35 protein-coding genes (1 of these 35 cut by a window edge) are annotated in these 46,820 nt (G+C 67.6%); 21 read left to right on the top strand and 14 right to left on the bottom strand.

Features of this window, described 5'->3' with window-relative positions; all coding sequences use genetic code 11:
• From AC5P99_RS12795 to AC5P99_RS12780, 4 genes are all read right to left on the bottom strand, one after another.
• Nucleotides 1–2,895 (bottom strand): RHS repeat domain-containing protein (locus AC5P99_RS12795; RefSeq protein ID WP_495213214.1); only part of this gene is annotated, 2,895 nt, incomplete at its 3' end.
• A gap of 312 nt (nucleotides 2,896–3,207) precedes the next feature.
• Nucleotides 3,208–4,563: a Gfo/Idh/MocA family protein gene (locus AC5P99_RS12790; RefSeq protein ID WP_285309370.1), complete on the bottom strand. Its 1,356-nt coding sequence runs from the start codon at nucleotides 4,561–4,563 to the stop codon at nucleotides 3,208–3,210.
• A 65-nt stretch (nucleotides 4,564–4,628) separates the two neighbouring features.
• Nucleotides 4,629–7,604, bottom strand: a complete 2,976-nt coding sequence (locus AC5P99_RS12785) for a TonB-dependent receptor (RefSeq protein ID WP_005414779.1) — start codon at nucleotides 7,602–7,604, stop codon at nucleotides 4,629–4,631.
• Nucleotides 7,605–7,737: 133 nt separating this feature from the next.
• Nucleotides 7,738–11,097, bottom strand: a complete 3,360-nt coding sequence (locus tag AC5P99_RS12780; RefSeq protein ID WP_329756955.1) for a TIM-barrel domain-containing protein — start codon at nucleotides 11,095–11,097, stop codon at nucleotides 7,738–7,740.
• 322 nt (nucleotides 11,098–11,419) lie between these two features.
• Here AC5P99_RS12780 and AC5P99_RS12775 point away from each other — a divergent pair, with 322 nt between their 5' ends.
• The 6 genes from AC5P99_RS12775 to AC5P99_RS12750 all read left to right on the top strand — a co-directional run bounded on the left by AC5P99_RS12775 (nucleotide 11,420) and on the right by AC5P99_RS12750 (nucleotide 18,701).
• Nucleotides 11,420–12,574 (top strand): SIS domain-containing protein, encoded by a 1,155-nt coding sequence (locus tag AC5P99_RS12775; RefSeq protein ID WP_005411499.1) that lies wholly within the window; start codon nucleotides 11,420–11,422, stop codon nucleotides 12,572–12,574.
• Nucleotides 12,567–13,505 (top strand): ROK family protein, encoded by a 939-nt coding sequence (locus AC5P99_RS12770; RefSeq protein WP_169449013.1) that lies wholly within the window; start codon nucleotides 12,567–12,569, stop codon nucleotides 13,503–13,505. The genes AC5P99_RS12775 and AC5P99_RS12770 overlap by 8 nt, the downstream gene beginning before the upstream one ends.
• A 16-nt stretch (nucleotides 13,506–13,521) precedes the next feature.
• Nucleotides 13,522–14,856, top strand: coding sequence for a D-tagatose-bisphosphate aldolase, class II, non-catalytic subunit (locus AC5P99_RS12765; protein ID WP_088435856.1), 1,335 nt, complete (start codon nucleotides 13,522–13,524; stop codon nucleotides 14,854–14,856).
• Between the two features lie 33 nt (nucleotides 14,857–14,889).
• The gene (locus AC5P99_RS12760; RefSeq protein WP_005414783.1) at nucleotides 14,890–15,666 is read left to right on the top strand and encodes a DeoR family transcriptional regulator; all 777 of its coding nucleotides are present in this window, start codon (nucleotides 14,890–14,892) and stop codon (nucleotides 15,664–15,666) included.
• Complete coding sequence (nagA, locus tag AC5P99_RS12755) at nucleotides 15,663–16,790, top strand: N-acetylglucosamine-6-phosphate deacetylase (protein WP_049451188.1); 1,128 nt, start codon at nucleotides 15,663–15,665, stop codon at nucleotides 16,788–16,790. Before AC5P99_RS12760 ends, nagA begins: the two co-directional genes overlap by 4 nt.
• Nucleotides 16,791–16,913: 123 nt before the next feature.
• Entirely contained in the window at nucleotides 16,914–18,701 is a 1,788-nt protein-coding gene (locus AC5P99_RS12750; RefSeq protein WP_005414785.1) for an MFS transporter, read from the top strand.
• A gap of 377 nt (nucleotides 18,702–19,078) precedes the next feature.
• Here the strand turns inward: AC5P99_RS12750 and AC5P99_RS12745 are convergent, their stop codons facing one another.
• From AC5P99_RS12745 to AC5P99_RS12725, 5 genes are all read right to left on the bottom strand, one after another.
• Complete coding sequence (locus tag AC5P99_RS12745; RefSeq protein WP_049451249.1) at nucleotides 19,079–19,549, bottom strand: SecDF P1 head subdomain-containing protein; 471 nt, start codon at nucleotides 19,547–19,549, stop codon at nucleotides 19,079–19,081.
• Nucleotides 19,546–20,097: an HdeD family acid-resistance protein gene (locus AC5P99_RS12740; RefSeq protein ID WP_049451250.1), complete on the bottom strand. Its 552-nt coding sequence runs from the start codon at nucleotides 20,095–20,097 to the stop codon at nucleotides 19,546–19,548. The genes AC5P99_RS12745 and AC5P99_RS12740 overlap by 4 nt, the downstream gene beginning before the upstream one ends.
• 58 nt (nucleotides 20,098–20,155) lie before the next feature.
• The gene (locus AC5P99_RS12735) at nucleotides 20,156–20,845 is read right to left on the bottom strand and encodes a ComF family protein (protein ID WP_088435865.1); all 690 of its coding nucleotides are present in this window, start codon (nucleotides 20,843–20,845) and stop codon (nucleotides 20,156–20,158) included.
• 96 nt (nucleotides 20,846–20,941) lie between these two features.
• Nucleotides 20,942–22,111: an L-dopachrome tautomerase-related protein gene (locus AC5P99_RS12730; protein ID WP_285309366.1), complete on the bottom strand. Its 1,170-nt coding sequence runs from the start codon at nucleotides 22,109–22,111 to the stop codon at nucleotides 20,942–20,944.
• Between the two features lie 147 nt (nucleotides 22,112–22,258).
• Nucleotides 22,259–23,584 carry a chloride channel protein gene (locus AC5P99_RS12725; protein ID WP_049451252.1) on the bottom strand — a complete coding sequence of 442 codons (1,326 nt, stop codon included), beginning with the start codon at nucleotides 23,582–23,584 and terminating at the stop codon, nucleotides 22,259–22,261.
• Between the two features lie 204 nt (nucleotides 23,585–23,788).
• Here AC5P99_RS12725 and bioB point away from each other — a divergent pair, with 204 nt between their 5' ends.
• The 5 genes from bioB (at nucleotide 23,789) to bioC (ending at nucleotide 28,626) form a co-directional block, all read left to right on the top strand.
• The gene (gene bioB / locus AC5P99_RS12720; RefSeq protein WP_049451253.1) at nucleotides 23,789–24,832 is read left to right on the top strand and encodes a biotin synthase BioB; all 1,044 of its coding nucleotides are present in this window, start codon (nucleotides 23,789–23,791) and stop codon (nucleotides 24,830–24,832) included.
• A gap of 67 nt (nucleotides 24,833–24,899) precedes the next feature.
• Complete coding sequence (bioF, locus tag AC5P99_RS12715; RefSeq protein ID WP_024958354.1) at nucleotides 24,900–26,123, top strand: 8-amino-7-oxononanoate synthase; 1,224 nt, start codon at nucleotides 24,900–24,902, stop codon at nucleotides 26,121–26,123.
• Nucleotides 26,124–26,140: 17 nt separating this feature from the next.
• Nucleotides 26,141–26,920, top strand: coding sequence for a pimeloyl-ACP methyl ester esterase BioH (bioH, locus tag AC5P99_RS12710; protein WP_033833757.1), 780 nt, complete (start codon nucleotides 26,141–26,143; stop codon nucleotides 26,918–26,920).
• Between the two features lie 29 nt (nucleotides 26,921–26,949).
• Nucleotides 26,950–27,729, top strand: coding sequence for an SDR family oxidoreductase (locus AC5P99_RS12705; protein WP_049451256.1), 780 nt, complete (start codon nucleotides 26,950–26,952; stop codon nucleotides 27,727–27,729).
• A gap of 12 nt (nucleotides 27,730–27,741) precedes the next feature.
• Nucleotides 27,742–28,626, top strand: coding sequence for a malonyl-ACP O-methyltransferase BioC (gene bioC / locus AC5P99_RS12700; RefSeq protein ID WP_005414800.1), 885 nt, complete (start codon nucleotides 27,742–27,744; stop codon nucleotides 28,624–28,626).
• A gap of 114 nt (nucleotides 28,627–28,740) precedes the next feature.
• Here bioC and AC5P99_RS12695 read toward each other — a convergent pair whose 3' ends face one another.
• The gene (locus AC5P99_RS12695; protein ID WP_024958800.1) at nucleotides 28,741–29,385 is read right to left on the bottom strand and encodes a YdcF family protein; all 645 of its coding nucleotides are present in this window, start codon (nucleotides 29,383–29,385) and stop codon (nucleotides 28,741–28,743) included.
• On the bottom strand, nucleotides 29,370–30,332 hold the full coding sequence (locus AC5P99_RS12690; protein WP_049451257.1) for a pyridoxal-phosphate dependent enzyme: 963 nt from the start codon (nucleotides 30,330–30,332) through the stop codon (nucleotides 29,370–29,372). The genes AC5P99_RS12695 and AC5P99_RS12690 overlap by 16 nt, the downstream gene beginning before the upstream one ends.
• A 159-nt stretch (nucleotides 30,333–30,491) precedes the next feature.
• Between AC5P99_RS12690 and AC5P99_RS12685 the strand changes: the two genes are divergently transcribed.
• Both AC5P99_RS12685 and mnmG read left to right on the top strand, forming a co-directional pair.
• Complete coding sequence (locus AC5P99_RS12685; RefSeq protein WP_446832279.1) at nucleotides 30,492–30,983, top strand: hypothetical protein; 492 nt, start codon at nucleotides 30,492–30,494, stop codon at nucleotides 30,981–30,983.
• 553 nt (nucleotides 30,984–31,536) lie between these two features.
• Entirely contained in the window at nucleotides 31,537–33,426 is a 1,890-nt protein-coding gene (mnmG, locus tag AC5P99_RS12680) for a tRNA uridine-5-carboxymethylaminomethyl(34) synthesis enzyme MnmG (RefSeq protein WP_495213213.1), read from the top strand.
• A gap of 170 nt (nucleotides 33,427–33,596) precedes the next feature.
• On the opposite strand, the gene smeC is transcribed toward mnmG, so the two are convergent.
• The 3 genes from smeC to smeA are packed head-to-tail and all read right to left on the bottom strand — an operon-like array spanning nucleotide 33,597 to nucleotide 39,367.
• Nucleotides 33,597–35,012 (bottom strand): multidrug efflux transporter outer membrane subunit SmeC, encoded by a 1,416-nt coding sequence (smeC, locus tag AC5P99_RS12675; RefSeq protein ID WP_446832281.1) that lies wholly within the window; start codon nucleotides 35,010–35,012, stop codon nucleotides 33,597–33,599.
• Nucleotides 35,009–38,158, bottom strand: a complete 3,150-nt coding sequence (gene smeB, locus AC5P99_RS12670) for a multidrug efflux RND transporter permease subunit SmeB (protein WP_495213212.1) — start codon at nucleotides 38,156–38,158, stop codon at nucleotides 35,009–35,011. Before smeB ends, smeC begins: the two co-directional genes overlap by 4 nt.
• Nucleotides 38,159–38,170: 12 nt before the next feature.
• A complete protein-coding gene (gene smeA, locus AC5P99_RS12665) occupies nucleotides 38,171–39,367 on the bottom strand; it encodes a multidrug efflux RND transporter periplasmic adaptor subunit SmeA (protein ID WP_495213211.1) in 1,197 nt (398 codons plus the stop codon).
• Between the two features lie 129 nt (nucleotides 39,368–39,496).
• Here smeA and baeS point away from each other — a divergent pair, with 129 nt between their 5' ends.
• The 8 genes from baeS to AC5P99_RS12625 all read left to right on the top strand — a co-directional run.
• Complete coding sequence (gene baeS / locus AC5P99_RS12660; protein ID WP_495213210.1) at nucleotides 39,497–40,888, top strand: sensor histidine kinase efflux regulator BaeS; 1,392 nt, start codon at nucleotides 39,497–39,499, stop codon at nucleotides 40,886–40,888.
• Complete coding sequence (locus AC5P99_RS12655; protein ID WP_005414809.1) at nucleotides 40,885–41,574, top strand: response regulator; 690 nt, start codon at nucleotides 40,885–40,887, stop codon at nucleotides 41,572–41,574. The genes baeS and AC5P99_RS12655 overlap by 4 nt, the downstream gene beginning before the upstream one ends.
• Nucleotides 41,575–41,706: 132 nt before the next feature.
• Nucleotides 41,707–42,528: a nucleotidyltransferase domain-containing protein gene (locus tag AC5P99_RS12650; protein WP_005411529.1), complete on the top strand. Its 822-nt coding sequence runs from the start codon at nucleotides 41,707–41,709 to the stop codon at nucleotides 42,526–42,528.
• A gap of 140 nt (nucleotides 42,529–42,668) precedes the next feature.
• Nucleotides 42,669–43,199, top strand: a complete 531-nt coding sequence (locus AC5P99_RS12645; protein WP_005411530.1) for a gamma carbonic anhydrase family protein — start codon at nucleotides 42,669–42,671, stop codon at nucleotides 43,197–43,199.
• A gap of 123 nt (nucleotides 43,200–43,322) precedes the next feature.
• The gene (locus tag AC5P99_RS12640; protein WP_005414811.1) at nucleotides 43,323–44,012 is read left to right on the top strand and encodes an RDD family protein; all 690 of its coding nucleotides are present in this window, start codon (nucleotides 43,323–43,325) and stop codon (nucleotides 44,010–44,012) included.
• Nucleotides 44,009–45,001 (top strand): stage II sporulation protein M, encoded by a 993-nt coding sequence (locus AC5P99_RS12635; protein WP_099605390.1) that lies wholly within the window; start codon nucleotides 44,009–44,011, stop codon nucleotides 44,999–45,001. Before AC5P99_RS12640 ends, AC5P99_RS12635 begins: the two co-directional genes overlap by 4 nt.
• Complete coding sequence (locus AC5P99_RS12630; protein WP_099605392.1) at nucleotides 44,991–46,613, top strand: DUF4129 domain-containing protein; 1,623 nt, start codon at nucleotides 44,991–44,993, stop codon at nucleotides 46,611–46,613. Before AC5P99_RS12635 ends, AC5P99_RS12630 begins: the two co-directional genes overlap by 11 nt.
• Nucleotides 46,610–46,820 carry the 5' end (the start) of a DUF4350 domain-containing protein gene (locus tag AC5P99_RS12625; RefSeq protein ID WP_033833771.1) on the top strand. Its footprint extends 974 nt past the window's final position, so only the first 211 of its 1,185 coding nucleotides appear in the window; the start codon lies at nucleotides 46,610–46,612; its stop codon lies off the right edge, out of view. Before AC5P99_RS12630 ends, AC5P99_RS12625 begins: the two co-directional genes overlap by 4 nt.

The following is a 46,820-nucleotide window of genomic DNA, read 5'->3' as shown; positions in this document are numbered from 1 at the left end:
GTCCGGATAGGCGATGCCGATCAGGCGGTTGAGCGCATCGTAGTGATAGGTGGCGGTGACGCCGCGCGCATCGGTGGCGGTCTTGCGGTTGCCGGCGGCGTCCACGGTGAAGCTGCTGGCGCCACTGTCCGGGCTGACCTGGCCGGTCAGATCACCGAAACCGTTGTAGGCGTAGGTGGTATGCAGGCCCTTCGGGTCGGTGACCCGGGTGACCTGGTCCAGCGCGTTGTACTGACTGCGGATCTCCGCCGCGACGCCGCCGACGTCCTGCAGGGTCTGCGCCAGGCGGTTGAGCGGGTCGTACTGCTGGCTGGTCACGCGCTGCAGTGCGTCGGTGATCGTCTGCGGGTTGCCGTTGGCATCGTAGGCAAAGCCGGTGGCGTGGTTGCCCGCATCCTTCAGCGCGGTCAGCTGGCCAAGCGTGTTGAACGTCCGCGCCAGGGTGCGACGCAGCGTGCCGCCAGTATCCAGCGTGTCTTCCTTGAGGCGGTTGCCGGCGTTGTCCAGCGTGTAGTGAATGGTGTTGCCGGCGTTGTCGGCGATATCCGTCAGCCGCTGGGCGGCGTCATAGACATAGGTAACGCTGCTGCCGTCAGGCTCGGTGACCTGTTGCACCTGGCCGGTCGGCCAGTAGCTGATCTGGGTCACCCGATCCTCGGTCGTGGTCGCGCCGCGCACGGTGATGGAGGTCGGCCAGCCGCGGGGATGGTAGGTGTAATCAGTCACCACGCCGTTGGCGTCCTTGACCGACAATGGCCGCCCGAACGCGTCGTAGGCCAGAGTCTCGACCGTCTGGCCCAGCGCATTGGTCACGCTGCGCAGGTCGCCCTTGCGATAGGTGCAGGCACCATTGGCCGCGCACGCCGCGTCATCCGCGGTGTGGTAGGCATAGGTGGAGACATCCGCCACATCACTACGCGGGCCATCCACGCTACGCAGCAGTCCCATCAGCGGGCACTCCGGGCCCTCTGCCTCACAGTAGGTCTGCGTGGTGACGCGGGTGTCACCGGTCACCATGTCGCGCACGGCGATGGTGGTCGGCTGGAGGCGTGCATTGCGCACGATGCGGATCTCACGGTTGCCGACGGTCTGTTGCACCAGCCGATTGCTGTCCAGAGCCACTCGCGTTTCGCTGACGCGTTGGTCCGGAGTACCGGCCGCTTCAGTGGTGGTGGTCACGCTGATGGCGCCTGCGGCAGCATCGCTGGCCTCGGAATAGGCATACTGGGTGACAACGCCTCGGCGATCGGTCACCGACTGCAGCCGGCGCCGGAAATCAGTGCCCTCGGGCAGATAGGTGCGACTGATGCTGCCGTTGCTCTCGGTGACGCCGTTGACCTTGCGCGGAAGGCCACTGGCGCCGCTGGCGGTCAATGCGTAGGTACTCTGCTTGCCCAGTGCGTCGGTGACGATCGTGGTGCCTGCCAGGGTGTACTCCAGGCGCACGCCATCAATGCCCACGTCGGCCTGACTGCAATCGCCGGAATGGCGGCTGCAGGTGACCCGCCCCTTGGCGTCGTAGCCGTACCAGCTGTAACGCTGGTTGCCCTCGGCGGTAATGCCGGTCAGGTAGCCCGGGAAGCGGGCGTCCTCATAGTGATACGTGCGGCTGGCACCGTCTGCGTAGGTCGCACTGATCAATTCCCCGGCCGGGGAATAGGCGTAGCTCACCACGGGCTGGCCGGCGATCACCAGGGCCGAGATCAGCGAATCGTCACCCGGCGCGAGATACTGGACGTCCACGCGCCGGCCGGTTGAATGGGTGATGCTGAGCAGGCGGCCATGGCTGTCGCGTGCATAGGTTAGCGAGGTTCCGTCTTCGAAATCGCGGCGCTGCATCAGGCCGCCGGCATCGAACTGAATGCGCTCCTGAGCCCGCGACAACAACCATAGGCTCCCCTGTTGAGCCACGCGGTCCCCACTGCCATCCATTGCCTCATACACCGCTCCCACCTTCTTGAAGGCGAGCTGGCCACCCTCAGCGTCAATCAAACCCACCTGGACTTCCGAACTCGGCGGATAGCCCGTGTCATCAATGCCGAGCGTCAGGTGAATATTGTGCGAGTGCGTCCAACCTTGGCCAATGGCTCCGCCGCTGGTGCTGGTCAAGGAATGATACTGGCGATCGAAGCGGACCCACCCGAAATCAAGGTCCGCTTCCGGCTGAGACTTGTCGCCGGTGGTAGGGTCGCATGGATTACCGACTTTGCACTGCTGCGGCGGCAGCGGAGAAGTCCAGTAGGCCAGCAGCATTGCCATGTTTGGGTCGTCCTGCTGGATCAGGGCGCACATGCCCAGGTTATCGTCCCACATCATCATGGGGCGATTCATGCATTTTGCGGTTCTACTCCGAGATGCATTTTGCCAGAAGACCGTCTGCCTGCAGGAATTAATGCCCTCGAAATAAGTGTTCTTAGCGAATTTGTAGCGCTTGCTTTCGTTGATGACGCTACCGTCATCTCCCACTCCAAGCCCGCCAACCTCCTCCCAGGCCTCTTCAGTCATGACGGTGGCAGCGCACCGCGGATCGCTCGCATTCTTCGACAGGAACATGCTGCGGACGGCATCCTCCGTGGCGTACTTCTGATGGTTCTGCTCATACACCCAATCCGTGGTGACGATCTTCTCGGGCTTGACGCGATAGTCATAGATCGTCTTGTTAGGAAGGGCCCTCTGGCGCTTGACCTCCCAAACGAAAGGCTTATCGACCTCATACTCGGCGAAGAAGGCCCGTATGTCTTTCTGGACAGCCGCCTCTGTGGAACGGGGCTCTCCCATCGAGAAGTAGCTTTCCCATTTCTTCTCGATCTCCTGCGCCTGCACGCTGGACGTCGAGCACGCCAGCACGAACAGCGCCAGACTGATGAGCGAAGTGCCAGAGTTTGCCTTCAACATCCCTGTTCTCCTTCCTGGACGGACACAGCGCCGGCGGGAACGAGAACGTGGGGCAGCAGCCTCTTCACGTCATGCTTCGGATCGTCCCTGGTCCGGAATGCGGCGTGGCCGCATGGGGACGTTATCTCCGATGTGGTTTACACATTCAAGTCAAAAACTGTGGAATGAGTCGAATTTCAGAACTTTCTGATGCAGGGGGGGCGTGTCGGAAATGCAGCCGAGCGTGGGCTCGGCTCTACAAGGCGAATGCCCCAGAAACAGAAACGCCGGGCATCGCCCGGCGTTTCCGTCACCGCATGGAAGGGGTAAATCTCAGTACTTCCCATCAAACCCAAAGATCGGCTTGCGCTGCTTCCACGCACCAGCAGTAAAGTCCGGGAACTCCAGGGTCTGGAAGCTGTTGGCGATCGACTGCTCGCTCAGCGGGGTGATCGCGCTCCAGGTCACTGCGTCGTAGATGTCGATCGGCATCGGCGCCTTGGCCTTCAGCGCTTCAACAAAGGCATGGATGACGAACCAGTCCATACCACCATGCCCTGCACTCGCAGCGGTGTCGGCATTCTGTTTCCACAGCGGATGCTCGTACTCGTCCTGGTACTTCTTGAACTCTTCCCACTGGTGCGGCGGGCTGCGGCCTTCGATGTGGATCGAATGGTTCACGTCCATCCACAGGCCCTTGGTGCCCTGCACGCGGAAGCCCATCGAGTACGGGCGCGGCAGCGAGGTGTCGTGCTGCAGCAGGATGGTCTCGCCATTCTCGCAGGCCAGCGTGGTGGTGACGATGTCGCCCAGCTTGAACTTCACCTTGGTGCTGGGGTGGGTGGTGCCACCACTCTTGGCAACGGTGTACTCATGCAGGCCACGCGCCTTGGTCGCGAAGGCGTTGATGTGGGTGAAGCGGTTGCCACGGTTGATGCCGGTGTACATCGCGCACGGGCCGATGCCGTGGCTGGGGTACAGCTCGCCGTTGCGTTCCACCGAATGCTCGGTGCGCCAGCGTGCTTCGCTCCAGCCCTTGGGGCCGAATTCCACGCCGCTGTCGTAGGGCTGGTTCGGGTCGCCGGAATTGAACTTCACCCCGCGCAGGTCATGCTGGTAGCCGGCCTGCAGATGCACCAGCTCGCCGAACAGGCCCTGGCGCACCATCTGCAGCGCGGCCATCACGTCGCGGCGGTAGCAGACGTTCTCCAGCAGCATGTAAGGGGTACCGGTGCTCAGCTGGGTCTTCAGCACGTCCCAGTGGTCCTGCAGGGTGATGCCGGCCACCACTTCGCAGCCCACGGCCACGCCGGCCTGCATGGCGGCGATCGCCATCGGTGCGTGGTACTCCCACGGCGTGGCGATGATCACGCCATCGATGCCCTTCTGCTCCAGCAGGCGCTTCCAGGCATTGGTGTCGCGATCCTGTCCGTAGGTCTTCGGTGCCGGCTTGCCGGCCTTGGCCACCATGTCCATGGCGCGACCGAGCATGATCGGTTCGATGTCGCACAGCGCGACCACCTCGACATCGTCGCGGCGCACCAGCTCCTTCAGCAGCACAAGGCCACGCATGCCGGTACCGATCATGGCCAGGCGCACTTTGCGCCCGCGTGCCCACGCCGGGGTCTGCGGCAGCAGGCTGCTGGCGGCGACAGCGGCACTGGCCGCGATGAATTCCCTACGCTTCATGGCAAACATCTCTCCTCTTGGCGGCGAGCCGGCCGTAGCCGGCCCGCCGGGTAACGCAAACGGAATTACTTGAAACGGTAGCCGATGGTCACACTGTAACCACGACCGAAGATGGTGGCGTAGTCACTGGAGTCACCCAGGAAGCTGTTCGGATCGTAGAACGGCAGGCGGTTGAACAGGTTCTTGACGGTGAAGCTCAGGTTCCACGCGTCATCCGGGCGCCAGGTGACACTCATGTTGGCAGTCCACCACGACGGCGCACCATCGCACTTGCTCTTCTGCAGGGCCAGGTAGCCGCCGGTGCAGGTTTCCTTGTTGTTGCTCACCTCATCAACCTGGTCGGTGGCCCACTTGGTGCCGCCCACGTAGTTGACGAACATGCTGGTGGTCACCTGCTTGTAGGTCCAGTCGGCATTGAGCGTGGCACGCAGGCGAGGGTTGTTGTAGTAGCCGACCACGTCGCCGTAGTACCAGCCGTTCTCCGCATCCATGTAGAAGCGGTTGCGGTTGGCGATGGTGGCGGCCAGGCCGATGTTCAGGTTGCCCCAGTCGCCCAGCGAGAAACGGCTGCGCGCATCGATGTCGAAGCCGTCGATCAGGGTCTTGCCCCGGTTCTTGTACTGGCCCACCACGCTGGCCACGTTGCCGGCCGAATAGCCCGGCAGCACCGACGGGCAGCTCACGCCACTGGCCGGGTCGGCACACATGGCCGCCAGCTGCGCCAGGTTGGCGCGGTCGCTGTCGGTGATCGGCGAGCGCGACATCGAGATGATGTCTTCCATGCGGCGATAGTCCGGCGCGACGATTTCGTTGTTGCGGTAGATGAACCAGTAGTCTGCCGACACCGACAGCCAGCTCGCCGGCTCGTAGACGAAGCCGAGGGTGGCGATCTTCGCCTTCTCCGGCTTCAGGTCCTTGTTCGGCTGTGTCATGCGGGCCACGGTGCGGCTGCAGTCGACGTTCAGCATGTTCTTGCCCAGGTCGACATCACCCGGCCGCTGCGACTTCAGCAACAGGTTGGCGATGGCGTTGGTCTCGTTGCAGCGCAGCTCGTCGCGGAAGCCGCCCAGCTGGGCGAACACGCCGCCATTGCCGGACTCGGCCAGGCTCGGTGCACGGAAGCCGGTGGAGTAAGTGCCGCGCAGCATCAGCTGGTCGAACGCCTGGTACTTGAAGCCGATCTTCGGTGCCACGTTGGCGCTGAAGTTCGGGTACTTGTCCACGCGCACCGCCGCATCCAGTTCCAGCTTGTCGGTGATCGGCGCCACGGTTTCGGCGAACAGCGCGTAGGTGTTGCGCTTGCCGTCGAACCAGGAACCGCCCTGCTGGGTGATCAGACCGTTGGCGGCGTCGGCGTTGCCCGGAGTGTAGAAGGTTTCGCGGCTGGCGTTGAAGCCGAATGCCGCACGCATCTCACCGGCCGGCAGCTGGAACAGCGGGCCTTCGATCTTGCCGTCGAGGGTGTGCAGGCGGGTCCACGACTGGATGTCGAAGGTCGGGAACGCTTCACGGATCAGCGCGGCGTTGGCTTCGCTGATCTCGCCGAACTTGTACGCCGGATGGTCGGAGATGATCACGCGGCCGGTGCCCGGATCGATCGTGTACGGGCCGAAGGCCTTCTCGAAGCCCTTGGTGTTGACGTTGATCGTCTGGTAGGTGGTGGAGTGGGTGCCGGCGCTGGCGAACGCGGTTTCCCAGTTCCAGTCGCCCCGGTTGCCACGCGCACCGGCCAGCACGCGGTAGCTCTTGTCGGTATTGCGCTGGCCGAAGTAGTTCGGGCCGGCATCCTGCAGCAGGTAATTCAGGCCGACCACACCGCCCATCATCGCCTTCATCTGCGGGCTGGCGTGGTTGTACTCGTTGTTCGGGCCCAGGAACGGGTACAGGAACTGGTTGACGGTGTTGCCGGTATTGCGCGAGAACCAGCTGGTCGGGTTGCCGGTGGTGGTGCCGTAGGTGCGCGGCGTGCCGCCGTTGGCGCGCAGGTCGATGTCGGTGTAGGTCGCCTCGGCGAAGATCTCGGTGCTGTCACCGACCAGGAAGGTGCCGTTGAGGTAGGCGGTGTTGCGCTCGGACTTGGCACCAGCGTCGATCTCGTTGTTCATCCAGGTTTCCCAGACGCAACGCGGACCGGCCGCTTCACTGGTCAGCACGTTCCTGCAACCCGGCGCAGCTTCCTGCACGCGGCGGCCGGTGACCGGATCGAAGGCGAAGTAAGTGCCCGGATTGAATTCACCCGGCTTGCTGCCCACGCCCAGGCGCAGGTTGTTGAGGTAGTTCGGATTGTTGACGTAGTACTGGTCGGGCCGCTTGTCGTAGAAATCGCTCAGCGGAATCGCGTCGCGGCGGTACATGTTCACCGCGCCGTAGATGTTGAAGCGGTTCTCGGCCAGGTCACCGAAGCCGGCGGTGATGCTGGCCTGGCGTTCGCCGTAGGAGTCGATGCGCGAAGAGGTGTCGTTGGTGAAGCTGACCTCGGCCCCCTGAAAGTTGCGCTTGGTGATCACGTTGATCACGCCGGCCACCGCGTCGGTGCCGTACACCGCCGAGGCGCCGTCGGTCAGCACTTCCATGCGCTCGATGGCCGCGGCCGGAATCGCGTCGATGTTGACGAACTGGGTCTGGAAGCCGGCCGGTGCACCGTAGTACGACAGGCGGCGACCGTTCAGCAGCACCAGCGTGCCCTGGGCACCGAGGCCACGCAGGTTGGCCTGCGAGGCACCATCGGAACCGGTGAACAGCGAACGCGCGTCCTGCTGCGCCGGGCGGGCGGCGGGCAGGTTGTCGAGCACCTGCAGCAGCGTGCGCGCACCCATGTTCTGGATGTCCTGCTTGCTGATCACCTGCACCGGCGAGGCGGTTTCCACGTCGGTGCGGCGGATGTTGGAACCGGTGACCTCGATGCGGGCCAGGTCGGTGGCCTTGTCCTTGCTCTCCTGGGCGAAGGCAGGAACGGCGACCGACAGCAGCACGCCGGCGATGGCCAGCGACAGCGGAGCGATCGAACGACAGGGGGGGCGGTGGTGGCGGGCGGGCAACATCGGGGTTCTCTCCTGGCAGGGGTGCAGCGCAATATGTGAGCGCGTGGGCGTTCGGCGGGCAAAACGCTCCCGGGCCACGGCCACGAGGGCCGTAGTCGGAATGGGCGGGGGGAGGAGCGGTGTTACGAGGGGGTCATGGGGCGACGATGCTGGCGGAGTCGCCCTCCTGGCCGATCAGTACGGCATTGGCCCAGTTGGCGCAGACTTGGGCGGGTTGACTGCCCTGCGCACCCAGCGTGCGCAGGCTCAGGGTGGAAAGGCCTCGGATGTCCAGCTCCGGCTTGACCACGCCGGGTGCCTTCACCAGGCCGCTGTCATACAACAGGTGGTCGTCACCCCAGACCTGGAACTGCAGGCCACCGGCGGTGCGGCAGGCGTCGTCGATGCCGAGGTCGGCACGCAGCAGGTGCCAGCCGCCCTGCAGGCGCAGGTCGATGCGGCTGTTGGCGCCGACGCCCAGGCCACGGCGGAACTGCAGGCCGTTCATGCGCATGCCGGCGTCGCCACGGAAGGACTGGTCGGTACGCACCTGGCTGGCCAGCGCGGCCGGCACCGGCAGCTCGGAGAGATAGCGCTGCCGGGCCGCTCGCTCCGGTTCCTGGTGTTCGAGGATGTGGAAGGTGGACAAGGCGATCGGGCCGACGTCGCGTGGCTGCAGTGCATCGAATGCGCGGGCGCTGCCCTGTGCGGCGGTGACCATCGGGTCGGTGCTGCTGGCGCCGTCGCCTTCGGGGTTCTGCACGCTCAGCACGCGGAAGCGCAGCAGGCGCCCGGCATGGGCCGGGAACGCGATGCGCTGCACGCCCTCCTTCAACTGCAGGCGGCCACGTGCGATCGGCTCGCCCCACTCGCCATTGCTGTCGCCCAGGTACACCTCGTAGTCGCGCACCTGGCCGTGCTTCCAGTTCTTGTCGTTGCGCGGCGCGATGTCGATGCCGTCGATCATCCTGCGCTCACCGAAGCCGATCACCCACTCATGCGCACCGGTGCGCACGGCCTGGTTGCGCACACTGCGGAACCAGGTGGCCGGATCGTCATCGAAGGCATTTTCCAGCGCATGGCCAGGCTCTTCGGCCGGGCGGTTGACCACCAGCAGGCTGTCGGCCGGCAGTTCGCGGCCCAGCACCGGCGCAGCCGGATAGGCATCGTCGGCGGCCGCAGCGACCACCGCGAAGTCCAGCTGCAGCTGCAGCGGCTGGCGGATGTCCTGGTTAGCGGTACGCACGTGCAGCGTGCCACGGCGCTCCTTGGCATCGAAGTACCAGCCTTCAGCCGCACCGTTGAACGCCGCCGCATCGGCCAGCGCCGGCAACGCGCGGCCACCGGCCTGCACCGCACGCGGCGCCTGGCGGCTGAGCACGCGCAGGCCATAACGGCGCTGCGCCAGCTGGCCGTTGTACTGGCCCTGCACCGGATCGATCTGCACCTGCACCGGACCACTGCCCTGCGCCGGCGCCTGCACGCGGATTACCTGCGTGCTCGACTCACCCTGCTGGTAGCGGCGCGTGTTGCCATCGTCTTCGTACAGCGTGTACTGCGACTCGCCCTGCGGGTACAGGTCGAACGTCACTTCATCCAGCGGCTTCTCGCCGTCGAACAGCATCGACGGGTACATCGGCAGGATCGCACCGGCACGCACGAACACCGGCAACGTGGCCAGGTCCACCTGGCGGTCGAGCTGGCGGCCGTCGGCGCCGGCCTGCACGCGGCGGCCATCCCAGTAGTCGATCCAGCCGCCGGCCGGCAGGTGGATGTCGCGGCGCCAGCCACGGCTGGCGGCCTGGCTGCGGTACACCGGCGCCACCAGCAGGTCGCGGCCGAGCAGGAACTGGTACTTGTAGGTTTCATCCTGCGCATGCGGGTCGCGCGGGTTGTCCCACATCAGGCCGCGCACCGGCGGTGCACCGGTCTGCGCAGCCTCGTGCACCAGCCCGTACATGTACGGGGTCAGGCGCATCTTCAACTTCAGGTAATCGCGGTTGATGCTGCGATAGGGCTCGTCGTACCACCACGGGTGCTTGCGCGCGTTCGACGACCAGCCGCTCATGCCCATCAGCACTGGGGTGAAGGCTTTCCACTGCAGGTCGCGGGTGAAGGTTTCGGCGCTGCCGCCGAAGATCGCATCCACATCGCCACTGGCGTAGGCCATGCCGGACAGGCCCGAACCGACCAAGGTCGGCACGTGCCAGCGGATGTAATCCCAGCTGCTGCTCTGGTCGCCGGTCCAGGCCACGGCATAGCGCTGGATGCCGGCCCAGCCCATCACCGTCCACAGGAACGGGCGCGAATCGGAATTGTCGAGGATGCCGTTGAACGCCTGACGGTTGGCGTCCATCGCGAACTGGTAGCCCTTGCCGGTCCAGGCCACGTCCAGCTTCTGCACGCGGCTGCCGGCCTTGCCCACTTCCCAGGCGATCTTGTCGACGCCGTTCTCGGTCCACAGGCCGGTGCGGAAGCCGTACTTGGCCAAGCCCTGCACGGTTTCCGGCAGCTTCTTGTAACCGCAGCCGTAGCCATCGTTGGGCAGGATCCAGCCACCGGGCATGTCGTGGGCGCGGTACTGCTTGGCCACCGAGTCGATCACATCCGGCGTGGTGCCGGTCGGGCCGTCACTCCAGCCTTCGGGCACGGTGCCGGGCTTCTTGGCATTGTCACCGTCGTTGTAGCAATCGGCATCGCCGTAGGACAGCGCCCAGCGCGCGACCATGTTCGGGCGGCCGGTCAGCTGGGTGTAGCGCTCGATCAGTTTCGGCAGGTCGGCGCCGACGAAGTAATAGGCATCGAAGCGGTCTTCGCGGTGCAGCAGCGTGGCCTGGTCGGCCTCGCGCAGATCGTAGCTGCCATCGCTCCAGGTGTTGCGCAGCATGCCCCAGCCACGGCTGCTCAGCAGCATCGGTGCAGGGCTGGGGCGGTCGCCCTCTTCCCAGCCACCGGAGTAGGACACGTCCAGCTCGCGGCCCTTGAACTGGTAACGGCCGTTCTGCTGGCCGCCACCGAAATAGCCTTCATCAGCCTGCGAGGACAGCACCTGCACGCTCTGCGTGGCATCCAGGTCCAGCGGCTGCAGTTCCTGCCACAGCGCGGTGGGCTGGCCGTTGTCCAGGCGTTCCAGGCGCATGCGCAGCGGCTGCCGCTGTACATGCAGGACCAGTGCATCGGTGCGCACGCGGATTTCCTGTGCGTCTTCTTCCAGCTGCGCCTTCACGTTCGCCTTGGGCTGCGGCAGCACGATCGGTGCGGCCTTGTCACCGGCACCGGTCAGCGTGCCGTTGCGGCCGGCCTGCACGCGGATGATGTCGGTGGCCGGCAGTTCGATGCGGATGCGCGCGCCCTTGTCGGTCTGCAGGTCCCAGCCCTGCACGCCGTCGCCGCTGGCGCTGGCGGCAACCGAACGCAGGTTGCCGACCGGCTCGGCCTGGGCCGGCATGGACGCCAGCATCAATGCCGGCAACAGGGCCAGCATCAGCGGCGAGCGACGAACGCAGTTTTCCACGCGGACTCCCAACCCGTTCACCGGGCGTTTCGAAAGCGATTGGGCCGACTCTAGGGCAGCGATTCGAAAGATGTCAACAAATTGAAAGGAAAAAGGAAGATATATTCCATTGAAACGAAAGTTGCTGCGCCGCAATACTTTGTGTAATCGCTTGCAGACGCCTGTTAAGCATTGTGCGATACGGCATCCGGCGGATTCTTGCGTTTTCCGACGTGCTCTGGGCGGAGCGAAGTCGGCGTCACATTTTCTTTCTTTTTACTTTCGCTATTTGACATTTCGAAAGAAAACGCAGATGGTGCGCTGGCCCAACTGGAACCTCCGAATGGACGTCACCCTGCTTTCCGATGTGTCCGCCTGGCAGCGCCTTGGCGGAGCCGATACCGCTACCGAAATCGCCCAGCAGCCTGCGTTGTGGGAAGCCCTCGCACAGGACCTGTCGCGTGCCCGCGACCGCCTGCAGGCCTTCCTCGGCGACAGCCTCAACGATCCCAACCAGCGCGTGCTGTTCACCGGCGCCGGCAGCTCCGGCTTCATCGCCGAAATGGTGGCCGACGCGATCAACGCGCAGTGGCCAGCCGATGTGCGCGTGGTGCACACCACCAGCCTGCTGACCCACCCGGCGCTGTACCTGCAGCGCGACCGCCCGACCCTGCTGGTCTCGTTCGGCCGCAGCGGTTCCAGCCCGGAAAGCGTGGCGGCGGTTGACCGCGTGCGCAGCGACGTGGATGACGCGCGCTTCCTCGACATCACCTGCAACGCCGATGGCGAACTGGCCCGCCGTGGGGCTGGCCGTGCCGATACCTGTACCCTGCTGATGCCGTCGGCCAGCTGCGACCGCGCCTTCGCCATGACCAGCAGCCTGACCTGCATGCTGCTGGCCGCGCTGACCGTGTTCGATCGTTCGCCGTGGGATGCGCGCGTGGCGCGCCTGAAGCAGATCGCCGCGCTGGCCCGCGAAGGCCAGGCGCAATGGGACGCACCGGTGGCGGCGCTGGCGCAGCGCCCGTTCAACCGCATCATCTACCTCGGCAGCGGCCCGCTGGAAGCGCTGGCACGCGAGTGCGCGCTGAAGGTGCTGGAACTGACCGCTGGCCGCGTGCTGGCGCTGGCCAACACCCCGCTGGGCTTCCGTCATGGGCCGAAGTCGACGCTGGATGGCAACACCCTGGTGGTGGTGCTGCGCAGCGTGCAGCCGCTGGCGCGCCGCTACGAACAGGACCTGCTGGAAGAACTGCGCCGCGACGGCGTGGCCGGCCAGGTGCTGGCGATCGGCCCGCATTCGGACATCGGCGCCGATGACGAATACACCCTCACCGTGCCGGCACTGGACGACCCGTGGCTGGCGCCGGTGTGGCTGGGCTTCGCGCAGCTGTTCGCGCTGCAGCGCTCGGCCGCGCTTGGCCTGACCCCGGACAACCCGTTCCCGGACGGCACCGTCAACCGCGTCGTCAAGGGCGTCACCATCCACCATGGCTGAGCTGATCGCCCACGCCTGCTACGGCATCGACATCGGCGGCACCAAGATCGAGCTGGTGGCGTGCGATGCGGCGATGCAGGTCACCTGGCGCCGCCGCGTGGCCACCCCACAGGGTGACTACGACGGCTTCCTGCAGGCGGTGGTGGCGCTGGTGGCCGAGGCGGACGCCGCCCTCGGCCGCAGCGATGCGGCCATCGGCATCGCCCTGCCCGGCGTGCGTGACCGCCGCAGCGGTCGCCAGCTCAGCGCGAACGTGCCTGCACTGACCGGCCAATGCGTGGCGCAGGATCTGCAGGCACGCCTGCAGCGCCCGCTCCACTTCGGCAACGATCTGCAGTGCTTTGCCCTGTCTGAAGCGCACGGCGGCGCGGCTGACGGCTACCCCAGCATGTTCGGCGCCATCCTCGGCACTGGTGCCGGCGGCGGCTTCTGCCTGCACGGCCGGCTGCTGTCCGGCTTCAACGGCCTGGCCGGCGAATGGGGCCACTGGAGCGTGCCCGGCCATCTGCTGCAGCGCCATGGCCTGCCGCTGCTGGACTGCGGCTGCGGCCTGCAGGGCTGCGTGGAGCGCTATGTGTCCGGCAGCGGTGTGGCGATGATCGAGCGCCACCTCGGTGGCAGCGCCGCCGACGCCAGCGCCGTGATCGCCCTGGCCGAAGCCGGCGATGCACGTGCGCGCAAGGCGCTGGACATCCACCGCGATCTGCTTGGCCACAGCCTGGCCGCGCTGGTGCTGGCGCTGGACCCGCACGTGATCGTGCTCGGCGGTGGCCTCTCGCAGTACGCGCCGCTGTACCAGCAGCTGCCGTCGGCCATCGCTGCCCATCTGTTCAACGGCGTGCAGGTACCGCCGATCGTGCCGCCGCGCTTCGGCGATGCCGGTGGCGCACGTGGTGCCGCCCTGCTCGCCTGCCAATCCTCGTTTTCCTGATGTCCGGAGCCTGACCATGTCCCCGTTGCAGACCCTGCTTGCCTCCCACCGCGCCGGTGCCAACGTCGGCCTGTACAGCGTCTGCTGCAGCAACGAGCAGGTGCTGCGCGCGGCCATGCACGTGGCGCTGGCACACGGCACCGTGCTGCTGGTCGAGGCCACCTCCAACCAGGTCGATCAGTTCGGCGGCTATACCGGCATGACCCCGCCGCAGTACCGCGATTACGTCGGCGCCCTGGCCGATGAGGAAGGCTTCCCGCGCGAACGGCTGATCCTCGGCGGTGACCACCTTGGCCCGAATGCCTGGCAGAAGCGCCCGGCCGCCGAAGCGATGACCCACGCGCGCGTGCTGATCGAAGCCTACGTCGCCGCCGGTTTCCACAAGATCCATCTCGACTGCAGCATGTCCTGCGCCGATGACCCGGTGCCGCTGCCCGATGCCATCGTTGCCGCACGCTCGGCCGAGCTGGCCGAGATCGCCGAACGCACCGCCGCCGAACACGGCCTGCCGCCGCCGGTCTACGTGATCGGTACCGAGGTGCCGATTCCCGGTGGAGAAGCCTCGCTTGCCGAGGGACTGCAGGTGACCACGCCGGCCGCCGCCGCGCAGACCCTGGCCATCCACCAGCAGGCGTTCGACACGCCGCAGCTGCGTGATGCGTGGCAGCGCGTGATCGCGATGGTGGTGCAGCCGGGCGTCGACTTCGACCACAGCAGCGTGCACGAATACGACCCGGCCGCCGCCAGCACGCTGGCCGACTTCCTGGAACAGCAGCCACGCATCGTGTTCGAGGCGCACTCCACCGACTACCAGCGCGAAAGCGGCCTGCACGCGCTGGTGCGCGACCACTTCGCCATCCTCAAGGTCGGCCCGGCGGCGACCTTCGCCTACCGCGAAGCGCTGTTCGCGCTGGCCGCGATCGAGGCAGAACTGCTGCCGGCCGCACAATGCTCGCGCCTGCCGCAGGTGCTGGACGAGGTGATGGTGGCGCAGCCGAAGTACTGGCAGTCCTACTACCAGGGCGATGAGGCAGCGCTGCGCCTGCTGCGCAGTTACTCCTTCAGCGACCGCTGCCGCTACTACTGGGGCGAGCCGGCGCTGGTACAGGCGGTGGAGACCCTGTTCGCCAACCTGGAACAGCACGCGCCGCCGCTGGTGCTGCTCAGCCAGTACCTGCCGGAACAGTACCGCGCCGTGCGCGAAGGCACCCTGGCCAACACCCCCACCGCACTGGTGCAGCACCGTATCGGCCTGTGCCTGGGTGAGTACGCCCGTGCCTGCAGCGCCAACCAGGCCGGAACCCGCACGCAGAACGCACGTTCGGCTGCCGCAGTTGCTGCGAACGGCTAATCTCTACCTTTCCCCGCGAAACCGAGAATGGCCATGCGCAACACCCGCTCCCGCCGGCAACAGATCCTGCAGCTGCTGATCGAGCACGGCTCGGTGCAGGTGGCCGATCTGGTCGAGCGCTTCGGCGTGTCGGCGGTGACCATCCGTGCCGACCTGACCCATTTCGAATCGCAGGGCCTGGCCAACCGTACCCACGGTGGCGCCACGCTGGTGCGCACGCCGCCGCAGGAACAGGACATCCACGAAAAGGACGCACTGAACCTGCCGCTGAAGGAATCGATCGGCGCGTGTGCCGCGCGCCTGGTACGGCCTGGTGACAACATCATCATCGACTCCGGCTCGACCACGATGACCCTGGCCCGCCACCTGCGCACGCAGCGCGACGTGACGGTGATGACCAACGGGCTGAACATCGCCTGGGAACTGGCCAACGCGGCCGGCATCAACGTGCTGCTGACCGGCGGCCTGCTGCGCCAGCAGTCGCTGTCGCTGCAGGGCAGCCAGGCCGAAGCCAGCCTCAACTCCTACAGCTTCGACACGCTGTTCCTGGGCGTGGATGGCCTGGACCTGCAGTTCGGGTTGACCACCCATGACGAAGCCGAAGCCCGCCTCAACCATCGCATGGTCGAGCGTGCACGCCGTATCGTGGTGCTGACCGACGCCTCCAAGTTCGGGCGCGTCAGCCTGCACCGCATCGCCCTGCTGGATCAGATCCACACCATCATCACCGATGCCGGCATCGACGACGCAACCCGCGAGGGACTGCAGCGGCTGGGCATCGAGGTGATCATCGCCGAGCCCACCGCATGAGCGACACCCGTTCCCTGCATGGCCGCATCCTCACCCCGCTGGGTTGGCGGCGTGGCCACGTCCACTTCGATTCCCACGTGCGCCAGCTGCAGGTGGACGACCACAGCGGCGCTGACGATCTGCAGCTGCCGGTGATCCTGCCCGGCTTCATCGACCTGCATGTGCACGGCGCTGCAGGGGTGGACCTGATGCAGGGCGGCGACGTGGCGCGCACCATCGCCCGCACCCATCTGCGCTTCGGTACCACCACGCTGCTGGCGACCACCATGACCGCCGGCCTGGATGAGATCGAGCACGCGCTGCACGGCGTGGCCGCCACCATGGCCGCACCCGATGCAGACGCCGCCAGCATCGTCGGCGTACATCTGGAAGGGCCGTTCATCAGCCCGCAGCGGCTGGGCGCGCAGCCCAACCGCACCATCGAGGCGACGCTGGCGCTGGTACAGCGGCTGCACGCGCTGGCGCCGATCCGTGTGATGACGCTGGCGCCGGAGATCGGCGAGCACACCGCGCTGATTCCCGCGCTTTCGGCAATGGGCATCCGCGTGCAGCTCGGCCACAGCGCCGGTACCTACGAAGAAGGTGTTGCTGCGCTGCAGGCCGGTGCCTCTGGCTTCACCCATCTGTTCAACGGCATGACCGGCGTCGATCACTATCGCCCGGGCATCGCGGCGGCGGCACTCGCGCATGCGCAGTACGCCGAGATCATTCCCGACCTGCAGCACATCCATCCCGGCGTGATCCGCCTGGCCGCGCGCGCGATCCCACGCCTGTACGCGGTGACCGACGCCACCGCCGCCACCGGCATGCCCGATGGCGAGTACGCACTGGGCGAGCAGCGCGTGCACAAGTGCGGCGGCTGCGTGCGCCTGGCCACGGGTTCGCTGGCCGGCAGCGCGCTGACCATGGACCAGGCGCTGCGCAACCTGGTGCGTGTGGGCCTGGAGCTGGCCGATGCCTCGCAGCGTGTTTCCACCTTCCCGGCCGACTACCTGGGCCTGGGCGATCGCGGCTGCATCGCGCCCGACGCCCGCGCCGACCTGGTGGTGCTGGACGCCGAACTGCGCCTGCAGCAGGTGGTGGTGGGTGGGCGCGTGGTCGATTTGAACGCAACACCAGCCTGACGCACCGCGCCTTTGTAGAGTCGAGCCATGCTCGACTGCTCTGCCGCGCCATGCGCGGTCAGTCAAGCATGGCTCGACTCTACAGAAAGCAATCCGCACCGAAACACCTTCTGGGATATGCCGATGACTGCACGCACCGCTCCGCGCTGGCCCGTACGCTACCTGCTCTTCATCGGCGGCCTGGGTGGCCTGCTGTACGGCATCGACATCGGCATCATCGCCGGCGCCCTGCCCTATCTTGAAGCAACGGCCAGCCACGCCTGGCAGCTCAGCAGCCAGCAGCTCGGCTTCGTGGTGGCAGCGGTACTGCTGGGCAGCGTGCTGTCCTCGCTGTTCGCCGGCATGGTTGCCGACCTGATCGGCCGCCGCGGCGCGATGCTGCTGGCCGGCCTGCTGTTCACCGCCTCGATTCCGATCATGGCACTGGCCTCCGGCTACACGCCGCTGCTGCTGGGGCGCCTGCTGCAGGGCATCAGTGGCGGTTTGATCGGCGTAGTGATTCCACTGTACCTGGCCGAAGTGCTCAGCCCCGAGCGACGTGGGCGCGGCGCGGCGATGTTCCAGCTGCTGCTGACCGTTGGCTTGGTGCTGGCCGCCCTGATCGGCCTGTACCACGCTCACGCCGTGGATGCCGCCGCCGAAGCCGTGCGTTCGCTGCCGGTCGCGCAGCAGGCACAGGAACTGTTCACGGTGAAGGACCACGCCTGGCGCACCATCTTCTGGACCTGCCTGGCGCCGGGCCTGCTGTTCTGCGCCGGCATCTTCTGGCTGTCCGAATCACCACGCTGGCTGGTGCGCCGCGGTCGCATCGATGAAGCCCGCCGCAGCCTCCAGCGCGTCCTGCCCGCCGCAGATGTCGAGCCCACCCTGGCCCAGATCCAGGCGCCGGAGTCGAGCAGCAGCGACGGCAAGCGCGATCCGCTGCTCAGCCGCCGCTACGTGGTGCCGTTCCTGCTCGCCTGCGTGGTGCTGGCCTGCACCCAGGCCACCGGCATCAACTCGGTGCTGGCCTACGCGGTGAACATCCTCAACCAGGCCGGCCTGTCCGGTTCAGTGGCCAACGGCGCCGACGTGGCGATCAAGCTGCTCAATGCGGTGATGACCGTGGTCGCGTTGCTGCTGGTCGACCGCAAGGGCCGCAAGTTCCTGCTGATGCTCGGCAGTGGTGGCATCTGCGTGGCGCTGCTGGCCGCGGCCACGCTGTTCTTCCAGGCCGAGCGCGGCCGTGCCGATGTGCAGCCGCAGCTGCAGGCGGCGGTCAGCGGCGACGGCCTGCAGCTGGTGCTGGATGATGCGCAGTGGCAGCGCCTGGGCGCGGGGATCGACCGCGAAGGGCGGCCGATGCAGCTGACCGTCTCCTATGCCTACGGTGATTTCACCAACGTGCGCGCCCTGCGCAGCGACAACCTGACCGATCGCGAGCTGCGCATCGAGCGCGCCGGCACCGTGCAGCCCGACAGTGTGATTGGTGCGTTCTTCCGCAAGCTGCATCTGAACCCGTTCGCCGACCCGGCCAGTGCCGCGCAGGCGCCGCTGCGCATCGAACAGGCGCGCATCGGCCCGGTGCCGCCACCGGCACACGGCTGGGCCGTGGCCGCCTGCATCCTGGTGTTCGTCGCGTTCTTCGCGGTCGGCCCCGGCGTGTGCGTGTGGCTGGCACTGTCGGAGCTGATGCCGAACCGCATCCGCTCCAACGGCATGAGCATCGCACTGCTGATCAACCAGTTCGTGTCGACCACCATCGCCGCCATCTTCCTGCCCACGGTGGGCCACTACGGCTACGCCAGCATGTTCGTGTTCTGGGCGGCCTGCACCTTCGTGTTCTTCCTGGTAGCCGCGTTCTGGCTGCCGGAGACCAAGGGCAAGTCACTGGAGGAGATCGAGGCACGGTTCGCGGGAAAGCGGGGCTGACAGCGCCTGCACCTGGCGTCGGCCATACCCCATGACATGCCAACGGGGTATGGCCCGCCGATGACGGTATGGCACGCCGATGGGTGCGGCGCGCAGACCGGGTAGAGTCGACTGTTGGTCGACTGCTCTTCGCTCCAACACCAGGAACGCCGCGCTACGCGCGTGAGTCGACTAACAGTCGACTCTACCGCTGCCATCACTTCCCGGTGATATGCCTGGCCAACGCCTGCGCCTCAGGTCGCTGAGGCTGTGGCACGCCGATGGGTACGGTACGCAGACCGGGTAGAGTCGACTGTTAGTCGACTGCTCTTCGCTCCAACACCAGGAACGCCGCGCTGCGCGCGTGAGTCGACTAACAGTCGACTCTACCGCTGCCATCACTTCCCGGTGATATGCCTGGCCAACGCCTGCGCCTCGGCAACGCTCGGCAGCCCGCTCAGCATCATCGATTCACCGAACGGGCCTTTCACCGTCGCCACCATCAGCACGCGACCATCCACGCTGATCGCCGCTCGTTGCCCCACCAGCGCCGCCGTGCCATCGTGGATGCGTTGGCGTGCTTCTGGCCGATACCGGATCTGCAGGCCGGGCTCCTGGCCCGCGTCCAGCACATAGCGCACATCGGCGATATCTGCACTGTCGGCAATCGGCGGCTCGCGCAGCGCCAGGGTCTCGCCCTGCCACTGCGCTTGCGTGCCCTTGCCATCCGCATCGACCGCGCTCAGGCGCACATCCACGCCAGGGCGCGGCACGTGATCCTTCCCTGCCAAGCCACCGGGCGTGGCGCCCGGCATGCAGCCGGCCAGGGTCAAGGCCACGCCCAGCAACAGCGGAAGCGCAGCCCTCACTTCAGCTTCCGCAGCTTGAATGCCACCAGCACCTGCAGCAGGCCGTACAGCAGGCTGCCGATACCGATCCACAGCGTGGTGACCGCCACGCCGGCATACGGGTTGGCCGCAAACAACAGGCCCAGCACCACGGCCAGCACGCCGCTGAGGATCAGCAACCATTCGCCCTGGATCTGCTTGCGCACGCGGATCGCGAATACGATGCGATAGATGCCGGCCACCAGCAGCCACGCCGCCAAGAACAGCACCAGCACGCTGGCGGTGGCCAGCGGATTGATCACCGCCAGGATACCGAAGCCCAGCGAGGCGAGGGCGTACAGCGCCAGCCACCCACGCGAGGCACCACTGCCGCCGCTGATCAGTGCGAACAGGCTGATGACACCTTCAACGATGGCCATCACGCCCAGTGTCCACGCCAGCGCCATCGCTGCGGACAACGGCCAGCCGATGGCAACGATGCCGAAACCCAGTGCGACGAGCCCGTACAGCAGCAGGATCCACCAGCTGCGCCCAACTGCCGACAATAAGGGAGACAAGGGGGAATTCATGGCCACTCCTTCGATCCGGAACCGGCCTCATCCTAGCCCCTGTGGATGAAGAGGGCGATCACGGCGCCCGCGCGCAGACCCACACACGCACCTCCGCAGCGCCGACCAAGCGCAGCGTCTCGGCAACCTCCATCACCGTGCTGCCGGTGGTCATCACGTCATCGACCACGGTCAGCCGCGTGGGCACCGGACCACGAACCGCAAACGCGTCGAACAGATTTTCCCGGCGTTGTTCGGCCGTGCGTTCGGACTGCGGTGCGGTGTGGCGGCGCCGGTACAGCCCCTGCCAGACCGGCATCGGCAGCAACCGGCACAGCTCGCCCGCCTGGTTGTAGCCGCGCTGGCGCAACCGGCGATTGTGCAGCGGCACCGGCACCAGCGGTGGACACCACCAGGGCGGCGGTGCGCGCTGCATCAGCTGCGCGAGCAGGCGTCCGGCTGCGAGATCCTGATGGAACTTGTAGCGCACAAGCAGCTGATCCACAGGCGGCAGGTACAGCAGGCTGGCATGCGTGGCGGCCTGCGGCGGTACCTCCTCGCGGCAGGTGCCGCAGACGATCAACGCGGTCTCGGGCAACGGCAACGCGCAGCGCAGGCAGGCCCGGCCGGCCCAGGGCAGTCCGGCCAGGCAGGCATCACAGAGATCGAGTCCATCGTGGCCCGGGTCACCGCAGACCAGGCAGCGCAGCGGTAGCAGCACGCGAAGTGCGGCCTGCACGTGGCGGACCGGGTCGAAGAAGGCAGACATGCACTTCAGCATGTCGCCGCCCTCAGCGGGTTGCTATCGGGGGCGCCCTCAACGACCCGTAGGCATTTTCATCGCCCGCCTCCTGCCCCGATCACTTCACCGCGTTGGCGCAGGCTTCGCATCCACCCGGGTGCGATACACCATGTACGGCGTCTGCCGGCGATCCACGCCACCATTGAATCCGGCCTGCCGGTGCAGCTGGTTGGCGGTGAAGTACAGATAGCCATCGGGCCCCATCGACAAGGTATCGGGCCACAGGATGCGTGGATCGTGCACCACGGTCGTCCAGCGCCCCTGCGCGTCGCGGGCATGGATGGCGTTGTGCTCGTAGTCGCTGGCATACAACCGCCCGTTGGCATCCATCTCCATGCCATCGGAGGCGCCCTTGTCGCCCAGGTCGACCACCGCCGCCGCCAGTTCCGCTTCACTCAGCTTCGGGTCGCGCAGCAGCGCGGTCGGCACGCTGTACAGATGACGGCTGGACAAGGGTGTGTAGAACAGGGTGCCACCATCGGGCGACAGGGCGATGCCATCGGCGGCCACGGTGAACGGCGCCGACGAACCATCGGCGTTACGCAGCCGCATCTGCTGTCCTTCCACGATCGGTACGAATGCCGGATCCGCCGATGTTGACACATGACCGATCAGGCGCTTGGACGCGGCGCCGGTAGCGAGGTCAATCACGATGATGCCGCCGATGCCGCTCAGCGACGAGTCGGTCACGTAGGCGACGCCCTCGCGACCGACACGGAAATCGAAGCGCACATCGTTGACGTAGGTGCGCGCGTCGATGACGTTGGCCGGGAACACCAGCGTTCTGGCCACGGTATTGGTGGCCAGATCGATCGCCACCAGCTTGGCGCCGCCGGCCTGTGGTGCAGAGAACCCGGGCGCGGCGGTGTCCAGCACCCACAACCGACCCTGGCCATCGGCCACCACACTCTGCACGCTGATGAAGTGGGCCGCCGGATCGGGACCGTCCTTGCGGTTGATGCGCGCATCCGGATAGGGCACGGCGCGGCCGTCGCGCCACTCGGCCACGCTGTAGGGCACCTCACCGCCCCAGCGCGGGAAGTTGACGAAGATCCTCCCGGTTTCGGAGACCGCCACACTGGTGGGCATGGCGCCCTCGAAACGCGCCACCGGTTCGAGGGTGCCGATGCTGCGCTCGCTGGGCAGCAATGGGGTACCGGCGATCGCCAGCATGGGGGAACTGGCCAGGGCCAGGACGGCAGCCGCCAGACGGCGGATACGGCAGTTGATCATGGTCGCTCTCGATGCAGGTCCGGGTGTAGCCCCGGCGTGGGTGCATCTTCAGCGGCGCACCTGGCATCGGGTAGACGGTGCAACGGGGAATCAGCTTCACTGCAAAAGTGAAGATTGCGGCCTGATTTATCCTGTCGATCAAGGCAATCAGCGATGCCTATCCGCTGACTCTGCTTGCGGCACCATCAACAACTCCGCCAACCCGCGGTAGATCGGCACGCGGCACACCAGCCCGGACACGCCACGCGCGATCAGCACCGTGGCCAGGATCGGCAGCAGCAGATCACCGCTGTCGGTCAGCTCCAGCGAGATCACCGCCGAGGTCAGTGGCGCCTGGGTCACACCGGTCAGGTAGGCGCACATGCCCAGCAACACGAACGCGCGCGGGTCAACGCCCGGCATCAGCACTGACAGGTTGTGGCCGAGTCCCGCGCCGACCGCCAACGCAGGTGAGAACAGGCCACCGGGAATGCCCGCCACGTACGAGGCCAGATTGGCCAGCAGCTTCATCAACCCGAACTCGTGGCCGACCAGCGCCTGGCCCTGCACCAGGCTGCGCGCTTGTTCGTAACCGGTGCCGAACGCGCCTTCGCCGAACACCAGGGCCAGCACGACCACCACCAGGCCGCAGCCCGCGGCCAGCAAGACCGGATGCCGCTGCCGCAGCTGCCCCAGCCAACGCGGACGGCCCGCCGCGCTGGACAGTACCGCACGTGCGAACAGCCCGCCCAGCAGGCCCGCCACCACGCCGCACAGCAGGATCGCCAGCCAGCCCTGGCCGAGCGGCAGACGCGCGCTCACATGGCCGAAATAGGTGTAGTTGCCCAACAGGCCGAGCGATACCACGCCGCCGACGATCACCGCGGTCAACAGGGTGCCGGAGAAGCGATGTTCAAAACGGCCGCTGAGCTCCTCGATGGCGAAGACGATGCCGGCCAGCGGCGTGTTGAACGCCGCCGCAATACCAGCAGCGCCCCCGGCCAACAGAAAGTGCGAGAGCTCGCGGGGATCCTTGAAGCCGAACCAGCGGCCGAACAGATACATCAGGCTTGCGCCTACGTGCACGGTGGGCCCCTCGCGCCCGACCGATGCGCCCCCCAGCAGCGACAGCGAGGTCAGCAGCAGCTTGCCGGCCGAAACCGCTGGGGAAAGGTTGGTTTTCCGGAACGGCTCATCGGCCTTGTCCAGCGCAGCGATGACCTGCGGAATGCCGCTGCCCCGCGTGGGCTTCAGCACGCCGGAAGTGAGCCAGGCCAGCAGCGCGAAGATGCCCGGCGTGAGCAGCAGCGCCCACCACGGCGAGTGCGAGGTGATGCGCTGGAACAGATGGAAGGCCGCATCGCTGGCCTTGGCAAACAGGATCGCCACCAGTGCCACGGCCACCGCGCCGCCCCACAGCGCGGCGCGGCGGCGCCAGGCCTCGCTGAGGACCAGCGCGGTGATGCGGCCACGAAGGCGGTAAAGATCAAGCATGGGAAAGAGTCTGCGCGCCAGCACTTACGTTGTGCAGCAGGCACTGTGGCTGGACGCCTTGCAGCATGCGGTGAAATGCGGCGCTTCGCTCGATGCTCTATTGCGCCGACGACCCGTAAACCAAATTAAAATCCAACTGGTTGACAGCCTCCCCGTGCCCACTCACACTGCCGCCCTCGCTCCACTCGTACCCAAGGTCCCGCCATGGCTGCTGCCATCCGCCACGACTGGCAACACGACGAACTGCAGGCGCTGTTCGATCTGCCGTTTCCCGAGCTGCTGTTCCGCGCCGCCGCGGTGCACCGCGAGCACTTCGATCCGGCGCAGGTGCAGGTGTCCACGCTGTTGTCGGTGAAGACCGGAGGCTGCCCGGAAGACTGCGCGTACTGCCCGCAGGCGCAGCGCTACAGCACCGGGGTGAACGCGCAGAAGCTGATGGAGACCGACGCGGTGCTGGCCAAGGCGCGCCAGGCCAAGGCCGCCGGTGCATCGCGCTTCTGCATGGGCGCCGCGTGGCGATCGCCGAAGGACCGCGACATTCCGAAGGTGGCGGCGATGATCGCCGGGGTGAAGGCACTGGGGCTGGAGACCTGCGCCACGCTGGGCATGCTCAGCGGCGAGCAGGCGCGTGCGCTGAAGGATGCGGGCCTGGACTACTACAACCACAACCTCGACACCGCGCCAGACTACTACGATTCGATCATCCACACGCGCCAGTACCAGGACCGCCTGAATACGCTGGAGCACGTGCGCGATGCCGGCCTGAAGACCTGCTGCGGCGGCATCGTCGGCATGGGCGAGACGCGCGCGCAGCGCGTCGGCCTGCTGCTGGCGCTGGCCACGCTGCCGGCACATCCCGATTCGGTGCCGATCAACAAGCTGGTGCAGGTGGCGGGCACGCCGCTGCATGGCAGCGCCGAGCTGGACCCGTTCGAGTTCGTGCGCATGATCGCGGTGGCACGCATCGCCATGCCACGCTCGATGGTGCGGCTGTCGGCCGGGCGCGAGGCGATGAGCGACGAGCTTCAGGCGCTGTGTTTCCTGGCCGGTGCCAATTCGATCTTCTATGGCGACAAGCTGCTGACCACCGGCAACCCGGAGAGCGAACGCGACCTGGCTTTGTTCGCCCGGCTGGGCCTGCAGCCGATGGCGGTGCAGGTGGATGCCGAGGGCCACGACCACGGCGGCACCGTGCACGCCGATATCAGTGCCGATACGCCCGGCTGTGGCTGCGCTCACGCGGCCTGAGACGGGCCGCAAGCAGGCGCCGCGGCAACGCGCTACCCTAGCCGCCCCGTCGACGCATTCAGCCACCATGGCCCGCCCCGACCTGACCGCCCGCCTCCACGCCCAGCGCGCCCTGCGCGATGCCCAAGGCCGTCGCCGCCCGCGACGCACGGTCACCCGTCGCGATGGCGTGCGCCTGGAAGTGGACGGCCAGTGGCTGACCGGCTTCTGCAGCAACGACTACCTCGGCCTGGCCCAGCAGTTCAGCGTGGTCAACGCGCTGCAGGACGCCGCCGCACGCGAAGGCGCTGGCGCCGGTGCCTCGCACCTGGTCTGCGGCCATCATGCCCTGCATGAGGCGCTGGAACGCGAGGTGGCCGAATGGCTTGGCTATCCGCGTGCGCTGCTGTTCGGCAGTGGCTTCGCCGCCAACCTGGCGGTGCAGCAGGCGCTGCTGAGCGAAGAGAACGATGTCTGCGTACAGGACAAGCTCAACCACGCCAGCCTGCTCGATGCCACCCGGTTGGCCGGTGCACGCCTGCGCCGTTATCCGCATCTGGATGCGGAAGGCGCAATGCGTCAGCTCAAGCATGCGCCCGATGGCGCGGCAATGCTGGCCACCGATGGTGTTTTCAGCATGGATGGCGACATCGCGCCGCTGCGTGCATTGTCGCTTGTGGCACGCCTGCAGCAGGCGCTGTTCTATGTGGATGATGCGCACGGTGTAGGCGTGGTCGGTGATGGCCGTGGTGCCGTGGCCGCCGCCGGACTGGGCGTGGACGATGTGCCGCTGCAGCTGGTCACGCTGGGCAAGGCACTGGGCGGTTCCGGTGCACTGGTGCTGGGCCGCGACGACCTGATCGAGCATCTGGCCGAGACCGCACGCCCGTACATCTACACCACCGCCGTGCCACCAGCGATGGCCGCCGCTGCGCTTGAAGCGGTGCGCCTGGCGCGCAGGGACAACTGGCGCCGTTCCAAACTGGCAGACCTGATCGCGCTGTTCCGCAGCGAAGCACGCCGCCATGGGCTGGACCTGATGGCTTCGGACACGCCGATCCAACCGCTGCTGTGCGGCGATGACCACACCGCCGTGGCCATGTCCACGGCGCTGGAACAGGCCGGCTGGCTGGTCGGTGCGATCCGCCCGCCGACCGTGCCGGAAGGCAAGGCGCGCCTGCGGGTGACACTGTCTGCGCTGCACACGCCGGAACAGGTGCGGGGGCTGGTCGAGGCCATCGCCAGCGCGCGCGAACGCGTGGCCCTGGCCGTGCGTGAAGCCGCGCCACCGCCGCTGCCTGTCTTTGCCTGAGTTCCGTGTCGTTGCCCATTCATATTGACGTCACCGGCCGTGGGCCGGACCTGGTGCTGATCCACGGTTGGGCCCTGCAGGGCGGCGTGTTCGCGCCGCTGGTGCAGCGGCTTGCGGACCAGTTCACCCTGCACCTTGTCGACCTGCCCGGCCATGGGCACAGCCGCGAGGACACCACGCCGCTGCGCCTGCCGTTCGTGGTCGGTGCCATTGCCGCGGCTACGCCGCCGGCGGTGTGGTGCGGCTGGTCACTGGGCGGCCTGTTCGCATTGCACGCGGCGGCCACGCTGCCAAAGGTGCGCGGGCTGGCGATGATCGCCGCCACGCCGCGCTTCGTGCGAGGCGATGACTGGCCGCACGCGGTGGAGCCGGCGGTGTTCGAGCAGTTCGGCCGCGAGCTGGCGACCGACTTCGGCGGCACGCTGGAACGCTTCCTCGCGCTGGACGTAATGGGCTCGGCACACGCCCGCGAGGAGCTGCGCACCCTGCGCCAGCGCCTGGTCGAGCGCGGTGCGCCCACCGAACGCGCCCTGCTGGAAGGCCTGCGCCTGCTCGAAAGCACTGACCTGCGCGGCGCACTGCCAACGCTGGGCAAGCCCAGCCTGTGGATCGCCGGCCAGCGTGACCGGCTGGTGTCTCCGGTGGCGATGCAGGCCGCCGCAGCACTGGCCCCGGGTGCGCAGGCGCTGACCATCGCCCACGGCGGCCACGCGCCGTTCCTTGGCCATGCCGACGAAGTAGCCGCCGCCCTGCAACACTTCGTTGCCGCCCTGTCGCCGGCTGATGGCGGACAATGAGCGCCTTCCGAATTCCGCAGGACTGACGCATGGATCTGGGCATCAACGGCCGCTGGGCACTGGTCTGCGGCGCCAGCAAGGGATTGGGCCTGGGTTGCGCGCGTGCGCTGGTGCGCGAGGGCGTCAACGTGGTGATCGTGGCCCGTGGTGACGCTGCGCTGCAGGCCGCCGCTGAAGAACTGCGTGCCGTGCCCGGCGCTGCCGATGTGCGCGCGGTTGCCGCCGATGTCACCACCGAGGCCGGCCGTGCTGCGGCACTGGCCGCATGCCCGCAGATGGACATCCTGGTCACCAATGCCGGTGGTCCGCCGCCCGGTGATTTCCGCAATTTCGAACGCGACGACTGGATTGCCGCGCTGGACGCCAACATGCTGGCGCCGATCGCGCTGATCCGCGCCACCGTCGACGCGATGATCGAGCGCGGTTTCGGCCGCATTGTCAACATCACCTCGTCGGCGGTGAAGGCCCCGATCGACATCCTGGCGCTGTCCAACGGCGCGCGCAGCGGCCTGACCGGTTTCGTCGCCGGCCTGTCGCGCCGCACCGTGGCCCACAACGTCACCATCAACAACCTGCTGCCCGGCCAGTTCGACACCGACCGCCTGCGCGCCAACTTCGCCCACAGCGCGGGCAAGGACGGCGATGCTGGCGAAGTGGCCGAGCGCCGCCGCCAGCAGATTCCCGCCGGCCGCTTCGGCACGCCGGACGAGTTCGGCGCCGCCTGCGCCTTCCTGTGCAGTGCGCAGGCCGGTTACCTCACCGGGCAGAACCTGCTGATCGACGGCGGCGCCTACCCCGGTACGTTCTAAGAGACTTTCGCAATGCCGTCCCACTTCGATGCCCGCCACGTCCGCCGCGCGTTCGCGCGTGCCGCCAGCAGCTACGACGCCGCCGCCGCCCTGCAGCGCGAGGTGCAGTCGCGGCTGATCGAATCGCTGGACTACCTGGAGGCACGCAAGCCCGAGGTGGTGCTGGACATCGGCGCGGGTACCGGCCATGCCAGCGCGTTGATGAAGAAGCGCTGGCCGAAGGCGCAGGTGATCGCGCTGGATGTGGCGCTGCCGATGCTGGACCAGGCCAAGCGCCAGGCCGGGTGGTGGAAGCCGTTCCAGCGCCTGTGCGGCGATGCCGCCGCGCTGCCGCTGGCCGACAACAGCGTGGATGTGATCTTCAGCAACCTGTGCCTGCAGTGGGTGGACGACCTGCCGGCGGTGTTCGCCGGATTCCGTCGCGTGCTCAAGCCCGGGGGCCTGCTGCTGTGCTCGACCTTCGGCCCGGAAACCCTGGTGGAACTCAACGAAGCGTTCGCCGCCGCCGATGATCGTCCGCACGTGAGCCGCTTCGCGCAGATCGCCCAGTTCGGCGACGCGCTGATGATGGCCGGCTTCCGCGACCCGGTGCTGGACCGCGATCTGTTCACCCTGACCTACGACGACCTGCCCTCGCTGATGCGCGAGCTGCGCGCGATGGGTGCGACCAACGCGCGGGTGGACCGCCGCCACACACTGACCGGGCGTGGCCGTTTCGCGGCGGCGGCGGCGGCGTACGAGCCGATGCGGCGCGCCGACGGCAAGCTGCCCAGCAGCTGGGAAGTGATCTATGCCCACGCCTGGGCACCGGACCCGGGCGCGCCGATCCGCGAAGGCGGGCATGACGTCGCCTCGGTGCCGGTGTCGGCGATTCCGATCCGCCGCAAGCAGACCTGATCGTCTGGTAGTGCCGGCCGCTGGCCGGCAACCTCACGATTCCATGGGGGGCATCTGCCGGCCAGCGGCCGGCACTACCCAATGCGACGCCGTGCGCAACGCAGGCTTCCGCCCTCAGGTATTGGCCGGCGAACTCAACGGCGGGCGCACCAGGTCGCGGTGGAAGAAATAGATTTCCTGCACCAGGAAGCGCCAGCTGGTGTGGAAGCTGCGGAAGCGCGTGCTGGGCGTGGACGAGGCCAGCGCATCGATGCCGAGCGCCTTGCTCAGGCGCAGCGCGCGCGCCATGTGCAGCGGATCGCTGACGACGATCACCCGGTGCAGGCCGCGCTGGTCCATCAGCCGCTTGGCTTCAACCAGGTTCTGCACGGTATTGCGCGAAGCGGTTTCGATCAGGATCGCATCGTCCGGCACGCCATGCTTCAGCGCGTAACGCCGCGCCACCTGCGACTCGGAGAAGCGCGCACCGGTGCCGCCATAGCCACCGGTGAAGATCAGCAGTGGCGCATAGCGTGCTTCATACAGATCCAGCCCGTGGCGGATGCGTTCTTCGAACACCGGTGACGGCTTGGCGTCATAGGCGGCCGCACCCAGCACGATGATGGCGTCGGCCTTGGCGGCCTGGTCGCGTTCACCCACCCAGACGATCCAGGCGGTCACGCCCAGCAGCCAGATCACCAGCAGCACGAACAGCCGCCACAACCAGCCCAGCAGGCCGGTGCGTTCGCGGTGCCGCCCGCGGCTCACGCCGCCCCCCAGCGCAGCGCTGGCAGGTCGACGTTGCCGCCGGACAACACCAGGCCCACGCGCAGGCCGGCGAAGCGCTGCGGCTGCGCCAGCACCGCAGCCAGTACGGTGGCCGAAGAGGGTTCCACCACCTGCTTGAGCACGTCCCACAGCAGGCGCATCGCCGCCAGCGTCGCGGCGTCATCGACCACGATCACCTCGGCACCGGCGGCGCGCAGCAACTCGAAATTGGGCGCGCCGATCAGGGTACGCAGGCCATCGCAGATGGTGTCCGGGGTGAACGCGCCCTGGCGCTCGCCGATGGCCAGCGAGCGCGCGGTGTCATCGGCGCCGGCCGGCTCGGCCAGGATCAGCCGGGTCTGCGGACTGGCGTGCTGCAGGGCCAGCGCGGTACCGCTGGCCAGGCCACCGCCGCCCACCGGCACCACCAGCGCGTCGAACGGGCCGTCGCTGTGCAGCAGTTCCAGGGCCGCGGTGCCCTGCCCGGCCATCACCGCCGGGTTCGTATAGGGATGCACCAGGGTTGCGCCGGTATCGGCCTGCACCTTGGCGCAGGTGGCCTCGCGGTCGGCGATGGTCGGCGGGCAGCGCCAGAGCGTGGCGCCGTGGCGGGCGATGTTGGCCAGTTTGGCGGCCACCGCCCCCTCCGGCACCACCACATGGCAGGGGATGCCCCGGGTGCGTGCGGCCAGGGCCAGCGCGGCGCCGTGGTTGCCGGAGGAATGGGTCACCACACCAGCACTGGCGCGATCGGCATCCAGCGACCACACCGCATTGCAGGCACCACGGAACTTGAATGCGCCACCACGCTGCAGGTGCTCGGCCTTGAAGGCCAACTGCGCACCGGTCATTGCATCGAGGGTGCGCGAGCGCAGCACCGGGGTCACGCTGGCATGCGGGGCAATCCTCGCAGCAGCAAGCAGGACATCATCGGCGCGGGGCAACAGTGAATCGCTCATGACGCAAGATTAACGTATGCCCCCGCGCTGGCGACCGGGGCACAGGTCATGCCAGCATGCAGGCCTACGCCTCCATTCATCCTGGCCAGCCGAATTAAGGGCCGATTCAATGCCCGCGCACGAAGCTGGCTGCACATCCGTCCTCTGGGGGGACCCACCATGAAAATGCGCCTGTTGCTTGCCGGTGGCCTGTTGTTGGGCCTGACTGGCTGCACCACCTACGACTATGTAGGCGGTGGCCGCGGTGGCGGCTACTACCACGGCGCGCCGTCGGTGGAGTACCGCTACCCGGCCGGCTATCCCTACAACTACGGCTACCCGTACTACGGTGGCTATGGCGGCTATTACGGCGGCTATGGCAACCCGTACTACTCGCGCCCGATCTACCGCCCGCCGCACAACCACCGCCCGCCGCCGCGTCCGCCCGGCAACGGTGGCGAGAACCGTCCGCCGCCGCCGCCGCGGCCGTCGTACAACGGCGGTTCCCCGTGGCGGAACATGGATTCGATGCGCCGCCCGCCGCAATCGAACATGCAGCCGCCGTCGCCCGCGCCGCAGGCCCGCCCGTCCCCGGCACCGAGTGCGCCGAGGATGAACGGTTCCCCCTGGCGCAACATGGATCGTGCGACGCAGAGCACAGTTGAGCGCTGAACCGTCTTGCATTTCACACGGTCCAAGCCGCAATCTACGCGGACAGTGACGGCCCGCGTCACAAAGTGACAAAAACGACACGGGCCGCCGCAAAAAGCTCTACGTCGATATCCGACAGGAACATCTGGATCCCCCCTGTTCCGGCCCTGTCGGATGTCGGCACCTCTGAAGGCAGACGGCCCCGCAATGCGGGGCCGTTTGTTTTGCCGGGCCGCCAACCGGCGAGAGCCCCAGCGTCAGTAGATCCACGCCATGCGTGGATGGGGCCTTTCCCGGCAACCCGAGAAAAAAACAGGGCCGGACAGTCCCCCGACTGCCGGCCCTCTGCTCCCCCACCGTGCGCCTGTACCGGCCCCTGTTCCAATTCCGGTCACGGGCGCCTGCGGCGCCAGCCACGGTGGGTGCTATTGGGTTATCTGCAAAAATCCTGCCAACTTTAGGGCTGATTTCGGCGCCGGCCGGCCGGTACCGACGTCCCGGCCCCGAATGGCGCTAAAATCGCCACCCCGGCGCCGCCCCCCCGGCCGCGCCCGCCCCCAGCTGAACAGCCCCCATGAATCCGTCCTTCCATCGTTACGACGTCATCGTCATCGGCGGTGGCCACGCTGGCACCGAAGCCGCGCTGGCCGCGGCCCGCACCGGCGTGCGCACCCTGCTGCTGACCCACAACATCGAAACGGTGGGCGCGATGAGCTGCAACCCGGCCATCGGCGGCATCGGCAAGGGCCACCTGGTCAAGGAAATCGACGCCCTGGGCGGTGCGATGGCGCATGCCGCCGACCGCGCCGGCATCCAGTGGCGCACGCTCAACGCCTCCAAGGGCCCGGCCGTGCGCGCCACCCGCTGCCAGGCCGACCGCAACCTGTACCGCATGGCGATCCGCGCCATCGTCGAAGGCCAGGCCAACCTGACCGTGTTCCAGGCCGCGGTCGATGACCTGGTCATCGAAGGCGACGCCGTGCGCGGGGTCATCACCCAGACCGGCCTGCGTTTCGACGCCGGGGCCGTGGTGCTGACGGCCGGTACCTTCCTCGCCGGCAAGATCCATGTGGGCCCCACCCAGTACGCCGCCGGCCGCATGGGCGACCCGCCGGCCACCACGCTGGCCGCGCGCCTGCGCGAGCGCCCGTTCCAGGTGGACCGCCTGAAGACCGGCACGCCGCCGCGCATCGATGGCCGCTCGCTGGACTACGGCGTGATGGATGAGCAGCCCGGTGATTCGCCGCGCCCGGTGATGTCCTTCCTCGGCTCGGTGGACGAGCATCCGCAGCAGGTCAGCTGCTGGATCACCCACACCACCGAACAGACCCACCAGATCATCCGCGACGCGCTGCATCGCTCGCCGCTGTACAGCGGCCAGATCGAAGGCATCGGCCCGCGCTACTGCCCGTCCATCGAGGACAAGGTAGTGCGCTTCGCCGAGAAGGCCAGCCACCAGATCTTCGTCGAACCCGAAGGCCTGGGCATCATCGAGATCTATCCCAACGGCATCTCCACCTCGCTGCCCTTCGACGTGCAGCTGGAGATGGTGCGCAGCATCCGTGGTTTCGAAAACGCGCACATCACCCGCCCCGGCTACGCGATCGAGTACGACTTCTTCGATCCGCGCGGGCTGAAGGCCTCGCTGGAGACCAAGCTGGTCAACGGCCTGTTCTTCGCCGGCCAGATCAACGGCACCACCGGCTATGAAGAAGCGGCCGCGCAGGGCCTGCTGGCCGGCCTCAACGCCGCACGCCAGGTACGTGGACTGGATGGCTGGTGCCCGCGCCGCGACGAGGCGTACCTGGGCGTGCTGGTGGATGACCTGATCACCCACGGCACCAACGAGCCCTACCGCATGTTCACCAGCCGCGCCGAATACCGCCTGCAGCTGCGCGAGGACAATGCCGACCAGCGTCTGACCCCGGCCGGCCGCGAAATGGGCCTGGTGGATGACCATCGCTGGAGCGCGTTCGAGACCAAGCAGGCCGCCGTCGCCGCCGAGCGCGCGCGCCTGGGCGCACTGTGGGCGACCCCGGCCAATGCGCTGGGCCGCGAGGTACAGGACACGCTGGGCGTGGCGGTCAGCCGCGAAACCAATGTGCTGGACCTGATCAAGCGCCCCGAGCTGGATTACGCGCAGCTGATGCAGGTGCCGTCGCTGGGCCCGGCCGTGGCCGACGCCAAGGTGGCCGAGCAGGTGGAGATCGGCGTGAAGTACGCCGGCTACCTGGATCGCCAGCGCGAGGAGATCGAGCGCCAGCAGCGGCACGAAGCCACGCCGATCGCCGAGGCGTTCGACTATGCGACCGTGCGCGGGCTGTCGGCTGAGGCACTGCAGAAACTGGAACGTGTGCGCCCGCAGACCATCGGCCAGGCGCAGCGTATCCCGGGCATGACCCCGGCGGCGATCTCGCTGCTGCTGGTGCACCTGGAGCGGGCGCGGCGCGGACGCGTGGCATAAGCGGCCGCACCTGCTTCTGGTGGGTGCCGACCTGGGTCGGCACATGAGTCTGCCCTGGTGGGTGCCGACCTGGGTCGGCACGAATCATCAGATCGCGATGCTGCATGCATTTGTGCCGACCAAGGTCGGCACCTACCGGAGCGGTAGACACACCCACATTGGCGGGCGCGTTACCGCGCGTCCGCGCCACCACCCAGCACCTTGAACAACGTCACCCGGTTGCCCGCCTCCTGCTGCTGCAGGGCGATCAGGTCCTGCTGCGCGGCATACAGGCTGCGCTGCGCATCCAACGACTGCAGGTAGCCATCCAGTCCGGTGCGGTAGCGCGCATCGGCCAAGGTGTAGCTGCGCTGGCTGGCGGCCACCAACGCGCGTTGCGCATCGATCTGCGCGGCCAGGTGATCACGCGTGGCCAGCGCATCGGCCACTTCGCTGAAGGCCTGATGGATCGCCTTCTCGTACTGCGCGATGCCGATGTCCTTGCCGATCTTCGAGGCATCCAGCGACGCCTTCAGTGCGCCGGCATGGAAGATCGGCGCGGTGATGCTGGGCACGAACGACCAGCCACGGGTGCCGGCCGAGAACAGCGTCGACAACGCGGTGGAGCTGTGCCCGTAGTTGGCAGTCAACGTCAGCGTCGGGAAGAATGCAGCGCGCGCGGCACCGATATCGGCGTTGGCTGCCTGCAACGCATGCTCAGCGGACAGCACGTCCGGGCGCTGCAGCAACACGCTGGAGGGCAGGTTGGCGGGCAGCGGTGCCAGCGCGACGCTGCCTTCCAGCACCTGCGTTGTCGGCAGCAGTGCCGGATCCAGCGGCGCCCCCGCCAACAGCTGCAATGCATCACGATCCTGCGCCTGCTGCGTCTGCAGCTTGGCGAGCGCGCCGCGCGCGGCTTCCACGCTGGTCTGCACCTGCGACAGGTCCAGGCCCGAGGCCAGCCCCTGTGCATGGCGGGCCTCGGTGCGCTGAAGGGTCTGCTGCTGGCTGTCCAGCGTTTGTTGCGTGAATGCCAGCGACTGCTCGTCGGCCGCCAGCGCCAGCCACGCCGTCGCCACTTCGGCGACCAGGCTGGTGCGCGCGGCGCGCTGGTTCTCGGCGCTGGCCAGCCAGTTCTGCAGCGCCTCGTCCTTCAGGCTGCGGATACGCCCGAACAGGTCCAGCTCCCAGCTGCTGATGCCCACCTGCACGGCATCGGATTCGGTCACCTGGGTGACGCCGGTCTCGCTGTTGGCATCGCTCACCCGCGAACGGGTGACACTGCCGCTGGCATCTACCGACGGCAGCAGTGCCGCGCGCTGGATGCGGTACTGCGCGCGCTCCTTCTCCACCTGCAGCACCGCCACGCGCAGGTCGCGGTTGTTCTGCAGCGCCAGCGCGATGACCTGCTGCAGGCGCGGTTCCAGGAACACGTCGCGCCAGGCCGGCATCGCCGGTGCCGGTTCGGCCTCACCGGTGGCGGCATTGCCGAACTGCGCCGGCACCGGGGCCTCGGGACGCTGGTAGAGCGGGGCCATGCTCACGCAGCCGCCCAGCACGGCGGTCATCGTTGCGGCCGCCAGGGCGCGCAGCAGCATCGGCTTCATGGGCTTGTCTCCGGGACAGTGGCGTCGGCCGGCGCGCGGCCCGGGAACAGGCGGCGCACCAGCAGGTAGAACAACGGCACGAAGAACATGCCCAGCACCATCGAGGCCACCGTACCACCGGCCACGCCGGTACCCAGCGAACGGCGCGCAGCCGAACCGGCGCCGGTGGCGAACACCAGCGGCAGTACGCCCATCAGGAACGCCAGCGAGGTCATTACGATCGGCCGCAGCCGCAGATAGACGGCCTGCAGGATCGCTTCGCGGGTGCTCTTGCCCTGCTGTTCGAGGATGCGCGCGAACTCGACGATCAGGATGCCGTTCTTCGCTGCCAGACCAATCGTGGTCAACAGGCCGACCTGGAAGTACACATCGTTGTTGAGGCCACGCAGGTTCATCATCAGCACGGCACCGAACACGCCTACCGGCACGGCCAGCATCACCGCGAACGGCACCGCCCAGCTTTCATACAGCGCGGCCAGGCACAGGAACACGAACAGCAGCGAAATGGCATACAGCATCGGCGCCTGGTTGCCCGACAGCTGTTCCTGGTAGGCCATGTCCGACCAGGCGTGGCTGAAGCCTTCCGGCAGTGTGTCGGCCAGGCGCGCGATCTCGGCCATCGCCTCGCCGGAGCTGACACCCGGCGCCGGTTGGCCGGTGATTTCCATCGCCGAGATGCCGTTGTAGCGCTGCAGTGCGGCCGGCGCACTGGTCCAATGCGTGCTGATCAGCGACGACAGCGGCACCATCTGCCCGGCCTGGTTGCGCACGCTCCAGCGCTCGATGTCCTGCGGCTGCATGCGTGCTTCGGCGGTGCCCTGGATGAACACCTTCTTGATGCGGCCCTTGTAGATGAAGTTGTTGACGAAGTCGCCGCCCAGCGCCGCGTTCAAGGTGTCATTGACGTCCTGCGGGTTCACGCCCATGGCCTGCACCTTGGCGTCGTCCACCTTCACGGCGTATACCGGCGCGTCTTCCAGGCTGGCGTAGCGCACGTTGACCAGCTTCGGGTCCTTGGCGGCTTCCTTCAGCAGCGTGTTGCGCGCGGCCACGGCGGCGGCATGGCCGGCACCGCCTTCGTCCTGCAGTTCCAGGGTGAAACCGCCCGCATCGCCGAGGCCAAGGATGGCGGGTGGCGAGGTGATGAACACCTGCGCATCGGGCACGCTGGCCATCGCCCGCGTCAACCGTGCGGCGATGGTATCGGCGTCGTCCTTGCGGTCATCCCAATCCTTGAGCCGGATGAAGGCCTGGCCGACGTTCTGCCCGCTGCCGGTGACACTGAAACCGGCGGTGGCCTGGATCGACAGCACGCTGTCGTCCTTCACTGCGGCGGCACTGAGGCGATCCATCACCGCACGGGTCTGCTCCAGGGTGGAGCCGGCTGGCAGCTTCACCAGCGCGTTGAGCATGCCCTGGTCCTCATCGGGCAGGAATGCACCCGGCAGGTGCCACAGCAGCAGGCCGGTGGCCACGCTCAGCACCAGGTAGAACAGTACCCCCAGCGTGCGCCGGCCAAGGAAACCATCCACGCGATGGCGCAGGCCGTTGGAAGTGCGCTCGAAGCGGTGGTTGAACCAGATGAAGAACTTGCCCAGCAGGCTCGGCTCGCCAGCGTGGTCGCCATGCGGATGGCCGCCCTTGGGAATCTGACGCAGGATGCTGCCGCACAGCGCCGGGGTGATGGTCATCGCCACCAGCACCGACAGGATCATCGCAGCAGCGATCGTCACCGAGAACTGGCGATAGATCACGCCGGTGACACCGCTGAAGAACGCCATCGGCAGGAACACCGCGGTCAGCACCAGCACGATGCCGACCAGCGCACCGGTGATCTGGCCCATCGCCTTCAGCGTGGCCCGCTTCGGTGCCAGCCCTTCGAAGGTCATCACCCGCTCCACGTTCTCCACCACGACGATGGCATCGTCCACCAGCAGGCCGATGGCCAGCACCAGCGCGAACATGGTCAGGGTGTTGATCGAATACCCGAACGCGGCCAGCACGCCGAACGTGCCCAGCAGCACCACCGGCACCGCGATGGTCGGGATCAACGTGGCCCGCCAGTTCTGCAGGAACAGGTACATCACCAGCACGACGAGCGCGATCGCCTCGATCAGGGTGATCACCACTTCCTTCAGCGAGATGGTCACGAACGGCGTGGTGGTGAATGCCACATGGGCGGTGTAGCCGTGCGGCCAATACTTCTGCAGCTGCTGAAGCCGTGCATCGATGGCCTTGGAGACGGCGATCGCGTTCGCACCGGCATTGAGTTCAATGCCCAGCGAGGCCGACGGCTTGCCGTTGAAGGTGCTGATGCTGTCGTAGCTCTCCGGCCCCAGGCCGATCGTCGCCACGTCGCCCAGGTGCACCACGCTGCCGTTGGCATCGGCCTTGAGCACCACCTGCGCGAACTGCTCGGGCGTGTGCAGGCGGCTGCGCGCGGTCACGGTTGCGTCCAGCTGCTGGCCCTTCAGCGCCGGCTGGCCACCCAGCTCACCGGCCGACACGTCGGTGTTCTGCGCCTGCAGTGCGGTCTCGATGTCCGACGGCATCAGTGCGTACTGGCGCATCTTTTCCGGGTCCAGCCAGATACGCATGGCGTATTCCTGGCCGATCGGCTGGATGTTGCCGACGCCGCTGACACGGCTGATCTGGTCGTCGATGCGCGCTTCCATGAAGTTGGCGACATCGAAGTTGTCCATGCTGCCGTCTTCGCTGGTGAACGACAGCACCTCGAAGATCGAACCACTGGACTTGGTGATGGTCAGGCCGTTCTGCTGCACCGCCTGCGGCAGCGTGGCCATGGCGGCCTGCAGCTGGTTCTGCACCTGCACCTGCGCGGTATCCGGGTTGGTGCCGGTGGCGAACACCAGGTTGACCTGCGCCGAGCCATCGGAGGCGCTGGTGGAGGTCATGTACATCAGGTGGTCCAGGCTCTGCTGGGACTGCTCGATGACCTGGGTGACCGCGTTTTCCACGGTCTGCGACGAGGCGCCGGTGTAGGTGGCGCGGATGGTGATGGTGGGCGGGGCGATCTGCGGGTAGCGGTCCACCGGCAGGATCAGGATCGCGAGCAGGCCGAGCAGGCTGACCGCGATGGCGATCACCCAGGCGAAGATCGGCCGGTCGATGAAGAAACGAACCATGTGGGCCAGGCCTCAGTGCGACTTTTCGTCGGTGTTGCCGTTCGGGTCGATCGCCGGCATGGCGGCCAGCTGTGCGCTGGTGGCCGCCACCGCCTTCACCTGCTGGCCAAGCGCTACCGCACTGCCGTTGCTGACGATCACCCGCTCGCCGGCCTTCAGGCCCTGCGTGATCTGCCACTGGTTGCCCACTACCTGGCCCGTGTTGACCCGGCGCTCGACCACGTGGTCCCTGGCATCGAGCAGGCGCAGCAGCGGCTCGCCGCGTTCATTGCGCAGCACGGCCTTCTGCGGCACCAGCAGGGCACGCGCGTCGGTGGCCATCGGCAGCACTGCCTTCAGGTACATGCCCGGCAGCAGCAGGCCGTCCGGGTTCGGAATGACCGCGCGCAGCACCACGTTGCCGGTGCCCGGATCGACCGCGCTGCCGACGAACTCCAGGGTGCCTTCATGGGCATACGTGCTGCCGTCTTCCAGCAGCACCTTCACCTGTGCCTTGCCGTCGATGGCCTTCACCAGGCCGGCATCGAGCTGCTTGCGCAGCGCCAGCATCTGCGTGCTGGACTGGGTGACATCCAGATACACCGGGTCCAACCGCTGGATGGTCGCCAGCGCCGCGTCCTGGCCGGCGGCGACCAGCGCGCCGGCGGTAACGCTGGAGGTACCGATGCGGCCCTCGATCGGTGCGGTCACCCGGGTGTAGTCGAGGTTGATCCGCGCGGCCTGCAATGCCGCGCGCGCGGCGATCACATTGGCCTGGGCCTGCTTCAGTGCCGAGGTCGCATCGTCGGCGTCCTGCTTGCTGGCTGCGTCCATGCCCAGCAGCGTGCGGGTGCGCTCGGCCTTCGGCTGCGCCGACAGCACGGTGGCCTCGGCCTGCGCCAGCTGGCCACGCGCGGTATCGAAGGCGGCCTGGTACGGCGCCGGATCGACCTGGTACAGCAGCTGCCCGGCCTTGACCTGCTGGCCTTCGGTGAACAACCGCTGGCGGATCAGCCCACCGATCTGCGGCCGTACCTCGGACACCTCGAACGGCACCGCCCGGCCAGGCAGGGTCTGCCGCAGTGCCAGCGGCTGCGCGCTGGCAGTGATGACGCCCACTTCGGGGGTGGCCGGGGCTTCGGTCCTGCCCGCCGAGCAGGCCGCCAGGGCCAGCAACAAGGGCAACAACAGCGGACGGGGGGGGCGGGACAGCGGGCGCGGGAGTGACATGGGGGGCGTGGGGGCCTTGCGTTGACCCGTGCACGCTGCCGTGGAACTGTGCAGAGAATATGGAGAATGTGCGACCGGCTCAGCTGGCGCTTGCTTTCAGCGCCGCATGCGCCGCTAATTGCCCCCGCGATGGCGACGTTTCGACTCAAATTCGGCCTGACCGCGAAGACCTTCCTCGCGATCTTCACCGCCTGCCTGCTGGTGCTGGCAGTGAACGGTATTGCCAGCCGCGTGGCCTTCCAGACCGGCTTCCTGGACTACCTCAACGACCAGGGCGACCTGCGCATGCAGCGGCTGATGCCACACCTGCAGCGCGAGTACCGCGAGCACGGTGGCTGGGAGCATCTGCACGGTGATGGCGACCGCTGGGCGCGGCTGCTGCGCCCGGACCTGGCCCATGGGCACGAAGGACCGGTGCCGTCGCTGTCCGACCAGACCGGCGTGCCGTCGCGCCTGGGCCTGTTCGACGCGCAGCACCGTTTCGTGGCCGGCAACCCCGACGCCACCAGCGATGACGAGCCGCATGCGGTGCAGGTGGACGGGCAGACCGTCGGTTGGCTGGGCATGGTGCCGTTCCAGACCGTCATCGCCACCAACGACCTGAATTTCTACAACACCCAGGTGCGCGCCTGGTGGGTGATCGGCATCGCGCTACTGCTGGTGACGGTACTGCTGGCCTGGCTGGTATCGCGTGCGCTGCGCCAGCGCCTTGCCAAGCTGGCCGCTGCCACCCACCGGTTGGCCGCCGGTGACTACGCCACCCGCATCGAGCGCACCAGTGACGATGAGCTGGACGCGCTGGTCAACGACTTCAACCGGATGGCGCAGGCGCTGGACGATACCGAACGCAACCGCCGCGCCTTCATTGCCGACATCTCGCATGAGCTGCGCACGCCATTGGCAGTGGTGCGCGCCGAGCTGGAGGCGATCGAAGATGGCATCCGTCCGCTGGACCGAGCCAACCTGGTGGGCCTGCAGGGCGAGATCCGCCAGCTGGGCAAGCTGATCGACGACCTGCACGACCTGTCGATGACCCAGTCCGGCGGCCTGGCGTACCGCTTCGCGCCACTGGACCTGGTGGCGCTGCTGCGCAGCGAACTCAATGGCATGCGCGTGCGCTTCGCCAATGCAGGCCTGGCGTTGGAAGAAGACCTGCCCGCCACGCCGTTGCAGGTGTCCGGTGACGAGCGGCGCCTGCAGCAGGTGCTGGCCAACCTGCTGGAAAACGCACTGCGCTACACCCATGCCGGTGGCCGCGTACGCGTGCAGGCAGCGCGCGTGCCTGCCGGCGTGCAGCTGGTCGTGGAAGACACCGCGCCGGGCGTTCCGGCCGACAAGTGTGCACTGCTGTTCGAACGCTTCTACCGCGTGGAAAGTTCGCGCAACCGCGCCAGTGGCGGCAGCGGGCTGGGCCTGGCCATCAGCCACAACATCATCCTCGCCCACCACGGCGTCATCCACGCCGCGCCCTCGCCGCTGGGCGGGCTGCGCGTGGTCATCACCCTGCCGGAGCCTGCATGAGCACGTCGCCCGCCACGTCCACGAAGATCCTGATCGTCGAGGACGAGCCACGCCTGGCCTCGGTACTGCGCGACTACCTGGCCGCCGCCGGCATGGCCAGCGAGTGGGTGGACGACGGTGGCCAGGTGATCGACGCATTCGCGCGCTACCAGCCCGACCTGGTGCTGCTGGACCTGATGCTGCCGCAGCGCGACGGCGTGGACCTGTGCCGCGAACTGCGTGCCAGCAGCGATGTACCGGTCATCATGGTCACCGCAAGGGTGGAAGAGATCGACCGCCTGCTGGGGCTGGAGATCGGCGCCGACGACTACATCTGCAAGCCGTTCAGTCCGCGCGAAGTGGTCGCGCGGGTAATGGCGGTGCTGCGCCGCTACCGCCCGGACCCGGGTGCGCGCGCCAACGGTGGCCTGCACATCGACGAGCCGGCCGCACGCGCCACCTGGAACGGCAAGGGCCTGGACCTGACGCCGGTGGAGTACCGCCTGCTGCGCACGCTGCTGGCCACCCCAGGCCGGATCTGGGCGCGCGATGAACTGCTCGACCGGCTGTACCTGGACCATCGCGTGGTGGTCGACCGCACCGTCGACAGCCATGTGCGCAACCTGCGCCGCAAGCTGGCCGACGCCGGCATGGAAGGCGAGCCGATCCGTTCGGTGTACGGCATGGGCTACAGCTACGAGCCCTAGCCGGTAGTGCCGGCCGCTGGCCGGCAACCGCAGAATTCCAAGTGCGCCCGTGAGCTTGCCGGCCAGCGGCCGGCACTACAGGTGCGCACTTGCGTTACAGTCGAGCACGCTCGACATTACGAACACAACTGCATGGACGACATCCACCCGATCGCGCCGGACAAGCGCGCCGCCATCCTTTCCACCCTGGCTGACATCGAACAGCGCTACGACGTACGCGTGCTGCTGGCCTGCGAGTCGGGCAGCCGCGGCTGGGGCTTTTCCTCGCCCGACAGCGACTACGACGCGCGCTTCATCTACGTGCATCGCCAGCCTTGGTATCTCAGCGTCAACGAGAGCACCGGTCCCGGCGAAGCGCAGCGCGATGTGATCGAACTGCCGATCGACGATGAGCTCGACGTGAGCGGCTGGGACCTGCGCAAGGCACTGCGACTGGTTTCAAAATCCAATCCGACCCTGATCGAGTGGCTGCGCTCGCCGATCGTCTACCAGCAGGATCAGGCGGCGGTGTCACAGTTGTGGGAAGCAGCGAAAGCGTTCCATTCACCGCTGGGCACCTGGTGGCACTACTTCAACATGGCGCGCTCGAACCATCGCGGCTACCTGCGTGGCGAAACGGTGCGCACCAAGAAGTACCTGTACGTGCTGCGCCCACTGCTGGCCTGCCAGTGGATAGAGCACGAACAGACACCCCCGCCGATGGCCTTCGAGGATCTGCTGGACCGGCTGCTGCCAGACGGTGCGGTGCGTGAAGTCATCGATGCCCTGCTGGCGGTCAAGCGGGCCAGCGCCGAGGTCGCCGCCGGGCCGCGCATTGCGGCGATCAGCGACTACATCGATCGTGAACTGGCCATCCGGACTGCGCAGGCGCCACAGCTGCCCGCCGGACGAGGTGATGCTGCGTGGCTGGATGAGCTGTTCCGGCAGATGCTGGCCGAGCACGCGCCTGCGTGAAGAGCCGCACCTGCCTCTGGTAGTGCCGGCCGCTGGCCGGCAACCACGGAAATCCAGGCGTGCCGCGCGGTTGCCGGCCAGCGGCCGGCACTACCACACGGGTATCATCGTCGCGAACGCCCTGATTTCCGGAGACCCCGATGAACCCGCTGCGCCCCTTCCGCGACAAGATGCCCATCCTCGGCGAGCGCGTGTACATCGACCCGTCGTGCACGATCATCGGCGACGTGGAACTGGGCGACGACGTGTCGGTGTGGCCGGGCACGGTCATCCGCGGTGACGTCAATTACGTACGCATCGGTGCACGCACCAACGTGCAGGACGGCACCATCATCCACGTCAGCCACCACAGCCCGTACAACAAGGCCGGCTACCCGACCCTGATCGGCGAAGGCGTGACCGTCGGCCACGGCTGCATCATCCACGCCTGCACGATCGGCGATTACAGCCTGATCGGCATGGGCGCCTGCATCCTCGACGGTGCCCGCGTGGAGCGCCATGGCTTCGTCGGCGCCGGTGCGGTGATCGGCCCCGGCAAGGTGGTGGGCGAAGGCGAGCTGTGGGTCGGCAACCCTGCCCGGCCGGCACGCACGCTGAGCGACAAGGAGATCGAGTCGCTGCACTATTCGGCCGACCACTACGTGCGGCTGAAGGACGAATACCGGGGCTGAGCAGCCAACGCTGCCGCGCGGCTCTGCTAAAGTCTGGGCCCGACCAGGACCTGTCGAGACCCCCATGCCTGTGGTTGCCAGCCGGAGAGGACTCCGGCGCCCACAACGAAGGCCACCGCGCTGATGGCCGCACCGATGCTCGATACCTACCGTGAGGTGGTGACGCCGGAGGGTGTGCTGCTTCAGTTGCCGGTAGCCGGACCGCTGCCGCGGGCCATGGCCTGGCTGGTCGATCTTGGCGTGCGCATCGCGGTGCTGGTGCTGATGGCGATTCCGCTGGCGGTGCTGGACGAATTCGGCTCCGGCCTCAACCTGGTGCTGATGTTCCTGGTCTACTGGGTCTACCCGATCGTGTGCGAGGCGCTGTGGGGCCGTACCCTGGGCAAGCGCGCGCTGGGCCTGCGCGTGCTGTCCCGCGATGGCGCGCCCGTGGGCTGGATGGCGGCGATCACCCGCAACCTGCTGCGTACGGTGGACATGCTGCCGTTCGGCTATGCACTGGGCCTGGTCAGCAGCCTGTTCGATCCGCACGGCCGCCGCCTCGGCGACCTGGTGGCCGGCACCGTGGTGGTGCACGCGCCTGTGCTGTACCTGCCGCCGCCACCTACCATCGACAGCGTGCTGGCCCCGCCGCAGCCACTGCGGCCGGAGGAACAGGCCGCGCTGATGGCCTTCGCCGAGCGCGCGCCACGGCTGTCGGCGGCACGCCAGCAGGAGCTGGCCGGCATTGCCGAGCCCCTGACCGGCACCCACGGCCAGGTCGCCGTGCTGCGCCTGTACGCCATGGCCAACTGGCTGCTGGGGCGGCGATGAAACAGGAACAGTTCGTCGCCCGCTACCAGCAGGAATGGCAGGAGCTGGAACAGTGGCTGCTGCTGCGTGCCGGCGCCTCGCGCCGCGCGCGCCGCAAGGCCAGCGGCCTGGCACTGGACGATACCGCCGTCCCGCAGCGCTACCGGCGCCTGTGCCAGCAGCTGGCGCTGGCCCGCGAGCGCGGTTACAGCCCGCAGCTGCTCCAGCGCCTGCAGCAGCTGATGCAGCAGGGCCACAGCGTGCTGTACCGCACGCCGCCGACACGCTGGCGGGGTGCCCTGGAGTTCCTGGTCGCCGACTTCCCGCTGCTCGTGCGCAGCCAGGCACGCAGCATGTGGGTGGCGCTGGCGATGTTCGCCCTGCCGGCAATCGCCTGCTTCGTGCTTGTACAGGTCTATCCGGACCTGATCCATACGTTGATGGACAACCGCCAGATCGCCGCGATGGAGCGCATGTACGACCCTGCCGCCGAACGACTGGGCCGCGACAGCGGTACCGACTGGATGATGTTCGGCCACTACATCCTCAACAACATCAGCATTGCCCTGCGCACCTTCGCCAGCGGCCTGCTGGCCGGGCTGGGTACGCTGCTGGTGCTGCTGTTCAACGGTGTCACCATCGGCGCGGTGGCCGGCCACCTGCAGCACATCGGGCACGGTGGACCATTCTGGCGCTTCGTGGCCGGCCATGGCGCGTTCGAGCTGACCGCGATCGTGATCGCCGGCGGTGCCGGCCTGCAGCTGGGCATGAAGCTGCTGGCACCGGGCCGGCGCAGCCGCCTGGACGCGCTGGTCGACGGTGGCCGCATCGGTGCGCGGCTGTGCCTGGGCGTGGCGTTCATGCTGCTGGTCGCAGCCTTCATCGAAGCGTTCTGGTCGTCGATCGCCGAACTCCCCGCATGGACCAAGTTCGGCGTCGCCGGAGTGCTCTGGGCCGGCGTGCTGCTGTGGCTGTGGCGTGGCGGGCGTGGAGGCGGTCATGCGCATTGACCGTCTGGACGTGGTGCTGCGTGCACGCAGCGGCTGGGAAGCGATGGAGCTGGGCAGTGCCCTCGCCCGCCGCCATGCGCGCGCCGTGTGGGGCAGCTGGCTGCTGGCCAGTGCTCCGTTGTTCGTGATCTTCAACGCGCTGGGATGGTGGCTGGATGCCTTCGGCTGGGCCTGGCTGGCGATGTGGTGGTGCAAGCCACTGTTCGAGCGTGCGCCGCTGTATGTGCTGTCGCGCGGCATCTTCGGCGAACCGGTCAGCACACTTTCGGCCCTGCGTGCGCAGCGCCACTGGGGCAACACTGGTTCCTGGGGCTACCTGGGCTGGCGTCGCTTCAGCGTGCTGCGCAGCCTGTGCCTGCCGGTGAACCTGCTGGAAGGCAACGCACCGGGTCAGCGCGGTCCACGCCGCCGTGCGGTGGCTGCCGGCGCCGCAGGTGCGGCGACAGTGCTGACCGTGACCTGCATGGCGTTCGAAGCGGTGCTGGTATCTGGTGCCATCGGTGCAGTGTTCATGTTCATGCCACTGGACCTGATGTCCGAATCCTGGCGTGCGGCCTGGGACATGATCGGCAAGGACACGCCGGCATGGGCACGCTTCGGTTTCAATCTGGCCTGCTGGCTGGCCTCGGCGCTGATCGGCCCGTTCTTCGTCGGTGCGGGCTTTGGCCTGTACTTGAACCGGCGTACGCAGATGGAAGCCTGGGACGTCGAAATCGCCCTGCGCCGACTGCGCGATCGCCTGCTGCCGGCGGCATCGACGCTGGCGCTGCTGCTGTGCCTGGCACTGCCGCTGGTCTCCGCCCCGGTGCATGCGCAGGACGCAGATGCCGAGCCCGGGCGCGCAATGGGCAAGCCCAACGCCAGTGACATCGCCGCCGAAGACGACGACGATGAACCGACCATCGACCCGGCCAACACGCCGGCCACCATCTTCGGTGGCACGCCGGTGGACACCGCCGGTTTCCGTCAAGCGGTTAACCGCGCCTATGAGGACCCGCTGCAGCGCCCGACCCGCGAGGTCACCCGCTGGAAGCCGATCGAGCAGGCCGAGGAAAAAAAGAAGGAAGACAAGCAGCTGCAGCGTGACACCAACAGCAAAGGTGAACGCAAAGCGCGCAGGGACGGCATCGACTGGCTGGCACGGCTGGCCGAATGGGGCCTGTGGGGCCTGCTCGGCATCCTGCTGCTGGTGCTGCTGCTGACCGCGCGGCTGTGGCTGCCATGGCTGCGTGGCAGTGGCCGGCGCAAGGCCGACGCTGCACCGGAGGTGCTGGAGGAACAGGTGGAGTTGCCGGTGGTGCTGCCGCCGGACGTGGCCACCCAGGCTGGCCTGCTCTGGGACCAGGGCCGGCCGCGGCAGGCGCTGGCCCTGCTGTACCGCGCCAGTGTGCGCACGGTGGGCGAGCGCAGCGGTATCGCGCTTCCACCTGGTGCCACCGAAGCGCAATGCCTGCGCGCGTCGCGGCGCATGCCTGATGCCACCGATCGTGACCTGTTCGCGCGCATCGTGCGCATGTGGCAGTACGCCGCCTACGGTGGCCGCCTGCCCAGCCGCGCCGATTTCGATGCATTGGTCGATACCCTGCGCCAGCAGTACGGGTGGCAGGCATGAGTCCGCGCCTGTTCTGGTCGCTGCTGCTCGGTGCATTGGTGCTGTTCGGTGTACCGCTGACCATCCTCTACCTGCGCACGCACGAACGGGTGACCGAGACGATCCGGCTGCCGCCACAGGGCGAAGCCGCCTACAACCCGCTGTACGTACTCGGCCAGGCCCTGCGCGCCGATGGCATTGACGTGCACTCGCGGCCACGGCTGGAAC

This window comes from Stenotrophomonas sp. YJH_SMC_80 (assembly GCF_059372495.1).
The sequence above is the reverse complement of the archived record's forward strand: the minus strand, read 5'-3'. Positions and strand labels throughout refer to the sequence as shown.

What these genes read in the sequence shown, in the direction of transcription:
- AC5P99_RS12645 (WP_005411530.1), top strand. Translation starts at nt 42,669, where the DNA reads ATGAACCCGCTGCGCCCCTTCCGCGACAAGATGCCCATCCTCGGCGAG.
- smeB (WP_495213212.1), bottom strand. Translation starts at nt 38,158, where the DNA reads ATGGTTCGTTTCTTCATCGACCGGCCGATCTTCGCCTGGGTGATCGCC.
- AC5P99_RS12690 (WP_049451257.1), bottom strand. Translation starts at nt 30,332, where the DNA reads ATGAGCGATTCACTGTTGCCCCGCGCCGATGATGTCCTGCTTGCTGCT.
- mnmG (WP_495213213.1), top strand. Translation starts at nt 31,537, where the DNA reads ATGAATCCGTCCTTCCATCGTTACGACGTCATCGTCATCGGCGGTGGC.
- AC5P99_RS12705 (WP_049451256.1), top strand. Translation starts at nt 26,950, where the DNA reads ATGGATCTGGGCATCAACGGCCGCTGGGCACTGGTCTGCGGCGCCAGC.
- AC5P99_RS12635 (WP_099605390.1), top strand. Translation starts at nt 44,009, where the DNA reads ATGAAACAGGAACAGTTCGTCGCCCGCTACCAGCAGGAATGGCAGGAG.
- bioB (WP_049451253.1), top strand. Translation starts at nt 23,789, where the DNA reads ATGGCTGCTGCCATCCGCCACGACTGGCAACACGACGAACTGCAGGCG.
- AC5P99_RS12790 (WP_285309370.1), bottom strand. Translation starts at nt 4,563, where the DNA reads ATGAAGCGTAGGGAATTCATCGCGGCCAGTGCCGCTGTCGCCGCCAGC.
- AC5P99_RS12775 (WP_005411499.1), top strand. Translation starts at nt 11,420, where the DNA reads ATGGACGTCACCCTGCTTTCCGATGTGTCCGCCTGGCAGCGCCTTGGC.
- AC5P99_RS12650 (WP_005411529.1), top strand. Translation starts at nt 41,707, where the DNA reads ATGGACGACATCCACCCGATCGCGCCGGACAAGCGCGCCGCCATCCTT.
- smeC (WP_446832281.1), bottom strand. Translation starts at nt 35,012, where the DNA reads ATGAAGCCGATGCTGCTGCGCGCCCTGGCGGCCGCAACGATGACCGCC.
- AC5P99_RS12640 (WP_005414811.1), top strand. Translation starts at nt 43,323, where the DNA reads ATGGCCGCACCGATGCTCGATACCTACCGTGAGGTGGTGACGCCGGAG.
- AC5P99_RS12765 (WP_088435856.1), top strand. Translation starts at nt 13,522, where the DNA reads ATGTCCCCGTTGCAGACCCTGCTTGCCTCCCACCGCGCCGGTGCCAAC.
- AC5P99_RS12785 (WP_005414779.1), bottom strand. Translation starts at nt 7,604, where the DNA reads ATGTTGCCCGCCCGCCACCACCGCCCCCCCTGTCGTTCGATCGCTCCG.
- AC5P99_RS12730 (WP_285309366.1), bottom strand. Translation starts at nt 22,111, where the DNA reads ATGATCAACTGCCGTATCCGCCGTCTGGCGGCTGCCGTCCTGGCCCTG.
- AC5P99_RS12735 (WP_088435865.1), bottom strand. Translation starts at nt 20,845, where the DNA reads ATGTCTGCCTTCTTCGACCCGGTCCGCCACGTGCAGGCCGCACTTCGC.
- AC5P99_RS12750 (WP_005414785.1), top strand. Translation starts at nt 16,914, where the DNA reads ATGACTGCACGCACCGCTCCGCGCTGGCCCGTACGCTACCTGCTCTTC.
- AC5P99_RS12740 (WP_049451250.1), bottom strand. Translation starts at nt 20,097, where the DNA reads ATGAATTCCCCCTTGTCTCCCTTATTGTCGGCAGTTGGGCGCAGCTGG.
- baeS (WP_495213210.1), top strand. Translation starts at nt 39,497, where the DNA reads ATGGCGACGTTTCGACTCAAATTCGGCCTGACCGCGAAGACCTTCCTC.
- bioC (WP_005414800.1), top strand. Translation starts at nt 27,742, where the DNA reads ATGCCGTCCCACTTCGATGCCCGCCACGTCCGCCGCGCGTTCGCGCGT.
- AC5P99_RS12760 (WP_005414783.1), top strand. Translation starts at nt 14,890, where the DNA reads ATGCGCAACACCCGCTCCCGCCGGCAACAGATCCTGCAGCTGCTGATC.
- bioF (WP_024958354.1), top strand. Translation starts at nt 24,900, where the DNA reads ATGGCCCGCCCCGACCTGACCGCCCGCCTCCACGCCCAGCGCGCCCTG.
- AC5P99_RS12685 (WP_446832279.1), top strand. Translation starts at nt 30,492, where the DNA reads ATGAAAATGCGCCTGTTGCTTGCCGGTGGCCTGTTGTTGGGCCTGACT.
- nagA (WP_049451188.1), top strand. Translation starts at nt 15,663, where the DNA reads ATGAGCGACACCCGTTCCCTGCATGGCCGCATCCTCACCCCGCTGGGT.
- AC5P99_RS12725 (WP_049451252.1), bottom strand. Translation starts at nt 23,584, where the DNA reads ATGCTTGATCTTTACCGCCTTCGTGGCCGCATCACCGCGCTGGTCCTC.
- smeA (WP_495213211.1), bottom strand. Translation starts at nt 39,367, where the DNA reads ATGTCACTCCCGCGCCCGCTGTCCCGCCCCCCCCGTCCGCTGTTGTTG.
- AC5P99_RS12655 (WP_005414809.1), top strand. Translation starts at nt 40,885, where the DNA reads ATGAGCACGTCGCCCGCCACGTCCACGAAGATCCTGATCGTCGAGGAC.
- AC5P99_RS12770 (WP_169449013.1), top strand. Translation starts at nt 12,567, where the DNA reads ATGGCTGAGCTGATCGCCCACGCCTGCTACGGCATCGACATCGGCGGC.
- AC5P99_RS12630 (WP_099605392.1), top strand. Translation starts at nt 44,991, where the DNA reads ATGCGCATTGACCGTCTGGACGTGGTGCTGCGTGCACGCAGCGGCTGG.